The organism is Methylobacterium sp. GC_Met_2 (assembly GCF_026540795.1).
Classification (GTDB): Bacteria; Pseudomonadota; Alphaproteobacteria; order Rhizobiales; family Beijerinckiaceae; genus Methylobacterium.
Genome location: NZ_JALNUM010000044.1, coordinates 1 through 47,504, shown reverse-complemented (window position 1 = coordinate 47,504; position 47,504 = coordinate 1). Strand labels below are relative to the sequence as shown.

Annotated in this window: 46 protein-coding genes; 35 read left to right on the top strand and 11 right to left on the bottom strand. The window is 69.3% G+C overall.

Annotation, left to right across the window (positions count from 1 at the left end; all coding sequences use genetic code 11):
* Positions 1–193: 193 nt before the first annotated feature.
* Both OXS49_RS16340 and OXS49_RS16335 read right to left on the bottom strand, forming a co-directional pair.
* Entirely contained in the window at positions 194–1,714 is a 1,521-nt protein-coding gene (locus tag OXS49_RS16340; protein WP_267425646.1) for a protein-glutamate O-methyltransferase CheR, read from the bottom strand.
* A gap of 6 nt (positions 1,715–1,720) precedes the next feature.
* The gene (locus OXS49_RS16335) at positions 1,721–2,215 is read right to left on the bottom strand and encodes a chemotaxis protein CheW (protein WP_267425645.1); all 495 of its coding nucleotides are present in this window, start codon (positions 2,213–2,215) and stop codon (positions 1,721–1,723) included.
* 209 nt (positions 2,216–2,424) lie between these two features.
* Between OXS49_RS16335 and OXS49_RS16330 the strand changes: the two genes are divergently transcribed.
* From OXS49_RS16330 to OXS49_RS16295, 8 genes are all read left to right on the top strand, one after another.
* Positions 2,425–2,667, top strand: a complete 243-nt coding sequence (locus OXS49_RS16330) for a hypothetical protein (RefSeq protein WP_243998596.1) — start codon at positions 2,425–2,427, stop codon at positions 2,665–2,667.
* Between the two features lie 299 nt (positions 2,668–2,966).
* A complete protein-coding gene (locus OXS49_RS16325; protein WP_267425643.1) occupies positions 2,967–3,788 on the top strand; it encodes a DeoR family transcriptional regulator in 822 nt (273 codons plus the stop codon).
* Positions 3,789–3,872: 84 nt separating this feature from the next.
* Entirely contained in the window at positions 3,873–5,405 is a 1,533-nt protein-coding gene (gene glpD / locus OXS49_RS16320; protein WP_267425642.1) for a glycerol-3-phosphate dehydrogenase, read from the top strand.
* Positions 5,406–5,458: 53 nt separating this feature from the next.
* On the top strand, positions 5,459–6,964 hold the full coding sequence (gene glpK / locus OXS49_RS16315) for a glycerol kinase GlpK (protein ID WP_267425641.1): 1,506 nt from the start codon (positions 5,459–5,461) through the stop codon (positions 6,962–6,964).
* 296 nt (positions 6,965–7,260) lie between these two features.
* On the top strand, positions 7,261–7,992 hold the full coding sequence (locus tag OXS49_RS16310; protein ID WP_267425640.1) for an MIP/aquaporin family protein: 732 nt from the start codon (positions 7,261–7,263) through the stop codon (positions 7,990–7,992).
* Between the two features lie 137 nt (positions 7,993–8,129).
* Positions 8,130–9,107, top strand: coding sequence for a lipoyl synthase (gene lipA / locus OXS49_RS16305; protein ID WP_243998586.1), 978 nt, complete (start codon positions 8,130–8,132; stop codon positions 9,105–9,107).
* Between the two features lie 15 nt (positions 9,108–9,122).
* Positions 9,123–9,578, top strand: coding sequence for a type II toxin-antitoxin system RatA family toxin (locus OXS49_RS16300; protein ID WP_243998584.1), 456 nt, complete (start codon positions 9,123–9,125; stop codon positions 9,576–9,578).
* Positions 9,579–9,913: 335 nt separating this feature from the next.
* Positions 9,914–10,411: a hypothetical protein gene (locus OXS49_RS16295; protein WP_267425638.1), complete on the top strand. Its 498-nt coding sequence runs from the start codon at positions 9,914–9,916 to the stop codon at positions 10,409–10,411.
* Between the two features lie 61 nt (positions 10,412–10,472).
* Here the strand turns inward: OXS49_RS16295 and OXS49_RS16290 are convergent, their stop codons facing one another.
* Together OXS49_RS16290 and OXS49_RS16285 are read right to left on the bottom strand one after the other, a co-directional pair.
* Positions 10,473–11,693: an FAD-dependent oxidoreductase gene (locus OXS49_RS16290; RefSeq protein ID WP_267425637.1), complete on the bottom strand. Its 1,221-nt coding sequence runs from the start codon at positions 11,691–11,693 to the stop codon at positions 10,473–10,475.
* Between the two features lie 14 nt (positions 11,694–11,707).
* Positions 11,708–12,205, bottom strand: a complete 498-nt coding sequence (locus OXS49_RS16285; RefSeq protein WP_267425636.1) for a CinA family protein — start codon at positions 12,203–12,205, stop codon at positions 11,708–11,710.
* 102 nt (positions 12,206–12,307) lie between these two features.
* On the opposite strand from OXS49_RS16285, the gene OXS49_RS16280 reads away from it, so the two are divergent.
* The gene (locus OXS49_RS16280; RefSeq protein ID WP_267425635.1) at positions 12,308–12,706 is read left to right on the top strand and encodes an MAPEG family protein; all 399 of its coding nucleotides are present in this window, start codon (positions 12,308–12,310) and stop codon (positions 12,704–12,706) included.
* Positions 12,707–12,709: 3 nt separating this feature from the next.
* Here OXS49_RS16280 and OXS49_RS16275 read toward each other — a convergent pair whose 3' ends face one another.
* Positions 12,710–14,041: a bifunctional 2-C-methyl-D-erythritol 4-phosphate cytidylyltransferase/2-C-methyl-D-erythritol 2,4-cyclodiphosphate synthase gene (locus tag OXS49_RS16275; RefSeq protein ID WP_267425634.1), complete on the bottom strand. Its 1,332-nt coding sequence runs from the start codon at positions 14,039–14,041 to the stop codon at positions 12,710–12,712.
* A 168-nt stretch (positions 14,042–14,209) separates the two neighbouring features.
* On the opposite strand from OXS49_RS16275, the gene dusB reads away from it, so the two are divergent.
* The 3 genes from dusB to ntrC are packed head-to-tail and all read left to right on the top strand — an operon-like array spanning position 14,210 to position 17,888.
* Complete coding sequence (gene dusB / locus OXS49_RS16270) at positions 14,210–15,235, top strand: tRNA dihydrouridine synthase DusB (protein WP_267425633.1); 1,026 nt, start codon at positions 14,210–14,212, stop codon at positions 15,233–15,235.
* Positions 15,232–16,374 carry an ATP-binding protein gene (locus tag OXS49_RS16265; protein WP_267425632.1) on the top strand — a complete coding sequence of 381 codons (1,143 nt, stop codon included), beginning with the start codon at positions 15,232–15,234 and terminating at the stop codon, positions 16,372–16,374. The genes dusB and OXS49_RS16265 overlap by 4 nt, the downstream gene beginning before the upstream one ends.
* Before the next feature lie 47 nt (positions 16,375–16,421).
* A complete protein-coding gene (gene ntrC, locus OXS49_RS16260; protein ID WP_243998569.1) occupies positions 16,422–17,888 on the top strand; it encodes a nitrogen regulation protein NR(I) in 1,467 nt (488 codons plus the stop codon).
* Positions 17,889–18,125: 237 nt separating this feature from the next.
* Here the strand turns inward: ntrC and OXS49_RS16255 are convergent, their stop codons facing one another.
* On the bottom strand, positions 18,126–18,395 hold the full coding sequence (locus OXS49_RS16255; protein ID WP_243998568.1) for a hypothetical protein: 270 nt from the start codon (positions 18,393–18,395) through the stop codon (positions 18,126–18,128).
* 102 nt (positions 18,396–18,497) lie between these two features.
* On the opposite strand from OXS49_RS16255, the gene OXS49_RS16250 reads away from it, so the two are divergent.
* The 12 genes from OXS49_RS16250 to OXS49_RS16195 all read left to right on the top strand — a co-directional run bounded on the left by OXS49_RS16250 (position 18,498) and on the right by OXS49_RS16195 (position 31,289).
* Entirely contained in the window at positions 18,498–18,671 is a 174-nt protein-coding gene (locus OXS49_RS16250; RefSeq protein ID WP_243998565.1) for an Rmf/CrpP family protein, read from the top strand.
* A gap of 107 nt (positions 18,672–18,778) precedes the next feature.
* Positions 18,779–19,963, top strand: a complete 1,185-nt coding sequence (metC, locus tag OXS49_RS16245) for a cystathionine beta-lyase (protein WP_267425631.1) — start codon at positions 18,779–18,781, stop codon at positions 19,961–19,963.
* Positions 19,960–21,393: an MmgE/PrpD family protein gene (locus OXS49_RS16240; protein WP_243998562.1), complete on the top strand. Its 1,434-nt coding sequence runs from the start codon at positions 19,960–19,962 to the stop codon at positions 21,391–21,393. The genes metC and OXS49_RS16240 overlap by 4 nt, the downstream gene beginning before the upstream one ends.
* A gap of 100 nt (positions 21,394–21,493) precedes the next feature.
* The gene (locus OXS49_RS16235) at positions 21,494–23,227 is read left to right on the top strand and encodes a glycosyl transferase (protein WP_267425630.1); all 1,734 of its coding nucleotides are present in this window, start codon (positions 21,494–21,496) and stop codon (positions 23,225–23,227) included.
* Positions 23,224–23,991 carry a glycosyltransferase gene (locus OXS49_RS16230; RefSeq protein ID WP_267425629.1) on the top strand — a complete coding sequence of 256 codons (768 nt, stop codon included), beginning with the start codon at positions 23,224–23,226 and terminating at the stop codon, positions 23,989–23,991. Before OXS49_RS16235 ends, OXS49_RS16230 begins: the two co-directional genes overlap by 4 nt.
* Positions 23,985–24,317 (top strand): lipid-A-disaccharide synthase N-terminal domain-containing protein, encoded by a 333-nt coding sequence (locus tag OXS49_RS16225; RefSeq protein ID WP_243998556.1) that lies wholly within the window; start codon positions 23,985–23,987, stop codon positions 24,315–24,317. Before OXS49_RS16230 ends, OXS49_RS16225 begins: the two co-directional genes overlap by 7 nt.
* Entirely contained in the window at positions 24,314–24,916 is a 603-nt protein-coding gene (locus OXS49_RS16220) for a pyridoxamine 5'-phosphate oxidase family protein (RefSeq protein WP_243998554.1), read from the top strand. The genes OXS49_RS16225 and OXS49_RS16220 overlap by 4 nt, the downstream gene beginning before the upstream one ends.
* Positions 24,917–25,262: 346 nt before the next feature.
* Positions 25,263–26,957, top strand: a complete 1,695-nt coding sequence (locus OXS49_RS16215) for a methyl-accepting chemotaxis protein (protein ID WP_267425628.1) — start codon at positions 25,263–25,265, stop codon at positions 26,955–26,957.
* A gap of 108 nt (positions 26,958–27,065) precedes the next feature.
* Positions 27,066–27,962 carry an EamA family transporter RarD gene (rarD, locus tag OXS49_RS16210; RefSeq protein ID WP_267425627.1) on the top strand — a complete coding sequence of 299 codons (897 nt, stop codon included), beginning with the start codon at positions 27,066–27,068 and terminating at the stop codon, positions 27,960–27,962.
* Between the two features lie 50 nt (positions 27,963–28,012).
* Positions 28,013–30,400, top strand: coding sequence for a response regulator (locus tag OXS49_RS16205; RefSeq protein ID WP_243998550.1), 2,388 nt, complete (start codon positions 28,013–28,015; stop codon positions 30,398–30,400).
* Positions 30,397–30,678, top strand: coding sequence for a hypothetical protein (locus tag OXS49_RS16200; protein WP_243998548.1), 282 nt, complete (start codon positions 30,397–30,399; stop codon positions 30,676–30,678). Before OXS49_RS16205 ends, OXS49_RS16200 begins: the two co-directional genes overlap by 4 nt.
* A 272-nt stretch (positions 30,679–30,950) precedes the next feature.
* Complete coding sequence (locus tag OXS49_RS16195) at positions 30,951–31,289, top strand: hypothetical protein (RefSeq protein ID WP_243998546.1); 339 nt, start codon at positions 30,951–30,953, stop codon at positions 31,287–31,289.
* 25 nt (positions 31,290–31,314) lie between these two features.
* Here the strand turns inward: OXS49_RS16195 and OXS49_RS16190 are convergent, their stop codons facing one another.
* A complete protein-coding gene (locus tag OXS49_RS16190) occupies positions 31,315–32,340 on the bottom strand; it encodes a P1 family peptidase (RefSeq protein WP_267425626.1) in 1,026 nt (341 codons plus the stop codon).
* 110 nt (positions 32,341–32,450) lie between these two features.
* On the opposite strand from OXS49_RS16190, the gene OXS49_RS16185 reads away from it, so the two are divergent.
* On the top strand, positions 32,451–33,317 hold the full coding sequence (locus OXS49_RS16185) for an NAD(P)-dependent oxidoreductase (RefSeq protein ID WP_267425625.1): 867 nt from the start codon (positions 32,451–32,453) through the stop codon (positions 33,315–33,317).
* A gap of 22 nt (positions 33,318–33,339) precedes the next feature.
* On the opposite strand, the gene OXS49_RS16180 is transcribed toward OXS49_RS16185, so the two are convergent.
* Positions 33,340–34,197 carry a S49 family peptidase gene (locus tag OXS49_RS16180; protein WP_243998539.1) on the bottom strand — a complete coding sequence of 286 codons (858 nt, stop codon included), beginning with the start codon at positions 34,195–34,197 and terminating at the stop codon, positions 33,340–33,342.
* Between the two features lie 215 nt (positions 34,198–34,412).
* Here OXS49_RS16180 and OXS49_RS16175 point away from each other — a divergent pair, with 215 nt between their 5' ends.
* From OXS49_RS16175 to OXS49_RS16150, 6 genes are all read left to right on the top strand, one after another.
* Positions 34,413–34,733, top strand: a complete 321-nt coding sequence (locus tag OXS49_RS16175) for a hypothetical protein (RefSeq protein WP_243998537.1) — start codon at positions 34,413–34,415, stop codon at positions 34,731–34,733.
* 304 nt (positions 34,734–35,037) lie between these two features.
* Positions 35,038–37,770: a DNA gyrase subunit A gene (gene gyrA, locus OXS49_RS16170; protein WP_243998535.1), complete on the top strand. Its 2,733-nt coding sequence runs from the start codon at positions 35,038–35,040 to the stop codon at positions 37,768–37,770.
* A 49-nt stretch (positions 37,771–37,819) separates the two neighbouring features.
* Complete coding sequence (gene coaD, locus OXS49_RS16165) at positions 37,820–38,323, top strand: pantetheine-phosphate adenylyltransferase (protein WP_267425623.1); 504 nt, start codon at positions 37,820–37,822, stop codon at positions 38,321–38,323.
* A 32-nt stretch (positions 38,324–38,355) separates the two neighbouring features.
* The gene (locus tag OXS49_RS16160) at positions 38,356–38,904 is read left to right on the top strand and encodes a peptidylprolyl isomerase (protein WP_243918564.1); all 549 of its coding nucleotides are present in this window, start codon (positions 38,356–38,358) and stop codon (positions 38,902–38,904) included.
* A 7-nt stretch (positions 38,905–38,911) separates the two neighbouring features.
* Positions 38,912–39,409 (top strand): hypothetical protein, encoded by a 498-nt coding sequence (locus OXS49_RS16155; RefSeq protein ID WP_267425622.1) that lies wholly within the window; start codon positions 38,912–38,914, stop codon positions 39,407–39,409.
* A gap of 77 nt (positions 39,410–39,486) precedes the next feature.
* Positions 39,487–39,948 (top strand): peptidylprolyl isomerase, encoded by a 462-nt coding sequence (locus tag OXS49_RS16150; protein ID WP_267425621.1) that lies wholly within the window; start codon positions 39,487–39,489, stop codon positions 39,946–39,948.
* 165 nt (positions 39,949–40,113) lie between these two features.
* On the opposite strand, the gene mobA is transcribed toward OXS49_RS16150, so the two are convergent.
* From mobA to OXS49_RS16135, 3 genes are all read right to left on the bottom strand, one after another.
* On the bottom strand, positions 40,114–40,707 hold the full coding sequence (mobA, locus tag OXS49_RS16145) for a molybdenum cofactor guanylyltransferase MobA (RefSeq protein ID WP_267425619.1): 594 nt from the start codon (positions 40,705–40,707) through the stop codon (positions 40,114–40,116).
* Between the two features lie 4 nt (positions 40,708–40,711).
* Complete coding sequence (gene apbC, locus OXS49_RS16140; protein ID WP_243998526.1) at positions 40,712–41,860, bottom strand: iron-sulfur cluster carrier protein ApbC; 1,149 nt, start codon at positions 41,858–41,860, stop codon at positions 40,712–40,714.
* 176 nt (positions 41,861–42,036) lie between these two features.
* Positions 42,037–42,324 (bottom strand): hypothetical protein, encoded by a 288-nt coding sequence (locus tag OXS49_RS16135; protein WP_267425616.1) that lies wholly within the window; start codon positions 42,322–42,324, stop codon positions 42,037–42,039.
* Between the two features lie 144 nt (positions 42,325–42,468).
* Between OXS49_RS16135 and OXS49_RS16130 the strand changes: the two genes are divergently transcribed.
* The 4 genes from OXS49_RS16130 to OXS49_RS16115 form a co-directional block, all read left to right on the top strand.
* On the top strand, positions 42,469–42,972 hold the full coding sequence (locus OXS49_RS16130; protein ID WP_243918555.1) for a pyridoxamine 5'-phosphate oxidase family protein: 504 nt from the start codon (positions 42,469–42,471) through the stop codon (positions 42,970–42,972).
* Between the two features lie 122 nt (positions 42,973–43,094).
* Positions 43,095–44,387, top strand: coding sequence for a nicotinate phosphoribosyltransferase (gene pncB / locus OXS49_RS16125; RefSeq protein ID WP_267425615.1), 1,293 nt, complete (start codon positions 43,095–43,097; stop codon positions 44,385–44,387).
* Between the two features lie 112 nt (positions 44,388–44,499).
* A complete protein-coding gene (locus OXS49_RS16120; protein ID WP_267425614.1) occupies positions 44,500–45,954 on the top strand; it encodes an MmgE/PrpD family protein in 1,455 nt (484 codons plus the stop codon).
* 112 nt (positions 45,955–46,066) lie between these two features.
* On the top strand, positions 46,067–47,504 hold a 1,438-nt coding region (locus OXS49_RS16115; RefSeq protein WP_267425613.1), incomplete at its 3' end, for an AI-2E family transporter.

The following is a 47,504-nucleotide window of genomic DNA, read 5'->3' as shown; positions in this document are numbered from 1 at the left end:
CCCCCCCTGCTTCGCAGGGTACCCTCCCCCGCGGTGGGGGGAGGAAGTGCGCCGGTCAGATCTGGACCGCCAGATACGACAACCGAACGATGATCCCAAAACCCAATGTGTGAGTCCGCAAGCCCCCGCGGGGGGAGGGGAACGCGCGGCCAATCATCAGCGCTCTCCGACAACGACCTGTGACTCCGCACGATCAGGAACTCCTGCGGCCGAGCGCCGCGCGGGCCGCGGCAGCCCCAACAGCGACATCCCCGGCGGACACGCCGTCGCCCTCAGGCAGCACCGTGTCGGATCCCAGGGCTTCGGCGAGGGCTTGGCTCAGCGCGATCGCGTTGTCGAGGGCGCGGGCCGCCTCGCTGGGGCGATCGAGGGCGATCAGCAGCAGGCCGAGATGGTAGTGGGCCATCACGAAGCCCCGGTCGAGATAAAGGGCCGCCCGCAGCGCCCGCTCGGCTTCCGCATCGCGGCCCAGTGCCCGGGCGAGGAGACCCTCGTAGAAGCGCATGGCCGGATCGGTCGGATCGCGGTCGAGGGCAATGCGCAGCGCCCGCCATGCCGACCCGGTATCCCCGGCATCTGCGAGGACGCGGATGCGATCACGCTCGGACACGGCATGATCGGACACGTCGTGATGTGAGACAGCCTGTGCGCGCAGCGCCGCGCCGGCCGATGGAACGGCGCGCGGCCCCGCCTCGTCGGCAGACACGGCGGGCAGCCCCGGGGCGTCCGGAAGCAGCGCATCCGCGAGCGCGCCGCCGCGCACCATTGGTGGCACGATCGACCGGAGTTCCGGTTCAGCGAGCACGACGGGCGGCAACGCCGGCGTATCGGACAGGGTGCGATAGGCGACGGTCCCAGGCAGGCTGACCGCATCGAGGAATCCCGCGAAGGCGGGGCTCGGCTCGGCGTGGCCGAGGAGCAGCCAGCCGTCCGGCCGCAGCCTGCGGCCGAGGCCGCGAACCACCGCGGCGACCGTCCGGGCGTCGAAGTAGATCAGCACGTTCCGGCAGAGGATCAGGTCGAACCGCTCGCCGTCCCGCGCCTGCGGATCGGCGAGGGTGAGCAGGTTGCCGCGCTCGAACCGCACCAGACCCCGGAATTCCGGGCGCAGGGCATAGCCGCCCTCCCGCCGGATCCCGGGCGCTGGGGGCAGGCGGGTGAAGTAGCGCAGCCGCTCCGCCGGCGGCATCGTGCGCAGGGCCCAGCGGCCGTATTCGGCGGCGCGGGCGGTGGCGAGCGCCTCGGCGCTGATGTCGGTTGCGAGGATCGAGACCCGCCAGTTCGGCAGAGCGTCGCCCAGCAACTCCTGCACCAGGATCGACAGGGAATAGGGCTCGGCCCCGGTCGAGCAGCCCGCAGACCAGATCCGCAGCGTCCGCTCGGACGCGCGGGCCGCGATCAACGCTGGCAGGATCCGCTCGCGCAACGCCTGGAACTGCTCGGCGTAGCGGAAGAAGAACGTCTCGCCGACGGTGATCTCGGCCTCGAGGCGCGCCCATTCGGCCTCCCCCTGGGCGCCGTCCGACAGGAGGGCGGCATAGGCCGCGCAATCGGCCGCCGCCATCTCGCGGAAGCGCCGACGCAGACGCTCGATCAGGAGATCGTCCTTGTCGACGTAGTAGTGATGGCCGGTGCGCGCGATGATCCGCGCCTTCAGCGCCGCGTAGGCGGGATCGGCCCCCGGATCGGGGCAGGGCGGGCCCGGACGGGACATCGCGGGTCAGGCGGAAACGGGCAGGGCAGCGAGGCGCTCGGCGGCGGCCCGGGCGAGCGCAGCGACCCGGGCCCGCTCCTGCGCGGTCAGCAGGCGCGCTGGCGCCAGCGCGTGGATGAGGCGCTCGCCGAGAACGAGTTCGGCCGCTACGCAGCCGTTGAGCGTCCCGTCCTCGCCGGCCGGGCGGATCGCGGAGTCGGGTACGGTGACGAGGTCGGCGGCCCGATCCACGCAATACGCGACGCCCTCGTCCCGGACGAGGACGAGGTGCGCGTAGAGGCCGGCCGGCGCCCCCGCCGGACGCAGGCCGAGAAGGGACGCGAGGTCGATCACCGGCACCGGCGCGCCACCGAGATTGAGGAAGCCCGTCAGCCAGCCTCCGGCCGCGGGCGGGGCGTGGAGATCCGGCAGCGGCAGCACCTCGGAAACCGCGTCGCGCGGCAAGGCGCAGGGCGTTCCCGCGACGTCGAGGAGGAGATAGGCCGTCCCGTTGCTGGCCAAGGTCGTCCGCTCCCCCCCTGATCGTCCGTCGGATCCCGGACGACACGAAGGGCGCAATAGGCTGTGTTCATGATCCCGGCAATCACGCCGCGGGCGCGGAGCGGCGACGGGAACCAAGTCTTGGCTTGGCCGCTTATTTTCCGACGCAGCAGCGCCGCATCTATGATGGTCGGCGCCTCGCCTGCGTCGGTCTATGCCAGGGATTGATGATGAGGAAACTTCTGTTGGCCGCCGCGTCGCTGACGCTCCTCGCAGGCTCCGCCTACGCCCAGGGGAATTCGCCCTACAACAGCTCTGGTTCGCAGGCCGGCGGCCCACGCGGCGGCATGGAGCGCGCTGGCGAGGCTGCGGCAATGGAGCAGGGCGCCGCTCCGGCCCGGCCGATGATGCGTCAGCGCATGATGAAGCACAAGCGGATGAAGCATCACCGCCGGATGCGCCACCACATGTGAGGCCGCGGCGCTCGCCGCCACAGGGCGGTCGAGCCCGCTCGATCAGGCCTGCCGCAGCCGCGGCAGGCCTTTTTCGTATCTGCACCTCCGCCGGGCACGGCGGCGACTATCGGAATTATACCTCACCTGACCGTCTGCGCAGAACGCGCTCCTGTCGGCTCGCGTTGAGCCTTGCCGGATCGTCACACGCGGTTCACGCTCACGCGCAGACGGACATCACCGCAAAAATGTTCGAAACCGAACATCGCCCCGCGTCCGGGCGTACGCCATGGATTGGGCGAGACAAGACGGGAGGAACGATGACACGACCGCTCGACCGGAGGTCCGAGGACAGGATCGAGGCGACCGGCGTCGAGGGACGGCGTAGCGCCATCGTGACGGCGGTGCGCCAGCGGGGCTTCGTAACCATCGAGGCCCTGGCGGCTCAGTTCGGCGTCACCGTCCAGACGATCCGCCGCGATCTCAACGAGCTGAGCGCCGAGGGACGGCTTGAGCGCTACCGCGGCGGTGGCGGATTGCCATCGAGCGTCGAGAACATCGACTACGCCGACCGCCGGGTGACGCTGCTGCCGGAAAAAACGCGGATCGGGCGCCTCGCAGCGAGCCGGATCCCGTCGCATTGCTCGGTCTTCATCAATATCGGCACGACGCCCGAAGCGGTCGCCCGGGAGCTGACCCGGCACGACGATCTCAGCGTAATCACCAACAATCTCAACGTCGCGCTCTCCCTGGGGGAGGCCACGGAGTTCCGCATCGTCGTGGCGGGCGGCACCGTGCGCAACCGGGACGGCGCGGTGCTCGGCCAACTCACCTGCGACACCCTCAGCCAGTTCCGGGTCGACGTGGCGGTCATCGGCATCAGCGGCATCGACGCCGATGGCGCGCTCCTCGACTACGATTACGAGGAGGTGCGGGCGACACAGACCATCCTGGCCCATGCGCGGAAAACCTTCCTCGTGGCGGACCGTACCAAATTCACCCGGCGCCCGATGGTACAGGTCGGGCGGCTCGATCAGATCGACACCTTTTTCACCGATCAGCCGCCGCCGCCGGACATCGTCGCGTTGCTGGAGCGCCAGGGCGTGACCCTCGCGGTCGCCGACGGGACCGACGAACCGTAACGAACATCGAATTTTTCGCTTGCGAAAGTGTTCGGCGGCGTCAATATATCTCCAGCTCGCCATCGGGGCGGGGCAGGAGGAACCATGGCGGCAGCACCGCGCCAGCGCGAGCCGTCCGACGCCTACGAACTTCTGGTCGTCGGCGGCGGCATCAACGGCACCGGCATCGCCCGGGACGCGGCCGGCCGCGGCTTATCGGTGCTGCTGGCCGAGCGCGGGGATCTGGCCGGGTTCACCTCCTCGTCCTCGACGAAGCTGATCCATGGCGGCCTGCGCTACCTCGAATATTACGAGTTCCGCCTCGTGCGAGAGGCGCTGGCCGAGCGCGAGCGGCTGCTGCGGCTCGCTCCCCACGTGATCTGGCCGCTGCGCTTCGTGCTGCCCCACGACGAGGGCCTGCGCCCGGCCTGGATGCTGCGGCTGGGCCTGTTCCTGTACGATCACCTCGCGCGGCTGCGCACGCTGCCCGGCTCCCACGGGGTCGATCTGCGCAATTCCGCCTATGGCGCGCCGCTGCAGAAGCGCCTGACGCGCGGCTTCGTGTATTCCGACTGCTGGGTCGAGGACAGCCGCCTCGTGGTGCTCAACGCGATGGACGCCCGCGAGCGCGGCGCCACGGTGCTCACCCGCACCGGCGTGGTCTCGGCAAGGCGCGACGGCGAGGGCTGGGTCGCCACGCTGCGCGACGAGCGCACTGGTTCCGAGCGGACTATCCGAGCGAAGGCCGTGATCAACGCCGCCGGCCCCTGGGTCAGCGCGACGCTCGGCGGCACGCTCGGCCTCAACAGCCGGGCGGCGGTGCGGCTGATCAAGGGCAGCCACATCGTGGTCAAGCGCCTGTTCGAGGGCGATCAGGCCTACATCCTGCAGCAGCCAGACAAGCGCATCATCTTCGCGATCCCCTACGAGCGCGACTTCACGCTGATCGGCACCACCGACGTGCCCTATGACGGGGAGCCCGGCCCGGTCTCGATCTCCGCGGAGGAGACCGACTACCTCTGCGGCTGCATCAACCGCTCGTTCGACACCCAGATCACCCCGTCCGACGTGGTCTGGAGCTATTCGGGCGTGCGCCCGCTCTACGACGACGCGGCTGAGAACGCCTCCGCGGTGACCCGCGACTACGTCCTCGACGTCGAGGACCAGGGCGGGAAGGCCGCCGTGCTGTCGGTGTTCGGCGGCAAGATCACCACCTACCGGCGGCTCGCCGAGCACGCGCTGGAGAAACTGAAGCCGTATTTCCCGCATCTCAAGAAGGCCTGGACCGGGGACGCGGTTCTGCCGGGCGGCGCCATGGCGGATGCCGATTTCGACCCGTTCCTGGCGAAGCTCCGGGCGGAAAAGCCGTTCCTGCCGGAGGAGACCGCCCGCCGCCTCGCCCGAGCCTACGGCACGCGGGCACGCGACATCGTCGGGACCGCCCGCTCGATGGCGGACCTCGGCGAGGCCTTCGATGGCGGGCTCACGGCGGCGGAAGTCGATTACCTGCGCAGCGAGGAATGGGCGGTCACCGCCGAGGACATCCTGTGGCGGCGCTCGAAGCTCGGCCTGCGCACGAGCGCGGAGAGCGCGGCGCGGCTTGCCGCCTACCTCGACCGCAGGGCCGAGGCGGCCTGACGATTTCGGACCCGCTCCGGCGCAGACCGGTCGGGATAACAGGGGAGGGAACGATGAGCCGTTACGTCGGGGCCATCGATCAGGGCACCACCAGCAGCCGCTTCATGGTGTTCGACCGGGAGGGCAGCGTCATCACGCTGGCCCAGGCCGAGCACGCGCAGATCTACCCGGCCCCGGGCCATGTCGAGCACGACGCGTCCGAGATCTGGACGAAGACCCAAGGCGTGATGCGTGAGGCGCTGGAGAAAGGCGGCCTCCAGCCCTCCGACCTCGCGGCGATCGGCATCACCAACCAGCGCGAGACCACGGTCATCTGGGACCGGACGACCGGCAAGCCGCTGCACAACGCTCTGGTCTGGCAGGACACCCGCAACGACCGGCTGGTGGCCGAGTTCGCCCGCGACGGCGGCCGCGACCGGTTCCGCGACCTCACCGGCCTTCCGCTGGCGAGTTATTTTTCGGGCCTCAAGCTCCGCTGGCTCCTCAACCATGTGCCGGGCGCCCGCGAGAAGGCCGAGGCTGGCGACGTGCTGTTCGGCAACATCGACACGTGGCTCGTCTGGAACCTCACCGGCGGGACGGAGGGCGGCCTCCACGTCACCGACGTAACCAATGCCAGCCGCACGCAGCTGATGTCGCTGAAGACCCTCGAATGGGACGAGGGCATGCTCAAAACCTTCGGCATCCCGAAGGCGATGCTCCCTAAAATCGTCTCATCGAGCGAGGTCTACGGGCAGACGAAGGCGCCGTTCGCGGGCGTGCCGATCGCCGGTATCCTCGGCGACCAGCAGGCGGCCCTGTTCGGCCAGACCTGTTTCAGCCCCGGCGAGGCCAAGAACACCTACGGCACCGGCTGCTTCGCGCTGATGAACACCGGCACTGAGCCGGTCCCCTCGAAGGCTGGCCTCGTCACCACGCTCGCCTACCGCCTCGACGGCCAAAAACCCGCTTACGCGCTCGAAGGCTCGATCGCCATCACGGGCGCCCTGGTGCAGTGGCTGCGCGACAACCTGCACATGATCAAGGATTCCGCCGAGGTCGAGACGCTCGCCACCACGGTCGAGGACAATGGCGGCGTCTATTTCGTGCCGGCCTTCTCGGGGCTCTACGCGCCGCACTGGAACGAGGGCGCCCGCGGGCTGATCATCGGGCTCACCCGCTACGTCAACCGCGGCCACATCGCCCGCTCGGTGCTGGAGGCGACCGCCTTCCAGACCCACGAGGTGCTGGACGCGATGGCCAAGGATTCCGGCATCCCCGTCAAGGAGTTGCGGGCCGATGGCGGCATGGTCGCCAACAACACGCTGATGCAGTTCCAGGCCGACATGCTCGACGTGCCGGTGGTCCGCCCGAAGGTGGCCGAGACCACCGCCCTCGGTGCCGCCTACGCGGCGGGTCTGGCGGTCGGCTACTGGAAAGGGCTCGACGACCTCAAGCGCAACTGGGGCGTCGACAAGCGCTGGACGCCGAAGATGGATGCCGGCCAACGCGAAAAGATCGCCGCCGCCTGGGGCCGGGCGGTGCAGCGGTCGTTCGACTGGAAGACTGAGGAGGCGTGAGGGGGCGGACGGCGCCGCGCGTCTCCCTCCTCCCTCTGCGGGGGAGGGTGGCCCGCGAAGCGGGTCGGGAGAGGGGAGCGACGGTGCAGAACAAGGCTGCGCCCGTCAGGAAGCCTGTGCCAGATCCTGAACCCGGGTTCCCCTCTCCCGACCCCTGCTGACGCAGGGGCCACCCTCCCCCGCAGAGGGGGGGGAGGGAGAGCGCGTAACAGGTTGCCGGAGCGCGCCTCATGGGCGTCATGTCCTGCGCGGCGCCTGAACTGTCAAAAACAACAACAAACGGGGGAGACAACACCATGCTATCACCATTCCTGGGTGAATTTCTGGGCACTATGACGTTGATCGTCCTGGGCGACGGGATCGTTGCCGGCGCCCTGCTCAAGAAATCCAAGGCCGAGAACGCGGGCTGGATTTCGATCACGGCCGGCTGGGCCTTCGCGGTGCTCGCCGGCATCTTCGTCGCCAGCGCCACCGGCAGCCCTGACGCGCATCTCAACCCCGCCGTCACAGTGGCGGGCGCAGTCAGTTCAGGGGATTTCAGCAAGCTCGCCGTCTACGTCCCGGCTCAGATGCTGGGCGCTTTCGTGGGTGCGGTCATCGTCTGGCTCCACTACCTGCCGCACTGGGCCGCGACGCCGGAGCAGGATCTCAAGCTCGCCTGCTTCTGCACCGGCCCGGCGATCCGCGATGCGAAATCCAACTGGATCTCCGAGATCATCGCGACCTTCTTCCTGATCCTGACCATCTCGGCCCTCGTGACCAATACCCTGGGCGCCACCGGCGCGATCCCGAGGGGCGTGGCGCCCTACATGGTCGGCATGCTGGTCTGGGGTATCGGCCTGTCGCTCGGCGGTACCACCGGCTACGCCATCAACCCCGCCCGCGACCTCGGCCCACGCATCGCCCACGCGGTGCTGCCGATCGCCGGAAAGGGAACTTCGGACTGGAGCTATGCTCTGATCCCGGTGGGTGGTCCGGTCATCGGCGCGGCGCTGGCCGGGCTGTTCGTGCGCGCCCTCGGGATCTGACGGAACTGCCATACCCTCAACCGCCGCGGGGCGTCCCTGCGTCGCGGCGGTTTGCGGTGCGGGGCCTTGGAGCTTAAGTCAGGGCGATCCCGACCGCGCCTCCGGGCGCCTCCACGCGGTGTGGTAGCCCCCGACCCATGGCCGTCGTCCTCGACATCCTGAAGAACGATCCGCGGCCGGTCCGCCATCCCGAGAAGGCGCACCGGCCCGATCAGCCCGTCCAGGCCAAGAAGCCGGATTGGATCCGCGTGAAGGCGCCGGGCTCGAAGGCCTGGACCGAGACGCAGAAGATCGTCCGCGAGCACGGCCTCGTCACGGTCTGCGAGGAGGCGGGCTGCCCGAATATCGGCGAGTGCTGGGAGAAGCGGCACGCCACCTTCATGATCATGGGCGACACCTGCACGCGGGCCTGCGCCTTCTGCAACGTGCGCACCGGCCTGCCCGAGTCCCTCGACGCGGCGGAACCCGAAAAAATCGGCGACTCGGTCGCCAAGCTCGGCCTGCACCACGTGGTCATCACTTCGGTCGACCGCGACGATCTGAGGGACGGCGGCGCCGAGCATTTTTCCCGCACCATCGCGGCGATCCGCCGGGCAAGCCCCGGCACCACGGTGGAGATCCTGACCCCCGACTTCCTGCGCAAGGATGGCGCGCTCGAAACCGTGGTCGCCGCCAAGCCCGACGTGTTCAACCACAACCTGGAGACCGTGCCGGCCAAGTACCTCACGGTGCGGCCCGGCGCCCGCTACTTCCACTCGGTGCGCCTGTTGCAGCGAGTCAAGGAGCTCGACCCGTCGATCTTCACCAAATCCGGCATCATGGTCGGGCTCGGCGAGGAGCGGAACGAGGTGCTCCAGCTGATGGACGACTTGCGCTCGGCCGATGTCGATTTCCTGACCATCGGCCAGTACCTGCAGCCGTCGAAGAAGCACCACGAGGTCGTGCGCTTCGTCCCCCCCGACGAGTTCAAGGCCTACGAGACCACCGCCTACGCCAAGGGCTTCCTGCTGGTCTCGGCCACGCCCCTGACGCGTTCGTCGCACCATGCGGGTGAAGATTTCGCGCGTTTGCAGGCTGCGCGTCTGGCGAAACTGTCGCCCGCGCTCTCGGCCTGAGGAAACCCGAACACGATGCCATCCTTCCGGGTCACCCGCACGGTGAAGCATTCGCCGCAGCAGATGTACGACCTCGTCGCCGACGTGGAGCGTTACCCTGAGTTCCTGCCGCTCTGCGACTCCCTGCGGGTGATCCGTCGGCAGGATATGACGGAGGGCGGGCAGGTGCTGATCGCCGAGATGGGCGTGGGCTACAAGGCGATTCGCGAGCGCTTCACCACCCGGGTCAGCCTCGAACCGGCGCATCTCAAGATCGTGGCAGAGTATATCGACGGTCCGTTCCGGCATTTGGAGAACCGCTGGCTGTTCAAGGACGCGCCGAACGGCGGCTGCGCGATCGACTTCTTCATCACCTACGAGTTCAAGAGCCGCACCCTGGGGCTTTTGATGGGTACGATGTTCGACCGGGCTTTTCGCAAGTTCACCGACGCGTTCGAGGGGCGGGCGGACCGGATGTACGATGCCGCGTGAGCAGGCTTAGCCGTCATGCCCCATCGGGGGCAGGTGCCGACGACATAGTCCCGATGACCGACTTGACGTGAATGATCATCTCGCATGCAGCGATGCGCGTTATTTCAATGTCTTTGATCCCAACGACAATACATTCGTTTCTTCTTCAGCTAACAGCTAATGTCTAAATTTTTCCGCGCAATTACATTATAATTCGGCAATCCTTCTGATATAGAACGCCACACGGATTATGTTTACAGCTTGTTCAACCCGTGCAATCAAAGCCCGGCAGGGCCCTATGGAGTCCGCCACCTCGAAAACTTGAGCGCCTGGTCTTGAGATACAGACAGGTCCTATTGGCCATCATCGTGGCTCTGACAGCCGCGCACACTCTTTCGTCCTGCAACGACGGGTACGATATCCGCCGTGCGCATGAGCGCTTCAAGAAATCGATCGCGGAAAGTCCAGCCGGCAAAGTCTCTTACAACGACCGGTTCAGCGAATCGTATATCAACACCCACTTCTCGATTGGACAAACGACGATCGACTGGATTTGGGCTTTCTATGGTATTCCTGGGTACCGAGATAATTTCACGAACGGAGATGTATTGATCGAAACCTACCTCCGGTCCAAACCGACGCCAAGCGAGTTCAGTCGCGCAGTCGGTGGTCTTGGGTCGGAGCAAACGCTCGCTCCGCAGGCTGGCGATGCGCCCCGTCGCACGGAGCACGGCGCCGTCGACGGCAAACCGATGGAGTCGTCCTCCGCCCCGGCAGCCAATGCCAAAGGGAATGGGGACATGCTGCAGATGGTATTCAAGCACCGCATTCTCATCGGCTGGCGCCTCTATTGATGACAGCCCAATCCACAACGTCGGGAGCTTTCGAAGATTGTGAGGCCCATCAGGCGACCGATCAGGCCCGCGCCGCCGGAACGCGCATGTGCTCCGGCCGCACGCCCATCCCGATCATCCGCGCCGGCAGGACCTGAAGCGGCGGCACGGCATCGAGAAGCCGCAGCGCCAGCGGCGCGCGGAACGGCGCATCGGCCCTGAGCGAGGCCGCGATCACCCGCGACTGGATTATCCGCTGCAGCGTCTGCGTGGCCCGTACCGGAAACATCCGCCGGGCCTGGACCCGGGCGAGATCGACCTCGGCGACGCGTCCCGCCTGCAACGGCCCGGCCAGCAGGTTGGCCGCCGCCACCGCATCCTGGATCGCGAGGTTGATCCCGACCCCGCCCACCGGCGACATGGCGTGGGCCGCATCGCCGATGCAGAGCAGCCCCGGCCGGTGCCAGCGCTCCAGCCGATCGACCGTGACGGTCAGGAGTTTGACGTCGTCCCAGTCGGCGATCTCCGCTGAGCGGTCGGCCAGGAACGGCGCGATCTCCGCCACCGCGGCCCGGAAGGCCGGCAGTCCTTTCGCCCGCAGTGCCGCATCGCCACCCTTCGGCACCACGTAGGCGCATTGCCACGCATCGCCCCGGTCGAGGGTGATGAGGATGCGGCCCGGCCCGAAGCGCCCGGCCGCCGCCTCGGGATCGCCGTCCCGGCGGGGCAGGCGGAACCACAGCACGTCGATCGGCGCGCCGAAGGCCCGGGGCGTGAAGCCGGCGCAGTCCCGCATGCGCGAGTGGCGGCCATCCGCGCACAGCACGAGGTCCGAGCGGATCTCGACCGGACCGTCAGGGCCCTCGGCGCGCACGCCCGCGACTCGGCCATCCGCCTCGATCAGGTGCCGGGCCTCGGTACGGCGGATCAGGCGAAAGGACGGGTAGCGCCCCGCCTCGCCGGCCAGAAAGTCCAAGAAATCCCATTGCGGCATGAAGGACAGGAAACGGTTGCGGGTCGGCAGCCGGCTGAAATCCGCCACGCGGTAGCTGCGTCCGGCCACCACCCCGGAAAAATGTTCGACGCGCCGCTGGGGCAGGGCGCGGAAACGCTCCGTGAAGCCAAGCTCGTCCATCAGGTCGAGGGTGGACGGGTGGATCGTATCCCCGCGGAAGTCGCGCAGGAAATCCGCGTGCTTCTCCAGCACGACCGTGTCGATCCCGGCCCGGGCGTAGAGCAGCCCGGCCATCATCCCGGCGGGGCCGCCGCCGACGATGCAGAGGCGGGTCGTCACCCTGTCCATGGAGCGTCCCTCCTTCAGTCGCGAACAACGTCCTCCAGAAGGCCCAGCGCATCAGCGACTGCAGCCCGGCGGATTTCCGCGCGCCCGAGATCGCCGTAGCGCCGTTCGAGGTGGCGCACGGCGCCCTCTCGCACGGCGAGGCCGAAATGCACGAGGCCGACCGGCTTCTCGGCGCTGCCGCCGCCGGGGCCGGCGATTCCAGTGATCGCCACCGCCACATCGGCCCGGGAGGCCGCGAGCGCCCCCGCGGCCATCGCCCGCGCCACCGGCTCGCTCACGGCGCCGTGCTGGCGGATCAGCGCCATGGGCACGCCGATCGCCTCGGCCTTGGCGTCGTTCGAGTAGGTGACGAAGCCGCGCTCGACCGCCGCCGAGGAGCCCGGCACCGCGGTGAGCAGGCCAGCCACGAGGCCGCCCGTGCAGGACTCAGCCGTGGCGATGGTGCGCTTCGCCGACGTGTAGGCCGCCACCAGCGCCTCGGCGCGGGCGAGGAGTTCCGTGTCGTCGATCATCGCCAACGGGCTCCCATGGGGCGACCGCGCCCTATCTCGAGGGTGACGTGAAGCCTGTCCCAACCGGAAGACAGGCCGGCACGATCCGGAGACCCAATGCCGATGACCTTCCCCGCGACCACGGCCGTCTACGCCGGGCTGCTCGCCCTTGTCTATTTAGGCCTCTCGGGATGGGTGATGGCAAGCCGTGTGTCCGACAACGTCCTCGTCGGCGACGGCGGTGACGAAGCCATGCTCAAGCGCATCCGATCGCACGCGAATTTCTCCGAATACGTGCCGCTGGCGCTGATCGTCATCGGCCTGCTGGAGGCGAGCGGCGGCGGCCACGGGCTGGTTCAGGCTCTGCTGATCGCCCTGCTGGTCGGCCGGATCCTGCACCCGATCGGGATGTTCGCGGCCCCGAACTCCCCGCGTCAGTTCGCCTGCCGGGGCGGCGGCATCCTGCTCACGATGGCGGCGCTCGCCATCGCGGCGATCGCGCTGCTGCTTCGGATCGGCTGAGCCTCAGCCCTGGCGCATCGCGGTCTCGGCCTGCGCGTCGAGGCCCGGGCCATCCTCTTCGGGCAGCCGCACCGTCGCGGCCGCCTGGGCGGCCAAGCCCTCGGCCCGGCCGACGAAGCCGAGTTTTTCGGTCGTGGTCGCCTTGATGGAGACCGCCGACAGCGGCACGCCGGCGATCGCGGCGATGCGCGCCCGGATCTCCTCGCGGTGCTGGCCGATGCGCGGCGCCTCCGCCAGCACCGTGATGTCGAGGTGGTCGATCCGGCCGCCCCGGGCACGGACCAGTTCACAGGCATGGGCCAGGAACTGATCGGAGGACGCGCCGCGCCAGCGCTCCTCGGAGGGCGGGAAATGGGTGCCGATATCGCCGTCCGCGATGGCGCCGAGCAGGGCATCGGTCAGCGCGTGGAGCGCCACGTCACCGTCGGAATGGGCCAGCACCCCGCGATCGGCCGGGATCTTCACGCCGCCGAGCCAGACATGGTCGCCGGTGGTGAAGGCGTGGACGTCGAAGCCGGTGCCGAGACGGGTGACGTAGCTGGTCATGGTGCGGGCTCCCGGCGCAGGGTTTTCGGCAGAACCGGCCGCGAAGGTGCGGTCGGCCTCGATCAGGTCGGCAGGCTGGGTGATCTTGCGGTTGGCGATGTCGCCCGCAAACACCACCACGGGCAAGCCCGCCCATTCGGCGAGCGCGCCGTCGTCGGTGAAGCCGTCGAGGGCCTGCGCGGCGGCGTCCCGATGGGCGTTCAGCAGCGGGCCGAATACGAAGGCCTGGGGGGTCTGGACGGCGCGCAGATGCTCGCGCGGCGGCGTCTCGTGCACCCGGCCGATGCCCGGGGCGATGTCGACGACGCGCTTGACCGTGTCGGTCACCGGAACGCCCGGCACGGCCGCGCCATGGTCGCGCCCGGCCGCGATCGCCCGAGCGATCAGCGGCGCGTCGACGTAGGGGCGGGCGGCGTCGTGGACCAGCACGATCTCGGGCGCCGCGTTGGACGCCAGGGCTTCGAGACCGGCCCGGACGGAGCGTTGGCGCGTCGCGCCGCCCTCGACCGGCTCGGCGATCTTGCGGCGGAGCCCGGAGTCGAGCTCCGCCAGGCAGGTCTGAAAAAAATCGGCCGCGTCGGCGGCGATCACCGGCTGGATCCGGTCGATGGCGTCCTGGGCGGCCAGTGCCGCGAGCGTCCGCGTGAGGACCGCCTGACCGCCGACACGACGATACTGCTTGGGCGTGCCGCCGCCGATGCGGATGCCACGTCCGGCCGCCACCACCACCGCGGCGACGCCGGAACCCGCGGGTGCGGATCCGGTGGCAGGCGTGCCGGTGGCGGACATGGGCGATGGACTCGTGGACGCTGGGGCGGGATCGCGGGCCGGACGCGGACCTGCCGTGACGCGGCTGCCCTGCCGATGAGCAAGCCCGTCGTTTAAGCGGGGGAGGCTTCGAAATCAACGCGCGGCCCCGCTTGCCAGCGGAACGGCCTTGCCTCATTGTTGGGCAGAATGGCGACTGATCATTATTTGAGCGCACTGCGCGGGGGACGGCCGGTGAAGGACGGGGCACAACCTGCGCCGCTCTGCCTGCTGGCACCGCTCTCCGGCGTCACCGACCTGCACATGCGCCGGATCGCTCGGCGCTGCGGCGCCGACGCCGTCGTCTCCGAGATGGTGGCGGCACGCGAGCTGGCCCGCGGCGCCGACGAGGCGACCCTGCGCGCGGACGGGTCCGGCGTCGACCTCCACGTGGTGCAGCTGGCGGGCTGCGAGGCGGAGCCAATGGCACAGGCCGCGCGGCTCGCGGCCGCCAATGGGGCCGATGTCATCGATGTGAACATGGGCTGCCCGGCCAAGATCGTGACCGGCATCGCCTCGGGCTCGGCCCTGATGCGCGACCTCGACCACGCAGAGCGGCTGCTCGCCGCGGTGCGCGGGGCGGTATCAGTGCCTGTGACCGTCAAGATGCGCCTCGGCTGGGACGACACGACCCGCAACGCCGCCGACCTCGCGGCCCGGGCGGAGCGGCTGGGGCTCAACGCCGTCACGGTCCACGGGCGGACCCGGCAGCAATTCTACACCGGCAAGGCCGATTGGGCGGCGATCCGACCGGTAGTGGAGACGGTGTCGATCCCGGTGATCGCCAACGGCGACATCACCGATCTAGCCAGCGCCCGCGCCTGCCTCGCAGCCTCCGGCGCAGCAGGGGTGATGATCGGCCGGGCGGCCACCGGCCGGCCCTGGCTCGTCGGGCAGGTCGCGGCGGCGCTGGCCGGCCGGCCAGTCCCCGAACCGTCGCGCGCCGAGCAGGCCGCGCTGGCCGCCGAGCATTATGCCGGCCTTCTGTCGCTCTACGGCCACGCCATGGGCGTGCGCCACGCGCGAAAACACCTTGCCGCCTATGCCGAGACCGGCGGGGCGCTGGAGCCGGCCGAGCGGTCGGCGCTCCTGACCACGACCGATCCGGAAACCGCGTTGGCCCTGCTGGCCCGGGCCTTCGCGGGTCCGGCGATCACGGTGCGAGAGGCTGCATGAGCGACGAACGCCCCCCGCAGGCGATCGGCGGCCGGCGCGACACCGCCGCCGAGGCCGTGCTCAACGCCCTGCCGCTGCCGGTCCTGACCATCGGCGCCGACGAGCAGATCCTCCATTGCAACCACGCCGCCGAGGCGTTCTTCGATTACTCTGCGCGCCTGATGCAGCGCCGCCGCCTGCGCGACATCATCCCCTTCGCCTCGCCGATCATCGCCCTGGTGGCCGAGGTGCGGCGCCGGGGCGCCAGCGTCAGTGAGTACCGGGTCGAGCTGACCCAGCCCCGCCTCGGGCTGGAGCGCAGCGTCGACGTGTTCGCCACCCCGCTCGGCGACGACGGCGATGCCGTGGTGATGATGCTCCAAGAACGCACCATCGCTGACAAGATGAACCGGCAGCTCACCCATCGCGGCGCCGCGCGCTCGATGGTGGCGCTCGGTGCGATGCTGGCCCACGAGATCAAGAACCCGCTCGCCGGCATCCGCGGCGCCGCGCAGCTCCTGGAGAGCACCGGCGCCGAAGAGGACCGGCTGCTCACCCGGCTGATCTGCGACGAATCCGACCGGATCGTACGCATCGTCGAGCGGATGGAGCTGTTCGGCGACGAGCGCCCGGCCGATCGCGGCGCCGTCAACGTCCATGGGGTGCTCGATCAGGTGAAGCGCTCGGCCCAGTCGGGCTTCGCGCGTCACATTCGCTTCGTCGAGACCTACGATCCGTCGCTTCCGCCGGTGCTCGGCAGCCGCGATCAGCTGATCCAGGTGATCCTCAACCTCGTGAAGAACGCCGCCGAGGCGATCGGCCCGGACGCGGTCGAGGGTGAGATCACCCTGTCGACCGCCTTCCGCACTGGCCTGCGCCTGCAGGTGCCGGGCTCGCGCGAGCGGGTCAGCCTGCCGATCGAGGTGGCGGTGCGCGACAACGGCCCCGGCATCTCGGCGGAGCTGATGCAGGACCTGTTCGACCCGTTCGTCACCACCAAGGCGCAGGGGTCCGGCCTCGGTCTTGCATTGGTGGCCAAGATCGTCGGCGATCACGGAGGGATCGTCGAGTGCGATCCCGCCCCCCGCCGCACGACGTTCCGCATCCTCCTGCCGATGTCGAGCGCCCGCGACGGTCGCGAATCGGCGGTCGATCCGTGACGTCGCATCCCCCGTCCGGCCCCCGTCGGAGCTCTGAGTAGAGAGTCATGCCCAACGGCCACATCATCGTCGCTGACGACGACGCCGCGATCCGCACCGTCCTCAATCAAGCGCTGTCCCGGGCGGGCTACGAGGTCCGCTCGACCGGCAATTGCGCGACCCTCTGGCGCTGGGTCGCGCAGGGGGAGGGCGATCTCGTCATCACCGACGTGGTGATGCCCGACGAGAACGTGTTCGACCTGCTGCCGCGCATCAAGCGGGTGCGGCCGGAGCTGCCGATCATCGTGATGAGCGCGCAGAACACGTTCATGACGGCGATCCGGGCCTCGGAGCGGGGCGCCTACGAATACCTTCCCAAGCCCTTCGACCTGAAGGAGCTGATCGCGATCGTGGGCCGGGCGCTGTCGCGGCCCCGCGGCGCGGCGCCGTCCGGCGCGCCTCCGGACAACGAGGACATTCCGCTGGTCGGCCGCTCGCCCGCCATGCAGGAGATCTACCGGGCGCTCGCCCGGTTGATGCCAACCGACCTCACCGTGATGATCACCGGCGAATCCGGCACCGGCAAGGAGCTGGTCGCCCGGGCGCTGCACGATTACGGCCGCCGTCGCACCGGTCCGTTCGTGCCGGTCAACATGGCGGCGATCCCCCGCGACCTGATCGAGTCCGAGCTGTTCGGCCACGAGAAGGGCGCGTTCACGGGCGCGCTCCAGCGCTCGGCCGGCCGGTTCGAGCAGGCCGAGGGCGGCACGCTGTTCCTCGACGAGATCGGCGACATGCCCATGGAGGCGCAGACGCGCCTTCTACGCGTGCTCCAGCAGGGCGAGTACACCACGGTCGGCGGCCGGGTGCCGATCAAGACCAACGTTCGGATCATCGCGGCGACCAACAAGGATCTGCGGATCTCGATCCAGCAGGGCATCTTCCGCGAGGACCTGTTCTTCCGGCTCAACGTCGTGCCGCTGCGGCTGCCGGCTTTGCGTGAGCGGTCCGAGGACGTGCCGGACCTCGTCCGCCACTTCTTCGTGATGGTCGAGCGCGAGGGCCTGACCCGGAAGTCCCTCGATGGCGACGCCATGGAGCGGTTGAAGCGCTACCGCTGGCCCGGCAACGTCCGCGAATTGGAGAACCTCGTCCGGCGGCTCGCCGCCCTCTATCCGCAGGACACGATCACCGGCCCGGTGATCGAGGCCGAGCTCGACACGCTGCCGCTGGCCGCGCCCGCGTCGTCGTCCGCCAACGGAGCCGGCCGCAAGGCCGGCGGCGAATCGGAGAGCCTGTCGAGCGCAGTGGAGCGGCACCTTTCGGATTATTTTTCGGGTTACCGCGATACGCTGCCGCCGCCCGGCCTCTATCACCGGATCCTGCGGGAGATCGAAGGCCCGCTGATCGGCGCGGCGCTCGCTGCCACCCGCGGTAACCAGATCCGCGCGGCGGAGCTGCTCGGGGTCAACCGCAACACCCTGCGCAAGAAGGTGCGGGATCTCGACCTGCAGGTGTTTCGGACGGCGCGATAGGGGCGCGGCGCGAACCGAATCGGGCAGTACGGACGATAAGGTGGAGGCTCGCAGGCAATTACGGAGCGCGACAGGCCCCCTCTCCCGTGCGGGAGAGGGACCCGCGCCCTTCCGAGCTAAGGGAGCGCCAACCGTGATCTTAACTCCGTATAGCCGGTAGCGACCTGACACATCCCAAGGGCCGGCTCCCGGGATGGCGTCGCTGGCTGCTCGTCGCCTTCGAGGACCCTGCTTCGATCACCGCCCCGGCAGGATCGGATCGCCGCGCATCAGCGCGTGTAGCCGTTCGGTGTCGAACCCGTTCGGGATGCCGGGCGCAGCCGGCTTCGGCGCCGGCGCAGCCTTGATGGGCGCGGGCAGGGACCCGGTGGCCGAGGGCTCGGCCTGGACGGCGCGGACCACTGGCGCCGGTGCCAGGTGCGCGAGCCGGTCGGCGCTGACGAACACGACCGTCGCCGTGGAGGCGAGGACGAGAATGCCGCCGATGAGGGAACGCAGGATACGCAATCGACGATCCGATACGCGACTTGAGACGGCAACAGAATAGCGCCGCGGCCGTTAACGAAGCCCCACTCAAGGGCTTCCACCGCCAATCTTCGGGAGGCGATATTGACGAACGTCCAAGCCACCGCGAGCGACAGCCCGTTCATCCAAGGCCGCAACGCGCGCCTCTACGGCAAGCCCGTCAGCGATTGCCCTTATCCGGAGGGATCCGAGGAGCGCGCCGGCTGGATGGAGGCCTACGAGGAGGCCGCGAATACGGATCCGCCCGAGAAGCCGTGAACGCGAAATTCTGTCCTTACGGACGAAGCCGGATGACGCCTCCGGCTTGACCTCACCGGATGCCGGGGGCTTCGTGCATCGCAGAGCAACGCGATCACCGGTCCCCGATGTCCCTGACGCCCAAGCCCGAAAAGAATTTCGCGCCCGCGACGCGCCTCGTCCATGCGGGCCGCGATCCGGGCGCGCAGCACGGCTTCGTCAATACGCCGATCTACCGCGGGTCCACGGTCCTCTATCCGACCTACGATGCCATCAAGCACCGGCGCGGGCGCTACAATTACGGCACCTCGGCCACGCCCACGATGGACGCGCTCACCGAGGCCTGGACCGAACTCGCGGGCGCCGCCGGCACGGTCGTGACGCCCTCGGGGCTGGCGGCGCTGACGGTCGCGCTGATGGCCGCGGTCTCGGCGGGCGACCACCTCCTCGTCACCGATTCCGCCTACCGTCCGACCCGCCAGTTCTGCGACGGCGTGCTGTCCCGGTTCGGCGTGGAGGTTACCTACTACGACCCCACGGTCGGCGCCGGCATCGCCGCGCTGATGCGGCCGAATACCAAGGCGGTGCTGGTCGAGGCGCCCGGCTCCCAGAGCTTCGAGATGCAGGACATCCCGGCCATCGCCGAGGTCGCGCATGCCCGCGACGCCTGCGTGATCATGGACAACACCTGGGCGACGCCGCTGCTGTTCCCGCCCCATGAGCGGGGCGTCGACATCGCGGTCGAGGCCGGCACGAAATACCTGAGCGGCGGTTCGGACCTGCTGATCGGCCTGACCTCCGCCAACGCCCGGTATTACCCGGCGGTGCGGCGCACCTTCGACCATTTCGCCATGTGCGCCGGCGCCGAGGACATCTTCCTGGCCCTGCGTGGCATGCGCACCATGAACCTCCGGCTGCGCGAGCACGGCCGCGCCGGGCTGGAGATGGCCCGGTGGTTCCAGGCGCGGCCCGAGGTGCTGCGCGTGCTCCATCCCGGCCTGCCGGAAGATCCCGGCCACGCGATCTGGAAGCGCGACTTCTCCGGCGCGTCCGGGCTGTTCGGGGTGATCCTCAAGCCCGTGCCGGAGGCGGCCGTGGCCGCCCTGCTGGACGGGCTGGAACTCTTCGGGATGGGCTTCTCCTGGGGCGGCTTCGAGAGCCTCGTGATCCCGTTCGACTGCGCCGGCTACCGCACCGCCACGCAATGGGCGCCGGGCGGCCCGGCCCTGCGATTCCATATCGGTCTGGAGGATGTCGAAGACCTCAAGGCCGATCTCGACGCCGGTTTCGCGCGCCTGCGGGCACACGCATGAGCGCACCGACCCGGCGGCGACTGATCCAGGGTGCCGGCGCCCTGGCCCTCGCACAAACCTATGCGGCCATCGCTGCCGATGCGGAGGTGACCGGGCGGCTCGCCCGCTACATGGCGGCAGCTCGGGATCAGACCCTGCCGCCGGAGGTGCTGATCGCCTGCAAGCACCGGATCCTGGACACCCTGGCCGCCATGGTTTCGGGTGCCCGGATGCGGCCCGGCGCGATGGCGCTCGCCTATGTTCGCACCCTCGGCGGCACCGAGCAGGCGGGGATCGTCGCCTCGGATTTCCGGACCACGACGGTGAACGCGGCGCTGGCCAACGCCATGTGCGCCCATGCCGACGAGACCGACGATTTCGAGCCTGTGACCAAGGCCCATCCCGGCTGCGCCACCGTGCCGGCGGCCCTGGCGCTGGCCGAACGGCACGGCAATTCCGGCGCCGAATTCGTCCGGGCAGTCGCGCTCGGCTACGATCTCTGCTGCCGTTTGCTCCTGGCGCTCGGGCCCGATCACGTGCGCGGCACGCACCGGAGCGCGGAGGGCACCAGTTCCACCTTCGGGGCCCTGGGTGCCGCCGCCGCGTTGGCCCGCCTCGACGAGCGCGGCATGCGCTTCGCGCTCTCCTACGCGGCCCAGCAGGTTTCCGGCCTGTGGAGCTGGGTGCGCGATCACGACCATGTCGAGAAGGCGTTCGACTTCGCCGGCATGGGCGCGCGCAACGGCGTCACGGCGGTCGGCATGGTCGAGGCGGGGCTGACCGGGGTGTCGGACGTGCTCGACGGTCGCCACAACCTGCTGAACGCGCTCTCGACCGCGCCGAAGCCCGACGCGATGCTGGAGGGGCTGGGCCAGCGCTTCTTCGTCACCGAGACCGCGATCAAGACCTATTCGGTGGGCTACCCGATTCAGTCGCCGCTGGACGCGACGCTGACGCTGCGCCGGCAATACGGCCTGACGCCGGATTCCGTGCGCCACATCTTGGTGAAGCTGCCGACCGACGCCGTCGGCATCGTCGGGTCGAGCGCCATGCCGGATGTCAGCTGCCAGCACCTCGTGGCTTTGGCGCTGGTGAAGGGAGCTGTCTCCTTCGCCGACAGCCACGATGCCGGGCTGATGCACGATCCCGCGATCGCCGCGGAGCGCGCAAAGGTGGACGTCGCGGGCGATCCGGCCCTGATGGATCCGGCCGCCCCGCGCGGCGCCATCGTGACGATCACGCTGGCGGACGGCCGGATCGTCGAGCACCACACACGGCATCCGCCCGGCACGAAGGAGAACCCACTGAGCACGGAGGCGGTGAACGCCAAGGCCCGGGACCTGATGGTGCCGGTGCTCGGGCCCGACAAGACCGATCGGCTGATCGCACGGGTCAACGCGCTGGAGTCGGTGGCCGATATGCGCGAATTGCGGCCGTTGCTGGTCGCTTGAGGTGGCAAGTCGCACGGCGCCCCTCCCGATACGGATATCCGCCGCATCGAGCCTCCGGTGCATTTGACGTTCCCGCGCGATCCTGATTGACCGGCCCGGCATGACCACGAGCCTCTCCGCCGGCGGCACCGCGCGCCTCGCACCCGCCGATCGGATCGGCCGCGGGCTCGACACGCTGAGCCTGACCCACGCCCGCGCCGTCGCCGCCCTGCTGGCGCTGTGCTGCATCCTGTTCCTGCCGGGCCAGATTTCGCTGCAGCCGATGGACCGGGATGAGCCGCGCTTCGCCCAGGCGTCGAAGCAGATGCTGGAGACCGGCGATCTCGTGAACATCCGCTTCCAGGGAGAGGCGCGCAACAAGAAACCGGTGGGGATCTACTGGGCCCAGGCCGCCGCGGTGGCGGCCGGCGAGGCCCTCGGCGTGCCGGATGCCCGTACGCAGATCGCCCTCTACCGCATTCCCTCGCTGATCGGTGCCGCCGCCTCGGTGCTGCTCGCCTACTGGGCCGGGCTCGCCTTCCTGCCGCGTCGCGCTGCACTGCTCGCCGCCGCCCTCTATGGCGCCTGCCTGATGCTCAACGCCGAGGCGCACCTCGCCAAGACCGACGCGCTGCTCGCGGCCTGCGCCACGGCGAGCCTCGGCGGGCTGGCCCGGACGTGGCTGGCGGCGCGCGCGGGCCGGTTACCATCCGGTCCGGTCTTCGCGGCGTTCTGGCTCGGGATGGCTTTGGGCATCCTCGTGAAGGGCCCGATGGTGCCGCTGTTCGTCGCCCTGCCGGCGCTCGGATTGTCGGTCGTGGCGCGCTCCGGGCGCTGGCTGCTGCCCCTGCGGCCGCTGCCGGGCCTCGCCCTGACCCTGGCCGTGGTCGCCCCCTGGTTCGCCGCCATCGCGTGGAAGAGCGGCAGCGCCTTCTACGCCGAGGCGATCGGGCACGACATGCTCGGCAAGGTCGGCGGCGCGGCCGAGCGGCACTGGGGACCGCCCGGGGCCTACACGCTCGCGTTCTTCGCGACTTTCTGGCCCGGTGCCGCCTTCGCCGCCATGAGCCTGCCCTTCGCGTGGCGGGCACGGCGCGAGCCCGCCATCGCCTTCCTGATTGCCGCTGTGCTGCCCGCGTGGCTGATCTTCGAGGCGGTGCCGACCAAGCTGCCCCACTACGTCCTGCCGCTGATGCCGTGGCTGGCAATCCTCACCGTACTGGCGCTGTCCCGGGGGGCGCTGGATCCACGGTTGCGCGGCGCCCGCCTGACCGCGCTGCTGGTGCCGGCGATCCCCGTGGCTCTGACCATCGGCCTGTGCATCGTCGGCTGGCGCCTCGACAGCCACACGATCCCCTGGCCGGCACTGCCGCTGCTCGCCGCCGCCTGCGCGGTGGCGGGCCTCGCGTGGCTGGCCTTCGCGCGAGGCCCGGTCGAGGGATCCGCCGAGCGCGCCCTGGTGCTCGGGGTGCTCGCCTCGTGCCTCCTCGGACCGGCGGTGCTGGGGGTGGCGCAGCGTTCGCTGCCGGCCCTCAAGGTCTCGTCGCGTCTCGCCGCCCTGCGCGACCGGATGCCCTGCGCCGCTCCGCAGGTCGCCAGCCTCGGCTACCGGGAGCCGAGTCTCGTGTTCCTGATCGGCACCGGGCTCGCCCTGCCGCCGGACGGGTCGGCGGCGCGGGACTTCCTAAAGGCCGGTGGTTGCCGGCTGCTGTTCGTCGAGGCCCGGGACCGCGACGACTTCAACGCCGCCTGGCCGGTGGGCGATGGGGCGCCCGCACCGATGGCCGAGGTCGAGGGCTTCAACCTCAACACCGGCCGGCGGGTGTTCGTGACGGCCTACGGGGTGGCACCGTGAGCGAGTTCCCCCGTCTCAGCGTCGTCGTGCCGATGCGCAACGAGGCCGGCAACGTCGCGCCACTGGTGGCCGAGATCGAGGCTGCCTGCGTGGGCCTCGCCTTCGAGTTGATCTGCGTCGATGACGGCTCCACCGATGCCACCCCGGCGGCGCTGGCGACGGCGCGGGCAGGGCGACCCTGGTTCCGGGTGCTGCGCCATACAAGGGGCGGCGGTCAGTCCGCTGCCGTCCGCAGCGGCGTCCTGGCGGCGCGCGGCGAGACCGTCGCGACCCTCGACGGCGACGGCCAGAACGATCCGGCCTTCATCCCGATCCTGCTCGAAGCCCTCGATGCGGCCGGTCCCGGAACCGGGCTCGCCCAGGGCCAGCGACGCGGGCGCAAGGACGGGCCGTTCAAGATGCTCCAATCGCGGATCGCCAACGGCGTGCGCGGGCGCATCCTGAAGGATTCCACCCGCGATACCGGCTGCGGCCTCAAGGTCTTTCGCCGCGCCGTCTATCTGCGGCTGCCCTATTTCGACGCCCTGCACCGGTTCATGCCGGCGCTCGTGGCCCGGGAAGGCTTTGCCGTGGTCCACCGCGACGTGGTCGACCGGCCGCGGCTGACGGGAGTCTCGAATTACGGGCTGTTCGACCGCCTCTGGGTCGGGCTGCTCGATCTGGCGGGCGTCTGGTGGCTGATCCGGCGCAAGCGCGCCGACCCGCACCCGGAAGAAATCGCCGCGCTCGCCGGGACGCCGGCAGACCAGGACGTCGGATGCTGATCCAGCTCGCCCACGATCTGCCGGACTATTTCTACGACGTGTTCGTCACCCGGATGGATTTCTGGCTGGTGTTCGGCATCGTCGCCCAGGTGGTGTTCGGCTCGCGCTTCATCCTGCAATGGATCGCCAGCGAGCGGGCAGGGCGGAGCGTGATGCCGCTGTCGTTCTGGTTCCTGTCGATCCTCGGCGGGCTGATGACCCTGGTCTACGGCTTCGTCCGGCGCGAACCGGTGATCATCATCGGCCAGAGCCTGTCCACCGGCATCTATCTGCGAAACCTCGCTTTGATTTTCCGCGAGCGGCAGCGAAAACGGGGCGCGGCATGACCCGCCCGCCGCTGCCGGCGTTCTACGACGACCGTGATGCCAGCTTCGCCGAACTCTGGCGGCTCCTCGCCGAGGGCGCCGCTTTGGGGCGCAGCGGGTTCCACCTGCCGGCGCTGGCGACGCTCGGCCCGGATGGCGCGCCGCGGCTGCGCACCGTGGTGCTGCGCGAAGCCGATCCGGAGACCGGCACCCTCCGGTTCCACTGCGATCGCCGGTCCGACAAGGCAGCCGAGATCGCCGTGAACCCCGCCTGCGCGCTCATGGCGTACGATGTGGCGGCCAAGACCCAGATCCGCGTGGAGGGGCATGCCACCCTCCACACCGACGATGCCGTGGCGGAGGCGGCCTGGACCGGATCGCGGGCGATGAGCCGGGTCTGCTACGGGGCCGAGCCCGGACCCGGGACCACACTGCCGGCGGGGGACGCCTACACGATGCCGGACGAGACCGCCGCCGCTACGGTCGGCCGGCCGCATTTCGCCGCCGTGCTGCTTCGGGCCGAGCGGCTGGAGTTCCTCTACCTCGACCGCCGCGGCCATCGCCGGGCGGCGTGGAGCAGAAACGAATCCAGCTGGTGCGGGACGTGGCTCGCGCCCTGACTGGACCACACGCTCCGGTAGATCGCACGAAGCCCGCGCCCCGATCGTAGCCTCGTCCAGCGGCACCCGATTCGCGAGGGCATCGTCGCGTGGGCGAGCGCGATCCGCGCATCGATCAGCGTGTCGGCAAAAGCAGATCGCGCGGTGGTCAGATGTGGTGTTTCGCACGACTTTCGCGAAACCAGATCCATGACTAAAAATTGTACGAATTGATCTTTCTGCATCGCTGAATAGAGATCCCATCGAGACTGTCCCGCTTTCGATCCAACGCCTATCAAGGCGCAGAATTGTTATCGACTTCTTTAATGTGCGGGATATAAGCATAGACTTTCTCGGAGACTTGGCCGTGAATCGTTTGCTCAGAAATTCTATATCACTGAAGATTGCATTCGCCTTCGCCTTCATCGCCGCGAATTCATTCGGTTATTTGTATTATATTTCAAAGCGGATGGTCGCTGCCGACGCGACCTACAGCACCTATCTCGGCCGCGATGCCACCGCCGCCACGATGGCGGCGCGCCTCGGCCGCACTGTCTATCAGATGAGCTACGTGGCCTTCCGCGCCCTCGGCGAGGCCGATCCGGACGAGTCCGACCGGATTGGCGCGGCCTTCGAGTCGCTTCCGGGTGAGGCCGGCAAGCTCACTGACGGCGTGCGCCGAAACGCGCCGGCGGCCTTCCACGACCGGACCGAACGGATCGCCGAGCTGCTCGATACCTACGCCAAGTTCACCGGCGAGATGTGCGCCATGGTCAAGAAGGGCATGAGCGCCCAGGCGCTGACCCTCGCCCACAAGAAGGTTGATCCTCTGCAGACGACACTGTTCGCTGAACTCGACGCCTTCACGAACGATCTGGGAGCCGCGATCGAGACGGGCTCGGCGACGCTCAGCTCCGACATCCGGTCGACCCTGCTCTGGGTAATCGGCCTGTCGGCGGCCGGCATTGCGGTCAGTATTCTGGTCGGCTTGATGGTGACGAATCTCGGCGTCACGCGTCCGCTCGGCCGTCTGACGGCTGCCTTGCAGGCCATGTCGGAGGGGGAGCTGAGCACGGAGGTTCCGGAGGCCCGGCGCGGGGACGAGATCGGCGCCATCGGCAAAGCCGTGGAAGGCATCAAGGCCCTGGTCTCCCACAAGGCGGCCGAGCAGGCGGAGACCAAGCGGGTGACCGACGCGGCGGCCGCCGCCGATCGCAGCCGGACGCTGCTGACCTTCGCCGACGGCTTCGAGGCGACGGTCGGCCGGATCATCGGCCTTGTCTCGGCCTCGGTCGCCACCCTGCAGGCCACCGCCCGGATCATGACCGACACCGCCGCGCGGACCGCCGATCGCTCGACCCATGTGGCGGCCGCCGCCGAGGAGGCCGCCGCCAACGTCAACACGGTGGCGAGCGCGGCCGAGGAGCTGGGCTCCTCGGTGCTGGAGATCGGGCGGCAGGTCAGCGGCTCCGCCGCGCTCGCCCAGAACGCCGTCGCGGAGGCCGATCGGACCGCAGCCCTGGTGCAGGACCTTAGCACCGCCGCCGGCAAAGTCGGCGCCGTGGTCGAGCTGATCGCCGCCATCGCGAGCCAGACCAACCTGCTGGCGCTCAACGCCACGATCGAGGCGGCCCGCGCCGGCGAGGCGGGACGCGGCTTCGCCGTCGTGGCGGGCGAGGTCAAGGAACTCGCCGCCCAGGCGGCCCGGGCGACGGGGGAGATCTCGGAGCAGATCGGCCAGATCCAGGGGGCGACCGGACAGGCGGTCTCGGTCATCGCCACGATCACGGCGCGGATCCGCGAGATCGACGCGGTGGCCACCTCGATCGCGGCCGCGGTCGAGCAGCAGGGGGCGGCCACGCAGGAGATCGTGCGCAACGTCACCCAGGCCGCCACCGGCACCAGCGAAGTCACCAGCAACATGGCGGGCGTCGCCGAGGCCTCGGAGGCGACCGGTGCGGCGGCCCATCAGGTTCTCGCGGACACGTCCGCGCTGGCGCGCCAGTCGGAGGATCTCGGCGACGAGGTCCGGCGCTTCCTCGCCACGATCCGGGCGGCGTGACGCCACCTCCCTGATGGCAGCCCTGCATCCGTCCCACTGACGCCGTCCCCCCACCCGGGTTAAAGCCCCGACATCCGGCCCCTCGACCGGGTCGCCCGGGAGAACACCGTGGGCCTCGTCTACGCGCTCGCCGCTTATCTGAGCTGGGGCCTGGTGGTCCCCATCCACTTCCGGTTGCTCGGGGCCTACAGCCCGAACCACATCCTGGCCGAGCGCATCGTCTGGTCGAGCCTGTTCGCCGGCACCCTGGCCCTGATCCTGGCGGCGCGCCACCGCCTCATCCTGCCGCTGCCCCTGCGCCCGCGCCACGCCCTGCTTCTGCTCTCGGCCGCGATGATCGGCGTGAACTGGTTGATCTACCTCTACGCGGTCAGCAGCGGGCATCTGCTCGACGCGAGCCTCGGCTACTACATCAACCCGCTGGTCAGCGTGGCGCTCGCGCGCGTGGTGCTCGGCGAGCGCCTGCGGCCGATGCAGGCGGCAGCCGTCGCGGTCGCGGCAGCCGGCGTCGGGGTCGCGGTGATCTGGGCGGGCGAGCTGCCGCTCATGTCCCTGTCGCTGGCGGTGTCCTTCGCGCTCTACGGGCTCGTCCGGAAGATCGTCGGGGTCGACGCGTTGGTCGGCTTCCTGGCCGAAACCCTGCTGCTCCTGCCGGCGGCGGTCGTGTGGCTCGTCCTCACGCCCGAGCCGTTCCTGCCTGCGGAGTCCGCAGGCCGCGCGCTCCTGATGCTGACGGGGCTCACAACCGCCCTGCCGCTGATCTGGTTCGCCGCCGCGGCGGTGCGGCTGCGCCTCACCACCCTCGGCCTGCTGCAATACGTCGCCCCGACCTGCCTCCTCGGCCTCAGCGTGTTAGCCTACGGCGAGCGCGTGGAGCCGCACCGCGCCCTGATGCTGGCCCTGATCTGGGTGGCACTCGTCCTCTACACGATCGATGCCCTCCGGGGCCGGCGCAATCCAGTCTCCGCGCCGGTGCGGTCGGATCCGGACGCGATGCGTGTATAAGGCATACCGGTACGGGCCCTTCGGGGCGGATGAGGGATGATGCGCAGCCGATGAGCGAAAGAGAGGGCGGCGCCGAGGCCGTCACGGATGCCGATTACCGGATCCTCGCCGAGACGCTGCCGCAGCTCGCCTGGATCGCCGAGGCCGACGGCACGATCATCTGGTACAATCAGCGCTGGTACGACTATACCGGCACTTCGCTTGAGGAGATGCGCGGCTGGGGCTGGCGGTCCGTCCACCACCCCGATCACGAGGCCGCGGTGACGGAGCGCTATCAGGCCGCGATCGCCCTCGGCGGCGTATGGGAAGACACCTTCCCCCTGCGGGGCCAGGACGGGATCTACCGCTGGTTCCTGTCGAAGGCCCGGCCTCATTGCGACGCATCCGGGCGGGTCCTGCGCTGGTACGGGACCAACACCGACATCTCCGGCCGCCGCGCCATCGAGGAGCGCCTGCGCCATTCGGAGCAACGCTTCCGCGCGCTGGTGGACGCCTCCGCGGCCGTGATCTGGAACACCAACGCCGCAGGCGAGCTGATTCCGCCGCAGGTCCGCTGGAGCATCTACACCGGGCAGACCGAGGAGGCCTACCAGGGCTGGGGCTGGCTCGACGCGGTCCATCCCGACGACCGCGGCCACGCCGCGGATACCTGGGCGGCCTGCGTGGAGGCCCGCGCGACCTACGAGGTCGAGTACCGCCTGCGCCGTCACGACGGCATCTGGCGGACCATGGAGGTGCGCGGCGTCCCGGTGCTCGCCGAGGACGGCTCGTTGCGGGAATGGGTCGGCACCTGCATCGACGTCACCGAACGTAAGGAAGCCGAGGAGGCGGTGGAGCGCGCGCGCCAAGCCGCTGAGGCCGCCAACCTCGCCAAGAGCCAGTTCATCGCCAACATGAGCCATGAACTGCGCACGCCGCTCTCGGCGGTGATCGGCTATTCCGAGATGCTCGGCGAGGAACTGGAGGATATCGGCCAAGCTGCCCTCCTGCCGGACCTGCGCAAGATCGAGGCGGCGGCCCGCCACCTGCTGTCGTTGATCAACGACGTACTTGACATCTCGAAGATCGAGGCCGGCCGCATGACCGCCTCGGCCGAGACCTTCGCGGTCGCGGATCTGCTCCAGGACGTCACCGATTCCACCGGCTCCCTGGTGGAGAAGAAGGGCAACCGCTTCGTTCTGGATGCGGGCGCGGGGGCGGGGGCCGAACTCGGCTCGATGCACCAGGACCAGACCAAGATCCGCCAGTGCCTGCTGAACCTGATCGGCAACGCCGCCAAGTTCACCGAGCAGGGAACCATCACCCTCACGGTGCGCCGTCACATTGAGGACGGGGCCGACTGGCTGTCCTTCGCGATCGCCGATACCGGCATCGGCATGAGCGAGGAGCAGATCGGGCGCCTGTTCGAGCGCTTCGTGCAGGCCGATGAATCGACCACCCGCCAGTTCGGCGGCACCGGCCTGGGGCTCAGCATCACCCGCGCCTTCTGCCGGACGATGGGCGGCGATATCGCCGTCACCAGCAACCCGGGCGCGGGCTCGACCTTCACGATCCGCCTGCCCGCGACGCTCGCCCCCGAGGACGCGCCGCTCGCCGAGGCCGAGGCCCACGCGATCGAACCGCACGAGCAGCACGAGACGGTCCTGCTGGTCGACGACGACCCGGCCGCCCGGGAACTCCTCCAGCGCTTTCTGGAACGCGAGGGCTTCCATGTCCGCAGCGCCAACGATGGCCGCGCCGGCCTGACGCTGGCGCGGGCCCTGAAGCCCCGGGCGATCCTGCTCGATGTCGAGATGCCGCGCATGGACGGCTGGGCGGTTCTGCACGCGGTGCGCAACGACCCCGACCTCGCCGGCACGCCGGTCATCATGACCTCGGTGGTGGCCGAGCAGGGCCTCGGCCAGGCGCTCGGCGCCACCGACTACTTCGTCAAACCGATCAACTGGGACAGGCTCAAGGGCCTGATGGAGCGCTACCGGCCCGCGGCGCCGGACGAGGCCCGCATCCTCGTGGTCGACGACGACGCGGATGCCCGCGAACGCCTGCGCCGGTCGCTCGGTCGCGAGGGCTGGACCGTCGACGAGGCGGAGAACGGCCGGATCGCCCTGGAGCGGTTCAGCCAGGCACGGCCGAGCCTGATCCTGCTCGATCTGATGATGCCCGAGATGGACGGGTTCGGCTTCCTGCGGGCTTTGCGCACCCGGCCCGACGGCGACGTGCCGGTGGTGGTGCTCACGGCCAAGGAGATCACCCATGCCGAGAAGGAGAGCCTGACCCGGCAGGCCGACCGGGTGATCGCCAAGGGCTCCATGAGTCTCGCCGAGATCGGCCGGCAACTGCGGGTGCTCTACGCGCGTTCGGCGAACGAGCCGGTGCCGGGACAACTCCAGGGCCTGATCGCGCGGCTCGCCGAGCAGGAGACGGGGGACAGGCCATGAGCGATGCAGGTATCGATGCCGACAAGGCGGTGGCGATCCGCCTGCGGGCGCGGCTGGCGGTGGTGGAACGGGCGGCGTGGTTCGGCATGGTCCACGCCATGAAGACGCGCCCCGCCGAGACCGAGGCCTACATCGCCTCCGAGCGGGCGCGCTGCGCGGAGGGTTTTGGCGGCACCACCTGGGCGAAGGATCTGACCGACGCGGAGCGGAAGATGCTGGCGGATGAGGTCGATGCCGGGCTGGCGCAGCTGATCGAGGATGCGCGGGGGGAGATTTAGGCGCCGTCTTTGCGAGCGGAGCGAAGCAATCCCGTGGCGCGCCACGTCCTCCGAGGTTGCGCAGCCCTGGGTCACTTCGCTCCGCTCGTGATAACGGGGCGGGCGGTGTCAGCCGACGAAGGCAAACAGGAGCCGTATCCCCAAGCGAGCGAAGCCCGCATGCGGCCGCGAGATCGCGCTCACGCCGGTCAAGCGTACGACATCATGGACACGGCCAAGATCTTCCGGGAAGCTTGCCAATTCTCGATGGCGATTCGGAACGGTGCGAGCCCATGTCGGATGAGCCGATCCTCCCCGTCAACTTCACGATTTCTCCGGCAGCCTGGGACGAGATCGAGCGCATACGACAGTTCTGGGATAGCCAATTCGACGACAAAGCCGATGTCCCCGTGATCAGCTGGGGCAGAACGATCTTGAACGACGGACGATCCTGGAGCCACGTCGTCGTGAGTTTCTTCAGTGTCTCCGAACGGCAAAGAATCGCACACGGCATCCAGATACTCTTGGGCCGCGAAATTGTGTTCAACACGGTGCCGGAGTTCTACGAAAAATTCGCGGGCAAGGTGATCCGATTCGAGCCGGAGAAATGGTTCTTCCTGGCGTCGAACTGAAAATGCCCGCGCGCTGCCGCCGAGTCTAACTCGAGCGAAACACATCGCCCCAAGCCGGCGGCAAGCCCGTCCAGACCAGCGGCGCCGCCACCGCCTGACCCGGCAAACGCGTGGCGGAAAACACCCCCCGCGCCACGGCCCGGGCCAACACCCGCGCGGCGGCATCGCCCAAACGCGCCAACGCCACCACCGGATCGGCGAGCGGCACGGCGCTGGTGGCCACGGCGAAGACCAGATCGCCGTCGAGGGGCGTATGCGCCGGCACGAGGGCCCGGGCGAGGCCGTCCTGGGCCGCCACCGCGAGGCGGCGGCACTGCGCCTTGGTCAGGCCTGCGTCGGTCGCCACCACGGCGAGCGTCGTGGCGGCGCCCGGCAGCGCCCGGGCCGGGAAGGCGAGGGCGTCAGCCGGTACCTGGGCCGGGGAGCCGAGACCGCCGAACTCGGCCCCTTCCTCGAAGGGCGCGGCCCAGAAATGCGGCCCGTCGCCGATCGTCGCGTTGCCGAAGGCGTTCACCGCCACGAGCGCACCGACCCGAAAACCCGTGCCGGCCACCAGCGCGGAGGCCGAGCCGATCCCGCCCTTCAGGCGCCCGGTGCGTGCGCCGGTCCCGGCCCCGACGGAGCCCAGATCGAAAGCCTTGGCGGCCGCCGCGGCGGCGGCGAAACCCAGCTCGCGATAGGGCGGGTAGCGGCCCCACTCCTTGTCGCCGCCGTTGAGCAGGTCGAACAGGATCGCCCCGGGCACGATCGGCACCCGCATCCCGCCGACCGGGAAGCCGCGCCCGGCCTCGGCAAGCCACGCCGTCACGCCCGCCGCCGCGTCGAGCCCGAAGGCCGAGCCGCCGGACAGGACCAGAGCGTCGATCCGCTCCACGGTGCGTTCGGGATCGAGCAGGTCGGTCTCGCGGGTGCCGGGCCCGCCGCCGCGGACGTCCACGGAGGCGACGACGGGCGCGTCGAACAGGATCGCGGTGACGCCGCTGGCAACTTGGAGGTCGCTGGCGTGGCCGACCCGCAAACCGGGAATGTCCGTGATGCGATTGTGCAGCATCAACGGAGCTTGCCACGCCCTGCGTTCGGGGCAAATCCCGGCATACGCCGCGGACCACCCGGCCGGATTCCCCGGTTGAACAGGTGGCACAGGGAATAAAGGAGCAAGCCATGGACGTCGGATTCATCGGAATGGGTCGGATGGGCCGGGCCATGGCCGGCAGCCTCGCGCGGGCCGGCCACACGGTCCGGGCCTGGAACCGCACGCCGGCTGCCGCCCAGGGCATCGAGGGGGTGACGCCGGTCGGCAGCGCCGCGGAGGCTTTCGCGGGCGATGCCGTCATCACCATGCTGGCCGACGACGCGGCGCTCGAAGCCGTGATCGTGGCCGGCGGCCTGCTCGACCGGCCGGAGCGCCCGAGCGTGCATATCGGCATGAGCACGATCTCGGTGGCCCTGGCGAAGCAGCTCGCCGCCGTGCACGAACGGGCGGGTGTCCCCTACATTTCGGCGCCGGTCTTCGGGCGGCCGGACGTGGCGGAGGACGGCAAGCTCAACATCGTGGCGGCCGGCGCGGCGGAGCAGATCGACCGCGCCGCCCCGCTGCTCGACGCCATGGGCGCCAAAACCTGGCGCTTCGGCGCGGAGCCGGTGCGGGCGAACGCCGTCAAGCTTGCCGGCAACTTCATGCTGATCTCGGCCATCGAAGCCATGGCGGAGGGCTGCGCACTCACCGAGGGCCATGGCGTGCCGGGCGCAGACTTCCTCGACCTGATGACCAGCACCCTGTTCGCCTCGCCGGTCTACAAGGGCTACGGTGCCTCGATCGCCCAGAACCGCTACGAGCCGCCGGGCTTCATCCTCAAGCTCGGCGCCAAGGACGTGCGGCTGGCCCTTCAGGCCGCCGAGGGCGCGGGCGTACCGATGCCCTTCGCCAGCGTCCTGCGCGACGGCCTGATCGAGGCGATCAGCCACGGCGACGGCGACAAGGATCTTGCGGCGCTCGCCCGCGTCTCGGCCCGGCGCGCCGGGCGGTAGCGGCGCTCCGAAGGGCCCCGTCTCAGAGCCCGAACCGAGCGAAGGCCGCGCGTTCCTCGACGGCGGCCATCGCGCCCTCGGCCAGCGCGATCCCGCCCGGTGCGCCGCCCCGGCGCAGCAGGCGGGATAGGAACCCGCCCCGGGCCTCAGCGACGAGCCGGAGATCCACCTTCTCTCCGAAGCGGGCGCGCATCACCGTACGCACGTCGCCCAGCGCATCGACGAGGCCGAGCGGCAGCGCCTGCCGGCCGGTCCAGACCGCGCCGGTGAACAGGTTTTCGCCCTTCGACAGGGTCGGGCGCCGGGCCGTGACGAGGCTCGTGAACAGATCCTGCACGTCGGCCTGGATCCGCTTCAGCCGCTCCACATCCGCAGGGTCCTCGGGGCGGAACGGGTCGAGCATCGACTTGGCTTCGCCCTGGGTGTGGACCCGGCGCTCGACGCCGAGCTTCTCCAAGAGGTTATGGAAGCCGAACCCCGCCGAGACCACGCCGATCGAGCCGACGATCGAGGTCGGGTCGGCGACGATCTCATCGGCCGCGCAGGCGATCATGTAACCGCCGGACGCCGCGACATCCTCCACGAAGGCGATCACCGGCAGGCTTTTTTCCTCGGCCAGCGCCCGGATCCGGCGGTGGATCAGGTGCGATTGCGCGGGGGATCCGCCGGGCGAGTTGATCACCAGCGCCACCGCCTTGACCCCGGGCATCCCGAAGGCCCGCTCCAGGCTGCCGGCCACGCCGCCGATCGAGAGACCCGGGCGGAGCGGCGAGACCGCCCCGATCGTCCCCGAGAGCCGAACCACGGCGACCCGCGGGCGGCGGTCCCGGAAGCGGCGCGGAAGGAAGGCGCGGACGGAATCGGACAACGCGAACGCCATGGGGATCTTACGCAGCTCACTGGAGATGCGGGCCGGAACGGCCCGGATGGATCTAACGGAAACTGGGCGTTCCTTAACCTCAAGCAAGAGTGGTGCGTCTGCGCAGCTACGCGGACCGAACCGTTTGCCGACCTTGGCCGTTCCTGCCGTCGGTGCGGTTGTCGCGCCGGTCCGGATCCGCAGGCTCGTCCGGGCGCCAACACGGGAGAGAAACGATGCGACCCTGGCCTATCCTGGTCCTCCTGGCCGCGCTGATCGGCGGCTTGGCAGGCGCGCCCGCCCGCGCGGCGCCCCTTCCGGTTCCGGCGACCGCCGAGGCTGCGGCGCCCGCCCCGGCAATCCAGCTCGCCCGGTGGCACTACCGGCGTCATCACTGGCGGCGCCACTGGCATCACCGCCGCCACCAGTGGCACCGGCGTCACCACTGGCATCGGCACTACGGGCACCGTCGCCACTACGGGTACCGCCATCACGGCTACCGGCACCACGCCTTCCGCGGGCGTGCGGTGGGTCACCGCCACCTGACGTTCTACTAGCGCGCTCTCCGCCGAAGTGGACCCCGGTTCGGCGTAAGAGAGCGGGCCAAAACAAGGGCTTAGAGCCGTACCCGATCGCAACGCGATCGGGTACGGCTCTAAGCGACCCGGTTTGCGGCACGGCCCCAACCGGCCGGGCCGCAGCATCCTGGGACCCCCCGCCTGCGCGCTTGCGGGCGGCCTCGGAAAACCTTATTTAACCGTCTGATATCACTGCTCTTCCGAGAGGACGTTCCGGCGCATCGCGCGCCATCCGGGAGCGGCCGAGAGCATCGCCCATCCGGGCTTCAGAACGGAAACCGACTTGGCCGAGAACGATCCGACTGGCGCAGCCCCGCCCGCCAGCGACATCCGCCCCGTCTCCATCACCGACGAGATGCGCCGCTCCTACCTCGATTACGCGATGAGCGTGATCGTGAGCCGGGCGCTTCCCGACGCGCGCGACGGCCTGAAGCCGGTGCATCGGCGCATCCTCTACTCCGCCTTCGAATCCGGGCACCTGCCCGAGCGGAAATACGTGAAGTCGGCGCGCATCGTCGGCGACGTGATCGGTCTCTACCACCCGCACGGCGACCAATCGATCTACGACGCCTTGGTGCGGATGGCGCAGGACTTCTCCATGCGCCTGATGCTCATCGACGGGCAGGGCAATTTCGGCTCGGTGGACGGCGATCCGCCGGCCGCCATGCGCTACACCGAATCGCGGCTGGCCAAGCCCGCCACGGCGCTGCTCGCCGACATCGACAAGAACACCGTCGACTTCCAGCCGAACTACGACGAATCACGCGAGGAGCCGAAGGTCCTTCCGGCCCGTTTCCCGAACCTCCTGGCCAACGGCGCCGGCGGCATCGCGGTCGGCATGGCGACCAACATCCCGCCGCACAATCTGGGCGAGCTGATCGACGCCTGCGTGGCGCTGATCGACGATCCGGGGCTGACCATCGAGCAACTCACCGAGATCGTCCCCGGCCCGGACTTCCCGACCGGTGGCCGGATCCTCGGCCGCGCCGGCACCCGGCAGGCCTACGCGACCGGGCGCGGCTCGGTGATCATGCGCGCAAAGTCGCATGTCGAGGAGCTGCGCAAGGAGCGCGAGGCGCTGATCTTCACCGAGATCCCGTATCAGGTGAACAAGGCGACGCTGGTCGAGAAGATCGCCGAGCTGGTCAAGGAGAAGCGCGTCGAGGGCATCTCGGACCTGCGCGACGAATCCGACCGGACCGGCATGCGCATCGTCGTCGAGATCAAGCGCGACGCCATGGCCGACGTGGTGCTGAACCAGCTCTACCGGTTCACGCCGCTGCAATCCTCGTTCGGCTGCAACATGGTGGCGCTGAACGGCGGCCGCCCCGAACTGATGAACCTGAAGGACCTGCTCGAGGCCTTCGTGGATTTCCGCGAGGAGGTCGTCTCCCGCCGGACCAAGTTCCTCCTCGGCAAGGCCCGCGAGCGCGCCCACGTCTTGTGCGGCCTCGCCATAGCGGTGGCCAATATCGACGAGGTGATCCGCCTGATCCGGACCTCGCCGGACCCGAACACGGCTCGCGAGGCCCTGATGGGCCGCGACTGGCCGGCCCACGACATCGCGCCGCTGATCGCGCTCGTCGACGACCCGCGCCACCGGGTCGCCGAGGACGGGACCTATCGCCTGTCCGAGACCCAGGCCCGCGCCATCCTCGACCTGCGCCTGCAGCGCCTCACGGCTCTGGGCCGCGACGAGGTCGGCGACGAGTTGAAGACGCTTGCCGACGAGATCGCCGATTACCTCGATATCCTGCGCTCGCGGGTGCGCATCCAGACCATCGTGAAGCAGGAGCTGATCGAGGTCCGCGAGCAATTCGCCACCCCGCGCCGGACCGAGATCGTCGACTTCGACGGCAGCGTCGAGGACGAGGATCTGATCGCCCGCGAGGACATGGTGGTGACCGTGTCGCATGCCGGCTACGTGAAGCGCGTGCCGCTCTCGACCTACCGGGCTCAGCGCCGCGGCGGCAAGGGCCGCTCCGGCATGGCGACCCGCGACGAGGATTTCGTCACCCGCCTGTTCGTGGCCAACACCCACACGCCGGTGCTGTTCTTCTCGAGCCAGGGCCAGGCCTACAAGGAGAAGGTCTGGCGCCTGCCGATGGCCGCCCCGAACGCCCGCGGCAAGGCGCTGGTCAACATCCTGCAATTGCAGGACACCTCCGAGCGCATCACCACGATCATGCCGCTGCCGGAGGACGAGGCCTCCTGGGAGACGCTCGACGTGATGTTCGCGACCGCGAGCGGCAATGTCCGGCGCAACAAGCTGTCGGACTTCACCACGGTGAACCGCAACGGCAAGATCGCCATGAAGCTCGATCCGGGCGACCACATCGTCCATGTCGAGATCTGCCGTCCGGACCAGAACGTGCTGCTCACCACCGCCAAGGGCCAGTGCATCCGCTTCCCCGTGGAGGATGTGCGCGTGTTCAAGGGCCGCGATTCGACCGGCGTGCGCGGCATCCTCCTCGCCCCGGACGACCGCGTCATCTCGATGACGATCCTCAACGCCTTCGACGCCACGGCGGAGGAGCGGACCGGCTACCTGAAGATGCGCCGTGCCGTCACTGGCGAGGCGGAGGACGGCGTTGAGATCGAGGCCGAGGACGGTGCCGAGGCCGCCGCGATTTCGCAGGAGCGCTACGCCGAAATGGGGGGCGCCGAGCAATACGTGCTCACCCTGTCGGAGCGGGGCTTCGGCAAGCGCTCGTCGTCGTTCGAGTACCGGACCTCGGGCCGCGGCGGCAAGGGCATCACGGCGATGCGGGTCAACGAGCGCAACGGCAACCTCATCGGCTCCTTCCCGGTGGAGGCCTCGGACCAGATCATGCTGGTCACCGATGGCGGCCAGTTGATCCGCGTGCCGGTGGACGACATCCGCATCGTCGGCCGCGCCTCGCAGGGCGTCACGGTGTTCAACACCGCCAAGGATGAGAAGGTCGTCTCGGTCGAGCATATTGAGGGCGAGGACGAGGACGCCGAAGCCGGCGTCGAGGGCGGCGAGGAGGCGTAAGCTGCCGCCCGGTTCCGTCCGGGGCGAAAATGCTCTAGGTCGGGTCGCAATGACCCGCACTGCCCTCTACGCCGGCTCGTTCGATCCGGTAACGAACGGCCATCTCGACGTGGTCCGCCAAGCCTGCCGGCTGGTGGACCGCCTCGTGATCGCCATCGGCGTGCATCCCGGGAAGGCGCCGCTCTTCTCTGCCGAGGAGCGAGCGGCGCTCCTCACCGAGACCTGCGGGCCGGTGGCCCAGGCTGAGGGCGCGACGCTGGAGATCGTCACCTTCAACGACCTCGCGGTCTCGGCCGCCCGGCGCTGTGGCGCCGCGATCTTCATCCGCGGCCTGCGGGACGGCACCGATCTCGATTACGAGATGCAGCTCGCCGGCATGAACGGCGCCATGGCGCCGGAGGTGCAGACCGTGTTCCTGCCCGCCTCGATCCAGGCGCGCCCGATCACCGCGACGCTGGTGCGCCAGATCGCGGGCATGGGCGGGGATGTCGCGCCCTTCGTGCCCGCGCCCGTGGCGGAGCGCCTCCGGCAGCGCTTCGCCGCCCATTCCTGAGACTCGCAATTCCTGACCCCGGAAGGACTCCGATGAACCGACGCCACGCACTCCTCGCGCTCGCCCTCACGCTTGGTACCGCCAACGCGGCCTGGGCCGCGGATGCCAACACGGTCTATCTCCAGACCAAGGATGGCCGCATCACCATCGAGCTGCGTCCGGATCTGGCGCCCAAGCACGTCAAGCAGATCAAGACACTCGTGGGGCAGGGCTTCTACAACGGCCTGAAGTTCCACCGGGTCATCGACGGCTTCATGGCCCAGACCGGCGATCCGAAGGGCAACGGCACCGGCGGCTCCAGCCTGCCCAACATCCCGGCGGAGTTCTCGCAGTCGGCACAGTTCCGCCGGGGCACGGTGGGCATGGCCCGCTCGCAGGATCCGAACTCGGCCAACTCCCAGTTCTTCATCTGCCTCGCCGACGCGCCGAACCTGAACGGCCAGTACACGATCGTCGGCAATGTCACCGATGGACTCGACGTGCTCGACAAGATCAAGCGTGCATCCCCCGGTTCGCCCGGCGGCACCGTGCAGGATCCCGACAAGATCGTGAGCATGACGCTCGCCGAGAAGGCCAAGTAGCGGCCGCATGCCGGGCTGGCGCGCCGCCGCAATCCTCGTGCTGAGCTTGGGTCCGGCAGCCGCCGCGACCTATGAGGGCAGCCCGTTCTACGGCTATGCCTTCGAGCCCGGCGGCGGCTATCCCTTGAGCCTGCCGCAGACGCTGCGGGCCACGATCGCGGTGCCGGTCTCGCGGATGGCGACGAAGCCCGCCAATACTTTGGCGGAGCTGTACCCGGCGCTCGCCGCCTGCTGGCAGGTGCCGGCGGAACTCGGGGCGCCGAGCGCGGGAGCGGACGACATCGAAATCACCCTGCGGCTGTCGCTGCGCCGCGACGGCAGCCTGCTCGGGCCGCCGCGCGTGACTTACGCGGCTGGGGTCTCGGGTTCGCAGCGGAACACCCTGGTGCGCGGAACCCTCGACGCCCTGGCGCGCTGCATCCCCGTCCACATCACGGCCGGCCTCGGCAGCGCCATTGCAGGCCGCCCGGTGGCGCTCCGCTTCGTCTACCGCCCGCCGGCCTGAACGGCGGCGATACCATCACGGGCGCTGGCCGGATCCGGCAGGCGCCGATACAATTCCCCCAACCGGAAGGATGAAACATGGCCGACAACGAAACCATCGTGCTTGAGACCACCAAGGGTCGCGTCGTGATCGCGCTGCGCCCTGACCTCGCCCCGGGCCACGTCGAGCGCATCAAGACGCTGGCGGGGCAGGGCTTCTACGACGGCGTGCCGTTCCACCGGGTGATCGACGGGTTCATGGCCCAGACCGGCGACCCGACCGGCACCGGCTCGGGCGGTTCGGACCTGCCGGACCTGAAGGCCGAGTTCAACGCCGAGCCGCACACGCGCGGCACCTGCTCCATGGCGCGGACCAACTTCCCGCACTCGGCGAACTCGCAGTTCTTCATCTGCTTCGACGACGCCCGCTTCCTCGACAAGCAGTACACCGTATGGGGCAAGGTCGTGGAAGGCATGGACGTGGTCGACACGATCAACAAGGGCGAGCCGCCGCGCTCCCCGGACAAGATCGTGGAAGCGACCGTCAGCGAAGCGGCCTGAGGCCGGACTGAAACTTCGCGTGCCGCGACTGCTCTCGGTTGAGGGCACCGCGGCTCGCCGTCTTTGCGAGCGGAGCAAAACACCCAGCCAGCGCGACGATTTCCGATGTCGCGGTGGCCTGGGTCATTGCGCTTCGTTCGTGATGACGGCGGAACCGTTTCAGCCTCAGTCGAGCGCTTCGGCCGCCGCCAGATCCGCCGGCGTGTTGACGTTGAGAAACGGATCCACCGGCGCGACCGGCCAGGATGCCACTGCCGCCCCGTGAAGCGCGATGAAGGCGCCGACCCGCCGCTCTCCGCGTACAAGATAATTCCCAAGTGCATTGCGCAGGGCCGTCGGCCAGAGCGCGATCGTGTAGTGCTGGCGCTCGCCGGAGGCTGCGAGCGCGATGACGGTCTCGGAGGCCGCCGCGCGCAGACGCGCCACCAGATCTTCCGGCAGGAACGGCGCATCGCCCGAGACGCTGACGACCTGCTCGATGCCCTGCGCGGCAGCGTACTCCAGCCCCGCGAGGATGCCAGCCAGCGGTCCCGGCTGACCCGGCAGCGGATCCGGCAGGATCGGCCCCGGAAACCCGGGAAACCGCGCCGGGTCGCCGTTGGCGCTGAGCGCCAGCCCGGCCTCGCATTGCGGCCCGAGCCGTTCGACCACCCGCTCCAGCAACGTCCGGCCGCCGAGGCGGAGCAGCGGCTTGTCGCCGCCGCCCATCCGTCGCGCCTGCCCGCCGGCCAGGATCAGGCCGAGAACGGGCGGCGCCACGGGCTTACTCGAACACGATCTTGGGCGCCGTCCGCCCGGCCGGCGCGCTGGACAGGTTCGCCCAGAGCTGGGCGGCGATGTCCCGATAGATCTTGGCGTGCGGCCCCTCGGGATCCGTCGCCACCACGGGTTGACCGGAATCCGAGGTCTCGCGGATGGTCATGTCGAGCGGCACCTCGCCGAGGAACGGTACGCCGAGGCGCTGCGCCTCGATCCGCGCACCGCCATGGCCGAAGATGTGCGAGGCGTGGCCGCAATTCGGGCAGACGAAGGTCGCCATGTTCTCGATCACGCCGAGGATCGGCACCGCGACCTTCTTGAACATGGTCACGCCGCGACGCGCGTCGATCAGCGCGAGATCCTGCGGCGTCGAGACGATCACGGCGCCCGAAAGCGGCGTCGCCTGCGCCATGGTGAGCTGCGCGTCGCCGGTGCCGGGCGGCATGTCGACCAGCAGCACGTCGAGTTCGCCCCAGAGGACATCGCGCAGCATTTGGGTGATGGCGGACTGCACCATCGGGCCACGCCAGATCATGGCGGTCTCAGGCTCGATCAGGAAGCCGATCGACATGACCTTGAGGCCGTAGCCGACCATCGGCTCCATGGCCTTGTTGTCGACGACATTGGGCTTGCCCGAGAGGCCGAACAGTTTTGGCACCGACGGGCCGTAGATGTCGGCATCGAGCAGCCCGACCTTCAGCCCCTGTGCCTGGAGCGCCAGGGCGAGGTTGCAGGCCGTGGTGGACTTGCCGACGCCGCCCTTGCCGGAGGCGACCGCCACGATGTGGCGCACGCCCGCGATCTGCGGGCCCTGGTTCGGCGGCGCGCCGGGTCGTGGCGGCGCCACCGGCGGCGGCGTCACGGGGCGCGGGGCGGCGCTGCTCTGGGCCGGATGGCTCTGGCTCCGCTCCGACGTGAGGCTCGCGAACACGCCCGAGACGCCCGGCATTTGCAGGACCCGACCCTCTGCTTTCTGCCGCACCGGCTCGAACCGGTCGGCCTCGCTGGGATCGACCAGGATCGAAAACATCACGCGGCTGTTCGGATCGACCACGACCTGTGAGAGCCGCCCCGAGCCGGGCAGGGTGGTGCCGGCAGCATCGACGGTGACGTCGGCGAGCGCCTTCAGCACGTCGTCGCGGGTGATCGCCAAAATCGTTCTCCACCGGGGCAAGTCAGGTATGCCAGAGCATGTAACCAAGCGCGCCCAGAACACCAGACCCCGGATCTGCAATTGCCAGCCGCGCGGGAAGCCTGCGTCCCTGTGCCGGTCCCGACCCCTTGAGCAGCCTCAAGCAGCCGCAGCATGGAGACCCGCCGTGTCGTCTTCTATCGTGGCCGCGCGATCAGATTGCATTCCTGCATCGGCCCGCGCACCACGGTCCCGTCGCCACGCCAGTAGACGCCGTTGCGGACGTATCGGCAGCCGAGGGGGCCACGCAGCCGCCTCACGCGCTCGATATGGACGCTTCCGGCGCGCCGGTTGGAGAAATCGTGCCCGCCGATAGACACGCCCGGGCCGAACCGGACCTCGGCAGCCGCCGGAGGGACCGGAAGGGCGAGAGCGCCTACGGCCAGCAGCACGGCGACCGGCCGCCTCACCCATGGCTGCGTCATCCGAACCTCCGTCTACGCTCATGCAAGCTGAACCAACGGAAGATTGATCCGTTGTCGGGGCACCCTTCCGGCGGGGACCCCTCCGGCGCACCTCCGCGCGCCTCTGGAATCACCGCCTGAACCGACGATCAGGAGAACGAGTTCATGCATCAGGGCAATCACCGCGACCACGAGGGCGCGAAGAAGCTGTTCGAGCTCATCAAGGATGTAAAAATCGCCATGATGACGACCGTCGATTCGGACGGTACGCTCAACAGTCGCCCGATGTGGAACAACGACGTCGACGAGAACGGCGACCTGTGGTTCTTCACCAAGCTGCACTCGCCCAAGACCGCTGAGATCAGCAAGGACAACCAGATCAACCTCGCCTATTCCGACCCGTCGAGCCAGAACTACGTCTCGGTGGCCGGCAAGGCCGAGATCGTCCGCGACCAGTCGATCATCGACGCGAAGTGGAATGAGAGCCTGAAGACCTGGTTCCCCAACGGCAAGGACGATCCGGAGGTCGCGCTGATCCGGGTCCACCCTGAGAAGGGCGAGTACTGGGATAGCCCGAACAGCACGATGCTGCACCTCTACGGGTACGTGAAGGCTTCGCTCACCGGCGAGAGTCCGAAGACCGAGACCAAGAAGGTCGATCTGGCCTGAGTCTCCCCTTTCAGAACGCTGTACGTCCGCGGGCGGCCTTCATCGGGGGCCGCCCGTCTTCTTGACGGGGCCGGGCCCGGCATGCGCTCTGCGTCGGCGAAGCGCAGCAGAGTCCCGGAAGAATGCTCGATCTGGCGAAGCGGGTTTACGATCACAGCTTCCGCATCGACCCGGTCGTGCGGTCGCTGCTCGACACGGATTTCTACAAGCTGCTGATGGCGCAATCGATCCTGCGCCGGCACCCGGACATCCGTGCCACCTTCGGCATCACCAACCGGACGCACCGGATCCGCATCGCCGACGAGGTCGATGCCGGGCAGCTGCGCGAGCAGCTCGACCACGCCCGCACGCTGCGCCTCAGCAAGGGCGAGGTCACGTGGCTGCGCGGCAACGTCTTCCGCGGCCAGGGGCGGATCCTCGGGCCCGAATTCGTCGATTGGCTGGAGAACTTCCGGCTCCCGGACTACGAACTCGCCGTCCATGACGGGCAGTACGAGCTGACCTTCCACGGCCCCTGGGTCGAGACCACGATGTGGGAGGTTCCCGCGCTCGCGATCCTCAACGAACTGCGGGCGCGGGCGGTGCTGCGGGGCATGGGCAAGCTCGAGCTTCAGGTGCTCTACGCCCGGGCGATGACCCGGGTCTGGGAGAAGATCGAGCGGCTGCAGAAGCTGCCGGACCTGTCGGTGGCGGATTTCGGCACCCGGCGGCGCCACGGCTTCCTGTGGCAGGATTGGTGCGTGCAGGCGATGGCCGAGGGCCTGGGCGGCGCGTTCCTCGGCACCTCGAACTGCCTCATCGCCGCCCGGCAGGAGGTCGAGCCCGTGGGCACGAACGCCCATGAACTGCCGATGGTCTACGCGGCTCTGGCCGAGGACGACGCGGCGCTCGCCGCCGCGCCCTACGGCGTGCTGGCGGATTGGCAGGAGGATTACCAGGGGAACCTGCTGGTGATTCTGCCCGACACCTACGGCACCACCGGCTTCCTGGCGAAGGCCCCCGACTGGGTCAGCGACTGGACCGGCATCCGCATCGATTCCAAGGACCCGATCGAGGGCGGCGAGGAGGCGATCCGGTTCTGGCAGGAACGCGGACGCGACCCGCGGGACAAGCTCGCGATCTTCTCCGATGGGCTCGACATCGACGAGATCGAGCGGATCCACGCCCAGTTCCACGGGCGGATGCGCATCGGCTACGGCTGGGGTACGCTGCTCACCAACGATTTCCGCGGGCTCCTGCCGGACGGGAAGCTCGATCCGGTCTCGATCGTCTGCAAGGTCACGGAAGCCAATGGCCGGCCGACCGTGAAGCTGTCCGACAATCCCACCAAGGCGCAGGGGCCGGCCGAGGAGGTCGCCCGCTATCGGCGGGTCTTCGCCGTGGGCGAGCAGGAGGCGCTGCCGGTTGTGGTGTGACCGGGTGTCAGACCCGGCAGGGTGAAACACGAAGGCTGACGGCCCCCGACTGAATTCATTATCATGTCGTCCAACCGGAGCCGCCAGGGGCGGCCCTGTCTGGGAGAACGCCATGTCGATGAATCGCCGCTCGCTGATCGGGGCCGCGGGGCTCGCCCTCACGACGCCAGCCCTGCACGGCGCCCAAGCCGCCGAGGCGTCTAAACCGGCCGCCAAGCCTGCGCCGCCGCCCGTCACCAAAATCCTCGCGCAGTGGATCCTGGGATCCTCCTACGACAGCCTGCCGGAGAACGTCCGCCGCGAGGGCGTGCGCAGCTTCCTGAACTGGGTCGGCGTGGCGATCGGCGGCTCGCACCACGAGACCGTGGACGTTGCGGTCTCGGCGCTGCAGCCCTTCTCGGGGCCGCCCCAGGCCGGGCTGTTCGGCCGGACCGAGCGGTTCGACATCATGAACGCCGCCTTCCTCAACGGCGTGGCGAGCCACATCTTCGACTTCGACGATACCCATCTGAAGACGATCATCCACCCGGCCGGACCGGTCGCCTCGGCGATCCTGGCCTACGCGTCGATGAAGCCGGTCTCCGGCAAGGATTTCCTCGACGCGCTGGTGGTGGGGATCGAGGCCGAGTGCCGGATCGGCAATTCCGTCTACCCGAACCATTACGATGCCGGCTGGCACATCACCGGCACCTGCGGGCCGTTCGGCGCGGCCGCCGCCGTCGGCAAGCTGATGGGGCTGACCGAACAGCAGATGGTCTACGCGCTGGGGCTGGCCGCCTCGCAGCCGGTAGGTCTGCGCGAGTCGTTCGGCTCCATGAACAAGAGCTTCAATCCCGGCCGCGCGGCCGCGAACGGCCTGTTCGCGGCGATCCTGGCCGCGAAGGGCTACACCTCGTCGGATGGCATGATCGAGGCCAAGCGCGGCTGGGCCAACACGATCTCCACCAAGCAGGACTGGTCCGAAATCACCGACGGCCTCGGCACCCGCTACGAGTCGCTGCTCAACACCTACAAGCCCTTCGCCTGCGGCATCGTCATGCATCCGACGATCGACGCTGCCATCCAGATCCGCGATGAGGATCACGTCAAGCCGGAGGATATCAAGCGCGTCGATCTCAAGGTCCACCCGCTGGTGCTGGAGCTGACCGGCAAAACCGCGCCGAAGACCGGCCTGGAAGGCAAGTTCAGCATCTACCACGCCGCCGCGGTCGCCTTCGTGGAGGGCGCGGGCGGTGAGAAGCAGTTCAGCGATCGGGCTGTGAACGATCCGCAGGTGGTGGCGCTCCGCCAGAAGGTCCTGCCGGTGGTCACCCCCGGCATCGACGCCGCGCAGGTCGACATGACCGTGACCCTGAACGACGGCCGGACCTTCCACCGATTCATCGAACACGCGATCGGCAGCGTGGAGAAGCCGATGTCGGACGCGCAGCTTGAGGCGAAGTTTACGGACCTCGCGTCGGGCGTGCTGCCGGACGCGCAAACCAAGCGGGTGATGCAGCTGTGCTGGTCGCTGCCGGAGCTGAAGGATGCGGGTGAGGTGATGCGGGCCGGCGTGCAGGGGGCGTGATCCCCACACGCTGTGCGGGATCGTTTTCCGGTCCCATGCCGTTCCCCGAGCGCGCGGCCTCGTTCGACCCCGACGGGAGCCCGCCTGTAGCGTTCGGGGCGCGGATCGCGGCATGGCAACGAGAACCCCGGTCGGGGGTGAACCGGCGGCGCGACAGGGCGCGCCCCTGATCCCGCCGCGCCCCACGCGCGTCACCGCCGCCGAGACCCCACGGGCCGCCATGGCCTCGCCCGTGGTGGTCGGCGCCACCATCATCGCGGCACTGTATTTCGGCCGCGAGATCTTCATCCCGATCGCGATCGCGCTGCTCCTGTCCTTCGTGCTCACGCCGCTGGTCAACCGCCTGCGGCGGCTTCGGCTGCCACGGCTGGTGGCGGTGGGCGTCAGCGTCTTCCTGACCCTCGGCATCGTGGCGGCGATGGCCACCCTGATCGGCATCCAGGCGGCCGACCTCGCGGGGGACGTCCCGCGCTATCGGTCCACGATCGAGCAAAAGATCAACGGCCTGCGCGACTCGCCCGTGGGGCACGCCACCGAATACGTGGCCAGTATCGGGCGCGCCCTGCACACCGGTGGCAAGGAGGCGGGCAAGGAAGTGGGCGCCGCGGAGGGGCCAGCCGCCGCGCCGCCGCAACCGGCACCGGACCAGACGGCGTCGCAGCCCAAACCCATGGTGGTGGAGGTGGCCTCGACACCGCCGGGCTCGCTGGAAATGCTGTCCACGGTGCTGACGCCGGTCCTGCATCCGCTGGCCACCGTCGGTATCGTGTTCGTGGTCCTGCTGTTCGTGCTGATGCAGCGCGAGGACCTGCGGGACCGCATGATCCGGCTCGCGGGATCGAGCGACCTGCACCGCACCACCGTGGCGATGGACGACGCGGCCAAGCGCCTGAGCCGCTACTTCGTGGTCCAACTCGCGCTCAACGCCGCCTTCGGCGTCGTGGTCGGCATCGGGCTCTACGTGATCGGCGTGCCGAACCCGGTACTCTGGGCGATCTTCTCGGCCCTGATGCGCTTCGTGCCGTATCTCGGTGCGGTCCTTTCGGCGATCCTGCCGATGGCGCTCGCCGCCGCGGTCGATCCCGGCTGGAACATGATGATCGCGGTGGCGATCCTGTTCGTCATCCTTGAGCCGCTCACCGGGCAGGTGTTCGAGCCGATCGTCTACGGCCAATCCACCGGGCTCTCGCCCTTCGCGGTGCTGGTTTCGGCCCTGTTCTGGACCTGGCTGTGGGGACCGGTCGGCCTGCTGCTGTCGACGCCGCTCACCGTCTGCCTCGTGGTGCTCGGCCGCCACGTGGAGCACCTCGAATTCCTCGACGTGCTGTTCGGCGACCGGCCCGCGCTGACGCCGGTGCAGAACTTCTATCAGCGGATCCTCGCCGGGGATGCCGAGGAGGTGCTGGGCCATGCCGAGCTGATCCTGCAGCAATGCGCACTCTCGTCCTACTATGACGAGGTGGTCCTCAAGGCGCTCGAACTCGCTGCCCGGGACGCGGCACGGGGCGTGCTGACCGCCCGGCAGAAGGCCGCGATGCGCACTGCTTTGG

Bases quoted from the DNA above. Each gene is read 5' to 3' on its own strand.
- OXS49_RS16185 (WP_267425625.1), top strand. From the start codon at position 32,451: ATGGACGTCGGATTCATCGGAATGGGTCGGATGGGCCGGGCCATGGCC.
- OXS49_RS16290 (WP_267425637.1), bottom strand. From the start codon at position 11,693: ATGGACAGGGTGACGACCCGCCTCTGCATCGTCGGCGGCGGCCCCGCC.
- OXS49_RS16130 (WP_243918555.1), top strand. From the start codon at position 42,469: ATGCATCAGGGCAATCACCGCGACCACGAGGGCGCGAAGAAGCTGTTC.
- OXS49_RS16285 (WP_267425636.1), bottom strand. From the start codon at position 12,205: ATGATCGACGACACGGAACTCCTCGCCCGCGCCGAGGCGCTGGTGGCG.
- OXS49_RS16120 (WP_267425614.1), top strand. From the start codon at position 44,500: ATGTCGATGAATCGCCGCTCGCTGATCGGGGCCGCGGGGCTCGCCCTC.
- OXS49_RS16240 (WP_243998562.1), top strand. From the start codon at position 19,960: ATGAGCGCACCGACCCGGCGGCGACTGATCCAGGGTGCCGGCGCCCTG.
- OXS49_RS16280 (WP_267425635.1), top strand. From the start codon at position 12,308: ATGACCTTCCCCGCGACCACGGCCGTCTACGCCGGGCTGCTCGCCCTT.
- OXS49_RS16205 (WP_243998550.1), top strand. From the start codon at position 28,013: ATGAGCGAAAGAGAGGGCGGCGCCGAGGCCGTCACGGATGCCGATTAC.
- OXS49_RS16310 (WP_267425640.1), top strand. From the start codon at position 7,261: ATGCTATCACCATTCCTGGGTGAATTTCTGGGCACTATGACGTTGATC.
- OXS49_RS16225 (WP_243998556.1), top strand. From the start codon at position 23,985: ATGCTGATCCAGCTCGCCCACGATCTGCCGGACTATTTCTACGACGTG.
- pncB (WP_267425615.1), top strand. From the start codon at position 43,095: ATGCTCGATCTGGCGAAGCGGGTTTACGATCACAGCTTCCGCATCGAC.
- OXS49_RS16180 (WP_243998539.1), bottom strand. From the start codon at position 34,197: ATGGCGTTCGCGTTGTCCGATTCCGTCCGCGCCTTCCTTCCGCGCCGC.
- ntrC (WP_243998569.1), top strand. From the start codon at position 16,422: ATGCCCAACGGCCACATCATCGTCGCTGACGACGACGCCGCGATCCGC.
- glpD (WP_267425642.1), top strand. From the start codon at position 3,873: ATGGCGGCAGCACCGCGCCAGCGCGAGCCGTCCGACGCCTACGAACTT.
- OXS49_RS16160 (WP_243918564.1), top strand. From the start codon at position 38,356: ATGAACCGACGCCACGCACTCCTCGCGCTCGCCCTCACGCTTGGTACC.
- OXS49_RS16175 (WP_243998537.1), top strand. From the start codon at position 34,413: ATGCGACCCTGGCCTATCCTGGTCCTCCTGGCCGCGCTGATCGGCGGC.
- OXS49_RS16200 (WP_243998548.1), top strand. From the start codon at position 30,397: ATGAGCGATGCAGGTATCGATGCCGACAAGGCGGTGGCGATCCGCCTG.
- OXS49_RS16235 (WP_267425630.1), top strand. From the start codon at position 21,494: ATGACCACGAGCCTCTCCGCCGGCGGCACCGCGCGCCTCGCACCCGCC.
- OXS49_RS16150 (WP_267425621.1), top strand. From the start codon at position 39,487: ATGGCCGACAACGAAACCATCGTGCTTGAGACCACCAAGGGTCGCGTC.
- dusB (WP_267425633.1), top strand. From the start codon at position 14,210: ATGGCGACTGATCATTATTTGAGCGCACTGCGCGGGGGACGGCCGGTG.
- glpK (WP_267425641.1), top strand. From the start codon at position 5,459: ATGAGCCGTTACGTCGGGGCCATCGATCAGGGCACCACCAGCAGCCGC.
- OXS49_RS16340 (WP_267425646.1), bottom strand. From the start codon at position 1,714: ATGTCCCGTCCGGGCCCGCCCTGCCCCGATCCGGGGGCCGATCCCGCC.
- lipA (WP_243998586.1), top strand. From the start codon at position 8,130: ATGGCCGTCGTCCTCGACATCCTGAAGAACGATCCGCGGCCGGTCCGC.
- OXS49_RS16195 (WP_243998546.1), top strand. From the start codon at position 30,951: ATGTCGGATGAGCCGATCCTCCCCGTCAACTTCACGATTTCTCCGGCA.
- metC (WP_267425631.1), top strand. From the start codon at position 18,779: ATGTCCCTGACGCCCAAGCCCGAAAAGAATTTCGCGCCCGCGACGCGC.
- OXS49_RS16275 (WP_267425634.1), bottom strand. From the start codon at position 14,041: ATGTCCGCCACCGGCACGCCTGCCACCGGATCCGCACCCGCGGGTTCC.
- coaD (WP_267425623.1), top strand. From the start codon at position 37,820: ATGACCCGCACTGCCCTCTACGCCGGCTCGTTCGATCCGGTAACGAAC.
- OXS49_RS16190 (WP_267425626.1), bottom strand. From the start codon at position 32,340: ATGCTGCACAATCGCATCACGGACATTCCCGGTTTGCGGGTCGGCCAC.
- OXS49_RS16135 (WP_267425616.1), bottom strand. From the start codon at position 42,324: ATGACGCAGCCATGGGTGAGGCGGCCGGTCGCCGTGCTGCTGGCCGTA.
- OXS49_RS16155 (WP_267425622.1), top strand. From the start codon at position 38,912: ATGCCGGGCTGGCGCGCCGCCGCAATCCTCGTGCTGAGCTTGGGTCCG.
- OXS49_RS16220 (WP_243998554.1), top strand. From the start codon at position 24,314: ATGACCCGCCCGCCGCTGCCGGCGTTCTACGACGACCGTGATGCCAGC.
- OXS49_RS16265 (WP_267425632.1), top strand. From the start codon at position 15,232: ATGAGCGACGAACGCCCCCCGCAGGCGATCGGCGGCCGGCGCGACACC.
- OXS49_RS16300 (WP_243998584.1), top strand. From the start codon at position 9,123: ATGCCATCCTTCCGGGTCACCCGCACGGTGAAGCATTCGCCGCAGCAG.
- OXS49_RS16330 (WP_243998596.1), top strand. From the start codon at position 2,425: ATGAGGAAACTTCTGTTGGCCGCCGCGTCGCTGACGCTCCTCGCAGGC.
- OXS49_RS16325 (WP_267425643.1), top strand. From the start codon at position 2,967: ATGACACGACCGCTCGACCGGAGGTCCGAGGACAGGATCGAGGCGACC.